This window comes from Candidatus Binataceae bacterium (assembly GCA_035294265.1).
GTDB lineage: Bacteria > Desulfobacterota > Binatia > Binatales > Binataceae > DATGLK01.
The window spans coordinates 57,672-108,291 of record DATGLK010000018.1; the positions used below are offsets into that span (position 1 = coordinate 57,672).

A 50,620-nucleotide genomic window follows, 5' to 3' on the forward strand; every position below is an offset into this window, starting at 1 on the left:
CCTCGCGCCCGCCGCCAAAACCGAAGGTCTTGAAGCCCATCGACTCCAGCGCGACGTTGCCGGCCAGGATCATCAGGTCGGCCCACGAAATTTTACGGCCGTACTTTTGCTTGATCGGCCACAGCAGCCGGCGCGCCTTGTCCAGATTGACGTTGTCCGGCCAGCTGTTGAGCGGCGCAAAGCGCTGCTGGCCGCTGCCGGCGCCGCCGCGACCGTCGCCGATGCGATAAGTGCCGGCGCTATGCCACGCCATCCGGATAAACAACGGTCCGTAATGGCCGAAGTCGGCCGGCCACCACTCTTGCGACTGGGTCATCAGCTCATGGAGATCTTTCTTAAGCCCCTTGAAGTCAAGTTTCTTGAACTCTTGGGCATAGTTGAACTGCTCGCCAAGCGGATTGGACTTGGAGCAATTCTGGTGGAGAATCTTAAGGTTCAACCGGTTGGGCCACCAGTCTCGGTTCGAGCTGGTCACCGCCGCCGTATGCATCACCGGGCACTGGCCCGCATCGCTGTCATTATTGGTGCTCATGCTATTTACCTCCAGTTCATTTTTTCCATCGATGATGGGTTATTACATCCTTGGATGCCCTTGTAAGCCGAACTCATTGCGATGGCCAGCGCAATTAATGAAGCCTGGACATCAAAACTTTGCTGCCCGCTTTCGCCATAAGGAAATAATCCGTCCTCCTCTTTGCTTAAGCTAGATTTCATCCATATTTAGATAGCGTCTAACTAATCGGCACTAAAAGCGCCGCCAAACCAGGCCGGCGACTTGGGTGTTAGACTAATTCTAATATTCGATTATGTCAAATCAATTGCCAGCTCACGTGTTCAATTCGTCGCAGGTGTTACGGCAGATGGGGTTGATGACAGAGCGACCCTAGGATCGATTGACCCTAGGATCTATGAGGATCTACGGGATGGCTCGCCGCACCGACGGCTCCGGGGCGCCGAGCAGGTGGTGAGCGGCCGCCCGGAGAATGCGATCGCGGCGGCCGTGCTCTATGTCAGGCGCTTTTTTTGACTCGGCCGCTGCGCAAACAGCGAGTGCAGACCAGAATTCGTTGCGTGCCGCCGCCGATTTGAGCGCGGACCTCTTGTAAATTAGGATGCCAGCGGCGCTTAGTCTTGTTGTTGGCGTGGCTGACGTTATTGCCCACTGAGGGCTGTTTGCCGCAAACTGCGCAATGTCTCATCTTTTTCCTGGACCCGTGCGCGCCCGGATTCGTGGGAACTAGGCCCCGGCCGTCGGCGCGCCGCCATCAAACTAGCCTCTGCGCGGGCGGCGGGAAAGAGGGGGCGGGAGTAAGGTGGGCGAGGCATCCAAGGCATGGCTGAACACTTAATCCATATCCTACCCGAGCGGGTGGCCAGCCAAATCGCCGCCGGCGAGGTGGTGGAGCGGCCGGCCTCGGCCGTCAAGGAGTTGATCGAAAATTCTTTGGATGCCGGCGCCAGCGCGATTATGGTGGAGATCGCCGCAGGCGGAACCGCGTTGCTGGCGGTGAGCGATGATGGCTGTGGGATGAGCGCGCACGACGCGGTGCTGGCGCTGCGCCGTCATGCCACCTCCAAGATTCGCGAGGTCGCCGATCTGGTGGCGGTTCATACAATGGGTTTTCGAGGCGAGGCTTTGGCCGCGATTGCAAGCGTCTCGCGCCTGGAGCTCAAGACTCGCCGTCCCGAAGACTTGGCGGGTACGCAGATAAGGGTGGAGGGCGGCGAAGAGGGCGGGCGGCAGGAGTGTGCGATGGCGCCGGGGACCCGAATCGAGGCGCGGGATCTATTCTTCAATACCCCGGCCCGACTTAAGTTCCTCCGCACACCCGCCACCGAGCAGGGAGCAGTGGTCGAAGTGGTTCAGCGCCTGGCCCTGGCGGCTCCCCGGATTGCCTTTGAACTGATTGCCGATGGGCGCCGAGTACTGGAACTGGCGCGGGCCACTAGCGCCTTGGAACGCTGGCGCCAGCTCTTTGGCGCCAAGTCGGCGCTGACGATGATGCCGGTTTCGGGGGATGGGGCGGGGATCGCGCTTGAGGGGCTCATAAGTCATAGCCAGCAATCCTTTGCCAGCGCCCGCTTACTGTATACCTATGTCAACGGGCGAGCGGTGCGCGATCGGATGCTTCTGCGCGCTATTGGCAATGCCTATGCCACCCTGGTACCCAAGGGACGCTATCCGGCGGCGGCCTTGTTCCTGACCGTGCGCCCGCAGGAAGTTGACGTCAACGTCCATCCGATGAAGGCCGAAGTGCGCTTTCGCAATGCAGGGGCGCTGTTCGAGACCGTATACGGGATACTGCGCCAGCGTCTGCTGGGAGCCGGTGGTGGTGCCGATCCCGGCCCTGCCGCGGCCTCGGCTGCGAACCTATCAAGCCAGGCCCAAACGCCCTCCGGCGGGGACGCCCTCGACTGGCCGCCGGCAGAGTCCGCTGTACTCGCCCCCCTGGCTGACGCGCCAGCGCGTCCATTGCGCCTGGTTGCGCTCTCCAATCCAGCGCCCGCCGCCTGGCAGCCGGCGCTGGGCCTGGGCTACCGCGCTTCCGCAGCTGCGCCATGCGAGGCTCCCGTGGAGGCGGCCCGCTTGATAGCGGCGGGGCAGGTGGGAGCGCTGCCGGCCTATTCGGAACTGCGTGTCCTGGGCCAGCTCTTTTGCGGGTATATCGCGCTCGAAGATCACGACGGCTTAGTCCTGGTTGATCAGCACGCCGCCCACGAGCGGGTTACCTTCGAGCGGCTCAAGGCGCAAATGGAGCATGGTGGGGTTGAGGTGCAGAACCAGCTTATTCCGCAAACCCTGGAGCTTAACCCCGCGCGTGCCGCCCATCTGGGCGACGCGCTGCCACGCCTGCGGGCGCTGGGTTTCGAGCTGGAGCCCTTCGGTCCAGCCACCCTCCTGCTCAAGGGCAGCCCGGCGGTGTTTGGGGCCGAGGGCGGAGTCGAACTGCTGCGCGAGATGATCGAGGTTTTGGGCGAGCCGGAAGCACAAGCCCCCAGCGGCCTGGAGCATTTGCTGAAGCAACTCGCCTGTCACGGTTCGGTGCGAGTGGGGCGTGTGCTCAAGGGGGCGGAAATTGGCGCCCTGCTCGCCGATCTCGATCGCACCCCGTTCAAGTCCAATTGTCCCCACGGCCGGCCCACCCATATCCGCTTCTCGCGCGGCCAGATCGAGCGGATGTTTCGTCGATGAGCGCGTTTGGATTGACCCCCCGGCGGGCCTTTATCGTGGGGCCCACCGGGGTGGGCAAGAGCGAACTTGCGCTGACGCTAGCCGAGCGGCTGGGGGCGGAGATTGTCAATGCCGATTCGCGCCAGCTTTATCGCGCGATGGATATTGGCACCGCCAAGCCCACCCTGGCCCAGCGCGCCCGTGTGCCCCATCATCTGATTGACGTCGTCGAGCCCGAGGAGAGCGTCGATGTAGCCCGTTTCAAGCTGATGGCCGAGGCGGCGATTGGGGAGATCGCGGGACGCGGGCGGCCGATTTTAATCGTTGGCGGCAGCGGGCTTTACCTGCGCGCGCTGCGCCAGGGATTGTTCCAGGGACCACCAGCCGCGCCCGCGCTGCGGCGCGAGCTGATGGAGTTGGCCCGGCGCGAAGGAGTGGATAGGCTGCATCGGTCGCTTATGGAAATTGACCCGCCCAGCGCCCGCAGGCTGCATCGCAACGACCTTGCGCGGGTGGTGCGGGCACTGGAGGTCTATCGCCTGACCGGCGTGCCGTTGAGCGTTCATCAGGCGGCCCATCGCTTTTCCGACCGTTTCGCGCCCTCGTTGACGCTGGGGTTGCGGCTTGAGCGCGAGGAGCTTTATCGGTCGCTTGAGCGGCGGCTGGATGCGATGATGGAGGCAGGACTGGTAGGCGAGGTAAACGCCCTCCTGGCACGTGGGCTGGCTCATAGCCCCCTGCTGCGGCACACCATAGGCTACAGGGAGATCGCCGCCGCGTTGGCGGGTGAAATGAGCTTGGCGCAGGCGCTGGAACAGGCTAAGCGGGCCACCCGCCAACTGGCTAAGCGGCAGATGACCTGGTTTCGAGCTGATCCTGGGATTATCTGGCTTGCACCAGGCGGCGCGCTTGCGCAGGGGCTAAAGTTGTTGCAGGAATTTTTTTCACCAACGCTGGATGTGCACCCATCGGACGCAACCGGATGATTGACGATGCCTGACTACCTGGATTTTGAGCAGCCGCTGCGCGAGCTCGATGAGCGGATCGCGGCGCTGGAGCCGGCCGCGCGTGATGCGCTTTTGAGCGAGCGTGCGCGCTTGGAGCGCCGGCTGTATGCCACCTTGACTCCGATTGACCGGGTGCGCCTAGCGCGCCATCCCTCCCGCCCCCAGACGCTGGACTATATCGCGGCGCTGCTCCGGGACTTCGTCGAACTTCATGGCGACCGCCGCTTTGGCGATGACCGGGCGATAGTCGCTGGAATAGGCTACTTTGGCAAGCAGCGGGTGGCGATCGTGGGGCAGCAGCGCGGCCGTTCTACCGCCGAGCGAGTGGCGTGCAACTTCGGCCGTCCCAATCCCGAGGGTTATCGCAAAGCGGCGCGGATTTACGAATTGGCCGAGCGCTTTGGCCTGCCCCTGCTGACCTTTATCGACACCCAGGGGGCCGAACCCGGGCTGGGCGCCGAGGAACGGGGCCAGGCTGAGGCGATCGCCCACTGTTTGTTGGTGATGGCGGGACTGACGGTGCCGGTGATCGCCACGGTCATCGGCGAAGGCGGCTCCGGCGGGGCGCTGGCGTTGGGCGTGGCCAACGTTCTGCTGATGCAGGAGCATGCCTGTTACGCGGTGATTACGCCCGAGGGCTGCGCGGCGATCCTGTGGCGTGAGGGTACCCCGGAAAACATCGCCCGGGCTGCCAGCGCGCTCAAGCTGGAGGCTCACGATCTGCTTGAACTAGGGGTGGCCGATAAGATTGTGGCCGAACCCCGGGGCGGGGCCCATCGTGATCCCAAGCGGGCGGCCTTACTTCTGGGGCGTGTGATCCGGCGCGAGCTGCGAGCTTTGACCAAATTGACCCCGGCTCAGATCCGGGCCGCGCGAGCAGCCAAGCTGGCGGCCCTGGGGCAGGCTTTTCTTGAGCGCGCGCCCGCACGCGCGGGACGGTAAAGGGCGATGGCAACGGTCAAAGCGGTACGCTCTGTGTCCTCGGTGCGACCCCCGCGCACGGAGTTGACCGCGGCGCGCGAGCGGATCGACGCAATCAATCAGACGCTGCTGAAGCTGCTCAACGAGCGCGCCCGGCTGGCGATTGCGATTGGCCACCTAAAGCGCGCCCAGGGAGCCGAGCTGTATCAGCCAGCGCGCGAGCAGGCGATTTTGGAGCGGTTGATAGCGCAAAATGAGGGGCCGCTGCGGACCGAGGATGTGCGCCACATCTTCGGCGAGATAATTTCGGCCTGCCGGGGGCTGGAGCACGAGCTGCGAGTGGCCTATCTGGGGCCCGAATTCACCTACAGCCATCTGGCCGCGATACGCCAGTTCGGCCATGGCGCTCAGCTTCAGGGCGAGGAGTCGATTGCCGCCGTGTTTGCCGCGCTCGACGGTGGGCGGGCCGATCTGGCTTTGGCGCCGGTGGAGAATTCCACCGAAGGCTCGGTTACCGTGACGCTGGACGCCTTGTTGGACAGCCCCGCGCAAATCGTGGGTGAAGTGCTGTTGCCGGTGCGCCATGCGCTGCTCTCGCTCAGCGGGCGGCGCGCCGATATCAAAAAAATTCTTGCCCATCAACAGTCGCTAGGCCAATGCAGGGATTATTTGAGCACCAATTTTCCGGGCTGCGTGCAGGAAGCGGTGGCGTCTAACGCGTTGGCGGCACGCCGCGCGGCCGCCGACCCCACGCTGGCGGCGATCGCGGCGGCCGAGGCCGCCCAACCTTATGGCTTGCGCGTGGTGGCGCACGCCATCCAGGACCAGGCGCATAATATGACTCGCTTCCTCATCCTGGGGCGCCAGGCGGTGGCCAAAAGCGGGAACGACAAGACCAGCGTAATTTTCGCGATGCCCGAGCGAGTGGGTGCCCTCAAGGAAGCGCTCACGGTGTTTGCCCGCAACCGGATCGATCTCACGATGATTCAGTCGCGTCCCCAGCGTGGACGCCCCTGGGCCTATCTGTTTTACGCCGACCTGCGCGGTCATCGCGAGGCCCCGGCGATGAAGCGGGCGCTGGCGGCGCTCAAGCGCAAGGCGCTTTTTCTCAAGCTGCTGGGGTCATATCCCGAGGCTCGGGTGGCGGGATAGAGTCTAGAGAGGCCATGGAACTCGAAGATCTGGTCCTGCCCTCGGTGGCCGCGCTCACCCCCTACGAGCCCGGCAAACCGATCGAGGAAGTCCAACGCGAGCTGGGCGTGGAGCCGGTCAAGCTGGCCTCCAACGAAAATCCGCTGGGCCCCTCGCCCCGGGCTTTGGCGGCGATCAGCCAAGCGCTGGGCGAACTCAATCGCTATCCCGACGGTGGCAGTTACGAACTGGTGCGCCGGCTGGGCGAGCGCCATGGTCTGAGCCCCGGCCACATCTTCATGGCCTGTGGCTCGGTCGAGGTGCTCAACTTGGTTTCCTATCTATTCATTCGGCCGGGGCTTAACGCGGTCACCTCCGAGCACGCCTTCGCGATTTACGAGCTGGTGGTGGCGGCCAGCGGTGGCCAACTGCGCAGCGCGCCGATGCGAGACCACGGCTTCGATTTGGAGGCGATTGCCGGCCTTATCGATCGCGACACCCGGGTGGTGTTTCTAGCCAATCCCAACAATCCCACCGGCACGATTTATCGGCGCAAGGAATGGCGGCGCTTTCTGGCCGCGCTGCCCGACCATGTGGTGGTGGTGGCGGACGAGGCTTATTTCGAATTCGTGCGCGCCGCCGATTATCCCAACGCGTTGGAGGACTTGGCGCAACAGCCCAAGCTTATCGTTCTGCGCACGTTTTCCAAGATTTATGGCCTGGCTGGATTGCGAGTAGGCTACGGCGTGGCCCATCCCAATTTCGTGCGCCTGCTCCATCAGGTGCGCCAGCCCTTCAATATCAACCTGCTGGCCCAGGTTGGGGTGCGAGCGGCGCTGGAGGATCGGGAGCACGTCGAGCGCACCTTGGCGGTCAATCGCGAAGGGATGGAATATCTGGAGCACGAACTAGCGCGGCTGCGGCTGCGCTTCGTCCCCAGTCAGGCCAATTTCATCATGGTGGACGTGGGACGCGGTCGCGCGGTGTTCGATGCATTGCTGAAGGAAGGAGTGATTGTGCGGCCGCTGGACGCCTATCGCCTGCCCCGCTACGTACGGGTCAGCGTGGGCTTGCCCGAAGAGAATCGCCGCTTCGTGCAGGCGATGGAGAAAATTCTGGGACGCTCCGGTCAGGCACGTTAATGGCGGTTATCTTCGAACGCGTGACGGTTTGCGGTGTGGGGCTGATTGGGGGCTCCTTGGCGGCGCGTGCTCGCGCCCTGGGACTAGTGGGACGAGTGCACGGCTTTGGCCGGCGCCCGGACAGCTTGCAGGTAGCGCTTGAGCGCAACCTGGTGGATGAAGTCAGCACCGATCCCGCGCAAGCCGCGGCCGGTGCGCAATTGGTGGTGTTAGCGGTACCCTTGATGGCGATGCCGCGGGTGCTGGGCGAGCTGCTCCCCTATCTGCCTGCTGATACGATTATCACGGACGTGGGCAGCGTCAAGCAGTGGGTGATCGAACAGTTGGAGCCCGGCCTGGGGTCTGCGATGGCGCTGGTGGCGGCCCATCCGGTGGCCGGCAAGGAGAGCGCCGGTCCTACTGCCGCCGACCCCGAGCTGTTCATCGGCCGGCGCGTGATTGTCACCCCTTCGCGGTGCAGCACGCCGCTAGCGCTGGAGCGGGTGGAGCGTCTGTGGCGCGGGGTCGGGGCGCAGGTGGAGCGGATGAGCGCGCTGCTGCACGATCAGATTCTGGCCCGGGTAAGCCATCTACCCCAAATCCTCTCCAGCGCGCTGGGCGCGGCTCTGGAGGATGAGCTGGTGGGTGGGCGCTTCGCCGCTGCCTACGGGGCTGGTGGGCTGCGCGATATGAGCCGGCTGGCGGGCTCGCCGGCCGATATCTGGCGCGACATCTGTTTGACCAATCGGGCGCCCATCCTGGAGGCCTTGGCCGGTTTCGAGAACTCCCTGACGCGCCTGCGCCATGCCATCGAGCATCATGATTCGGCCGAACTAGAGGCGCTTTTCGAGCAGGGACGGCGAATCGTGCGCCATCTGGGAGCGGGCGCACCGACCATCGCCCGGCCCCGGCCCGTGATTGCGATCGACGGGCCGATGGGCGCAGGCAAATCGACCGTGGCGCGGATGCTGGCGGCCGAGCTGGGGTTTACCTACCTCAACACCGGTGCCATGTATCGGGCGGTGGCGGTGGCGGCCCAGCGCTCCGGGCTGGCGCAACCGCCCTACGACGAGGCGGCTATCTCGGCACTGCTGGCCACCATCGAGATTGGCTTCGAGGGCGAGCGCGTACTGCTCGATGGCGAAGATATCAGCGGCCTCATCGGTGCTCCGGAGGTCGGCGAGTTGGCTTCCACGCTTTCAACCTTGAGCAGCGTACGGGAGCGGATGGGTCAATTGCAGCGGGCGGCGGGAGCGGGCGGTGGGGTAGTGATGGAAGGGCGGGACATTGGCACGGCGATTTTTCCCGACGCCGAGTACAAATTTTTTCTCGACGCCGATCCCGAGGTGCGCGCCGCGCGCCGCTGGCGCGAGTTGGCGGCGGCGGGTCAGCGCATTACGCTGGAGGAAGTGCGGCTCCAGCTTCGCCAACGTGATCGGCGTGATGCCGAGCGCGCGCTGGCGCCGCTGAGATGCGCGGCCGATGCGATTCTGCTAGACTCTACTCATCTGTCGCTGGCGGGAGTGGTCGCCACCCTCAAAGCTGCCATCGCGGAACATCACCAACGGTAACGGGGCTTGAAACCGGCGAGGCCCGGTTGTATGCATTCCTGTTAGCCTGGAATCTCCGGGGAGTCCCAAATAAATGGAGAAAGGTTTGTCGAACATAGCGCACGGAGGACAAGATGAATTCGAGTCGTTGATGGAAGGAACCCTCAACGCCCCGCGGCCGGGGGATGTGCTGGTCGGGAAAGTTCTTCTGGTCACCCGCGATCACGTCATTGTAGACATCAATTACAAATGCGAAGGCCAGGTGCCGATCGCCGAATTCGCCGACCCCGAGGGCAACGTCGCGGTCAGCGAAGGCGACGAAATCGACGTCTATTTCGATGGCACCGAGACCGACAACGGAACCGTGATGCTATCACGCGCCAAGGCCGAGAAGTTCAAGGTCTGGCGCGAGCTGGAGCGGGCCTTTCAGACCGATACTCCGGTGGAAGGAGTGGTGCTGGGCAAGGTCAAGGGTGGGCTGAAGGTCGATATCGGCGTGCCGGCTTTTCTGCCCGGCTCCCATGTCGATATCCGCCCGGTGCGCAACTTGGACCGCTACATTGGCCAGCGCGGTCGCTTCCAAATCCTGAAGTTCAATCGCGCCCGCGCCAACGTGGTGGTTTCGCGCCGCAGCGTACTCGAACACGAGCGGGCCTCGCTCAAGGAGCAGACCCTCAAGGTTCTGGAAGAAGGGGTAATCCTGGAGGGTACCGTCAAGAACATCACCGACTATGGTGCCTTTATCGACCTGGGCGGCATCGATGGTTTGCTCCACATCACCGACATGTCGTGGGGCCGCCTGCAGCATCCCTCGGAAGTGCTCAAGGTGGGCGATAAGGTCAAGGTCGTGGTGCTCAAGTACGATCCCGAGCGCGAGCGGGTCTCGCTTGGGATGAAGCAGATCATGACCGATCCCTGGAGCGAGGTCGCGGGCAATTATCCACCCGGGCGGCGGGTGCAGGGCAAGGTGGTAAGTGTCACCGATTACGGCGCCTTCGTCGAGCTTGAAAAGGGGGTAGAGGGGCTGATTCACGTCTCCGAGATGACCTGGACCAAGCGCACTGTGCATCCCTCCAAAGTGGTCAACGTGGGCGACATGGTTGAGGTCCAGGTGCTGGGGGTGGATGAGGGCAACCGGCGGATCTCGCTAGGACTCAAGCAGACCGAGCCCAATCCCTGGCAGCAGTTGGCTGAAAAGCACGTGCCCAATTCACGGGTAACGGGCAAGGTCAAATCGATCACTGATTTTGGGATTTTCGTCGAAATCGAGCCTGGCATCGACGGGTTGGTCCATATTTCCGACCTGTCCTGGACGCGCAAGGTCAAGCATCCCTCCGAACTTTACAAAAAGGGTGACGAAGTCGAGGCGGTGGTGCTCGGGATCGACGTGGACAATGAGCGTGTCAGTCTGGGCATCAAGCAGTTGGCCGAGGATCCCTGGCACAGTATCGCTCAGCGTTATCCGCTCAACACTAAGATCAACGGCAAGGTAACTTCGATCGCGGATTTCGGCGTGTTCGTCGAGATCGAAGAGGGGATCGAAGGGCTGGTGCACGTCTCGCAGCTCAGCTCGGAGCGGGTTGACAAGCCCTCCGCGCTATTCAAACCCGGTGATCAGGTCGAGGCGCTGGTGGTGCAGCTCGACCCCAAGGAGCGGCGCATCGGCCTGTCAATTCGTGCCTTGAAGCAACATGAAGAGCGTGAGGAAATGCAGGCCTACATGCAGCGCGAGCATCAGGGCGCGCGCTTTTCCTTCGAAGACATTCTCAACGAGGAATTGCGCCTGGACCGTGACGACGGTGGGCGCGGCGGGCGCGGCAGAGGCCGCGACCGCTAACCGCCGCCGGCACCAGCGTTTGCCCGCGCAAGCGCTGGTTACAAACCCCGCACAGCGGCCGATGGCAACCCGATGAGGACGGCAGCCTGATGCGGCGTCCCCCTGCCGCGCCAAGCGGCCCGGGCGCCACCCGCCAGGCGCGCCTGTGGGCGCCTTGGCGCGCGGCCTATGTCAGTGGCGCCCGCCGCAGCGCGGGTTGCATCTTCTGCATGAAAGGGTTGAGCGCGGCCGCGCGCAAACGGCGCCTGGTGCTCCATCTTGGACCCCGGGCGCTGGTGATGCTCAATCGCTATCCGTATAACAACGGCCACCTGCTGATCGCCCCGCGCCGCCATCTCGCCTCCCTGGAGCTGCTGGAGGGGCCGGAGCGGGCAGATCTGGATTTTCTGCTCGCCCAGTCCGTGCGCCTGCTACGGATGGCGATGCGGCCGGTGGGTTTCAACTTGGGCGCCAATCTGGGCCGGGTGGCGGGAGCCGGAGTGGCCGACCATTTTCATTGGCACGTGGTGCCGCGCTGGGAGGGTGACACCAACTTCATGCCGGTGCTAGCTTCGGTGCGGGTGCTCTCCGAGCATTTGGAGGCCAGCTTCGCCACCTTGGATCCGCTTTTCAGCAAGCTGGCGACTCCCATATCCTGAAGCTCAGGGGCGGAGTTTGTAATGGACCAAAGCTTGCTCAAAATCAAAACGATTGGGGCGCTGCGCCAGGCCGGCTATCGGGTTAAACCGGTGCGCCTGGAGATGCGCGACAACTTGGTGGCCTTGCTCAGAGCGGGCCGGCGCATTTTGCCCGGGATTGTCGGTTACGACGACTCGGTTATACCGGAGATCGAAAACGGCATCCTGGCCGGTCATCACATGGTCTTTCTGGGTGAGCGCGGCCAGGCCAAATCGCGTATCATCCGTGCTCTGGTCGGACTGCTCGATGAATGGGTGCCGGCGATTGCAGGATGCCAGATCAGCGACAACCCGCTGCAGCCTATCTGCCACGAATGCCGCCGGCGGGTGGCGGGCGAGGGCGAGGGAGTCGCCATTGAGTGGATAGGGCGCGATCGGCGCTTTGGCGAAAAGTTGGCCACGCCTGACGTTTCGATTGCCGATCTGATCGGCGAGGTTGATCCGATCAAGGTGGCCGAGGGACGCTATCTGGCCGACGAAGAGACCATCCACTATGGCCTGATTCCGCGCACTAACCGCGGCCTGTTCGCCATCAACGAGCTGCCCGACCTGACCGAAAAGGTACAGGTGGGACTATTCAATCTGATGGAAGAGAAGGATGTCCAGATCAAGGGCTACAAAATTCGCCTGCCCCTGGACGTGGTCTTCTTCGCCAGCGCCAACCCCGAAGATTACACCTCGCGCGGGCGCATCATCACCCCGCTCAAGGATCGTTTCGACGTGCAGATCCGCACCCACTATCCGCGCACCCAGGCCGACGAGATTGCGATCATGGAACAGGAGGCCAACTACCCGCCACTGATGGGCGTGCAGTTGCGCGTCCCGCAATTCATCAAGGACATCATAGCCCAGCTTACCTTCGAGGCCCGCGCCTGTGCCGATGTCAACCAGAGTTCGGGAGTTTCGGTGCGGATGACCATCAATAATTACGAAGCGGTCATCTCCAATGCCGAAAAACGGGCGGTGCGCAACGACGAGAGCGAGATCGTGCCGCGGTTGTCCGATCTCCATTCGCTCTATCCGGCCACCGCCGGCAAGTTGGAATTGGAATATTCAGGTGAGGACAAGCGCGAGGAGGAGATCATCGAGCGCCTGATCTCCCGCGCCGTGCTCAAGGTCTTCGATCAGGCAGTCAAGGTGGAAGATCTCAAGGAAATAATCGCATATTTCGATCAGGGTTGGGGGGTGGAGGTCTCGGATCAGGCGCCCGCCGAAGAGTATATAGAGCCGCTGCGAGTGATCCCGGGTTTGCGCGAGGCGGTGGGCCGGATCGGCTCCTTCGAGAGCCCGGGCCTGATGGCCTCGGTCGCCGAATTCATCTTCGAAGGGCTCCATCTGCATCAAAAGCTCAACAAGGAACGGCGTGGCGGGCGTTTTGCCTATCACGCCTAGGTAACAGGCGGCCGGCGATGGCCAATATCGTTCGCTATACTCAGTGGGACGGCTCGCAACGGGTCAAGCTCAACGCGGCGCAGGTCTTCGAGAAGCTTTCCGAATACCTGTCCTATACGGACGACGTCAACCAGGCCCTGGATTGGATGCTGCGCCAGGGGCTGGAGCTGGACGACATGCGAGTGATGGGGCTGGACGAATTCCTGGAGCAACTGCGCCAGGAGATGCGCCAGCGCTACAGCGACTTCAACCTGCGCCATTCGCTCAGCGAGATGGAGCAGCGGCTGCACGATCTGCTCGAGCGCGAGCGCGAGGCCTTGCGCCGCAACCTGGAGAGCAAACCGGCCAATGCCGAGCAATTGCGCCAGTTGGGCCAGATGCCGCGACGGCTGTCACAGGCCCTGCGCAAGCTGGAGAATCACGAGTTCCAGGACGAGCAGGCGCGCGCCGAATTCGACGATCTGCTGAGCGAGTACCAAAACATCCGCGACCTGGAGAACTTCCGCGAGCGCTACGGTCAGAACTTTCACGGCCCTCAAGCGCTCTCCTACGAAGACGCGGTGCGGCTGATGCGCGAGATGGAGCAGTTGCGCCAACTCGAGCAGGACCTGATGTCCAACCGCCTGGAGGAGATTTCGCTCGATCAGCTGCGCGAGCTGCTGGGCCAGGAAGCCTGGCAGGATTTGCGCAGCCTGCGCCAGATGGTGATCCTAATCAAGGAAGCCGGCTTGGTTACCCCCAAGGGCAATCAGCTCCAGCTCTCGCCCCGCGGCGTGCGCCGCATAGGCCAGCTCGCTCTGCGCGACATCTATCGCGGCTTGCTCAAGGATCGCCACGGCGGCCACGCCACTGACCATCGCGGCTTGGTGGAAGCGCGGCCCGAATCGGTGCGGCCGTGGGAATTTGGCTTGCCGCTCAGCCTGGACCTGGTGGCTACCCTCAAGCGCGGCTTGATGCGTGCGCCCGGGGTACCGCTGCATCTATATCCCGACGACTTTCAGGTTTACGAAAGCGACTATGCCTCTTCCTGTTCCACCGTGCTGTGCCTGGACATGTCCTGGTCGATGAGCTGGGAGGGGCGCTTTGCCGCCGCCAAGAAAGTCGCGCTGGCGATGGAGAGTCTGGTGCGGACCAAGTTTCCGCGCGACTATTTCTCGATCGTCGGCTTCTTCACCCGCGCCGTGGAACTCAAGCTCAAGGATCTGCCCGAGGCCTCCTGGAACATGGGCGATCCCTTCACCAACCTGCAGGATGGTCTGCGCCTGGCCAGCGACTTGCTCTCGCGCCATCCCGCCAAAAACCAGCACATCATCGTGATAACCGACGGCCAGCCCACCGCCTACTTCGCCAAGGGGCGGCTGTTTTGCGAATGGCCGCTATCCTTTGGCGGGGTCAGCGTTCGCGCCGCGCAGGAAACTCTCAAGCAGGTGGAGCGCGTGACCCAGCGCGGTATCACGATCAATACGTTTATGCTCGATGATTCGCCAAGCCTGCGTGCTTTTGTGGAAAAGATGACCCAGATTAACCGCGGCCGTGCCCTCTATACCCGGCCCGATCGGCTGGGTGAATACATGTTGGTGGACTACCTCTCGCGCAAGCGCAAGCGAGTCTGAGCCGCTGACACGCACCGGTGGGCTTCTTCCAACTCCGACGAAGCATTTTTCCGAATGTGTGACACGTTTACACCGTCGGGAAAGCCCACGTGTCGATGGCTTTCATCAAGCCGGAATTCCGGCCCGACATAGGCCGCGCGATAAACAAGCGCGTGGGTTGAAATCAAATAACGCGCGCGGCCGCGCCAATCCTGCCCTCCAAATTGGAGTGCAATCCTAGTGCTCGGGGATGACGGCGATTGCGCTGGTCTCGATCAACAACTCGGGTGAGACCAGCTTGGACACCTCGACCAGAGTCGAGGCCGGGGGTGGGTCGGGAAAGTATTGGCGCTGGACGTGGTTGATCAACTCGCGCTGCTCGATATCGCGCACGTAGTTGTCGACTCGACACAGGTCGGCCATCGATCCGCCCGCGGCCTCCAACGCGCTCTTGATGTTCTCGCAGACTTGGCGAGTTTGCTCCGCCAAATCGCCCACTCCAGCGATCGTGCCGTCCGCGCGCCGCGCCACCATTCCGGAGACAAACACCAGTCGTCCGCGTGCCTCGATCGTAATCGCGGAGGAAAAGGGGGCGGTGGGTGGGCGCAGTTGGGTCGAGGTTACTGCTTGCTTGGCCATTGTTTCCTCGCTTGGCGCGTATCGCGCGCGGCGAATTAGGGAGTTAATGCCGATGGGTTGACACAGTTCTCAAGGGCTTGGCCCGCGCTCAGCCGTCGGATATTGGCGGCCAGCGCCGCTGCGATACCGCTGTAGGACAAGTCGGTCACGCCGGCGATATGCGGGGTGGCCAAGATTTCAGGATGGGCAGCCAGGGGTGAATCAACCGCCAACGGTTCGCGCTCGAAGACGTCCATCGCTGCGCCCATCAGCCGCCCCTGGCGCAAGGCCGCGAGCAGGGCTGCGGCGTCGATCAAACCGCCGCGCGCCGGATTGATGATACAGGCCTGGGGCGGCAGCAGAGCCAGGGCGCGCTCGTCGATCAGGCCGCGGCTATCCTCGGTTTGGGGCAGGCACAGGAACAGATAGTCGCTGCGTGCCAAAAGCTCCGGCAGTTGAGCGGGCCCGCCCAGCCATTCCAAGTCCAGTGCCTTCGCCAGCGCCGGATTGGGGCTGCGCTGCAAGCCCATTAGGCGCATCCCGAAGGGGCGCAGCCGCAGCGCCAGGGCCTGTCCGATTCCGCCCAGGCCCACGATTCCTGCCCGTCGGTTAAACAGCACTCGCCCCTCGGGCGCGCCCCAGTCCGCGCCGGTGCGCAGATTGTGCCGAGCCTGCGCCAGCCGCCGGCTGACCGCGATCGCCGCCATCACGCACCATTCGGCCACCGATTCGGCATTGCCGGTGCCCGCGGTGGGCACGTTTGCCACTGCGATCGAGCGCGCGCTAGCCGCCGCGATATCGACTCCTTCCAACCCGGCGCCCCATTGATGGATCAGACGCAAGCCGGCGATTTTGTCCATCAATGCGCCGTCGATGGGTGCCATCGCGGGAATTAGCACCTGGGCGGCGAAACCGCCGATTTTCAAGGCCTCAAGCTCGACCATCTCCAAATGCATCTCGGGCAGCGCTGCACTGAGAAACTTGGGAATAGCCGGGAACGAAGTGCCGGCGACGATGACTGAAATCGAGCCTGGGCCTGCCACGAACCACCTGCGAAGTGAAAGTGTGAATTTGCGCCCGGGGCTGACTATCGCGTGGCAGCTAGGCTTGGCGGCGTGTCTGGCAAGCTAGCGGCTTGTGCTTCGGTCGCCAGAAGCTCGCGCACCGCGGCTTCCACCCGCGTGCCGCTAAAGAATCGCGGATTGTTGCAGGTGAGGTAACGGGCGGAGTTGGCAAAGACGAAGTCGCGAAACTGGCCCCGGTCGAGCGCGCCGTCCTCGACCAGTTCGTAGGCCTCGCTCAGTACACCATTCATGTCAGGCACATCGAAATGGCTGATGTCGGAGCTAAAGAGCGGATGCAGGCGGGCGCGATAGGGATTAGTTCGGGTATTGAAGGCCCAAACGACCGTGGGATCGTCGGGTTCGCAACCGAAATAAAAGCGCTCGGCAAACAGCTCGCGGATATCCTGTCCCTGAGCGATCCCGCATTGAGCGAAATCGTCCTGCGTCTCGGGCACGTCGATACCTACCGCCAGCAGCAGCCCCAGCCGGTCGAGGTCGGCGCCCGGCCCGTGCAGGAATTGAGCCCAGCCGGAATCGCCGAAACGTTCGGCCAAGGCGAGGAATTCCTCGCGGTTGAGGGCGGAGGGGCGCAGCTGCTCGAGCGCCTTGGGGTTACGCTTATGCCAATGGCCGACCAAGTCGCTGTAAAGGTTGCAGGCCCATCCCGCGCCACCCTCCATGAAAGCGAAACGCAGACTGGGAAAGCGTCGGGTGACACCGCCCAAAAACAGCGCCTTGCACACCGCGTCCTGAGCCGAAGCGAAATGGCCAATATGGTTGTAGACAAAATTGCTGGGCGACACCCGCAACCCGAGGCCGTTGCCGGCGGTATGAAAAGCCGGCGCCACGCCCAGCTCCTGGCATTTGGCCCAGACTGGGTCGTAGTCGTAGGCGCTGTCGATTCCCAGCGGATCAAGCCAGATGCCGCCTTCACCCGAACGCCGAATCAGGCTGCCCATCATGACCGCCTTTAGCCCCAGCTCGCTCACTGCGTGCTCCAGCTCCGCAATCGCTTCGTCGGGAGTATGCATCGGAATGGGCGCGACCGGAGTAATCCGATCCGAGTAAGAAGCGAACCGCTCGGCTAGATAGCTGTTGTAGGCCCGGCAACAGGCACGCCGGGCCTGTTCGTCGGCGATATGGGGCAAGCTCAAGCCGTAAGTGGGGAACAGCACGATAAAATCCAGGCCGATCTCGTCCAACCGCTCGTAGAGCAACTTGGGCATCACCGCGGTGGCGCGATCGCGGCTGCCCCAGGGGGTCTGCCACCATCCGCCCTGCAACTCGCGCCGCGCCCGCCGTCGGGCGGTCTCGGCGGCAAAGCCATCGGCAGTGGGTGCGGTGTTTGCCAATCCCACCGCTAGACGATTGAGCCGGGAGCCGGCGGCTTGAAAGCCTTCCACCGCCTTGCTTCCGCCGATACGCCGCAGATCCTCCATAAGCAGGGGAGGAAACTCCCGCCAGTGGCCGTCGGCATCGATTACCGGGTGATTCAATCTGGCCCGCACCGCGGCGCCGCCTTCATGCGCCATTGTTCCAATTCTCCGTCGCGCGGTCAGGGCCGCGGTTTTGCCGTCATCGAGCTTGCGGTGGCACGACCGCAAGCACCGCGGCGCAGCGGCGATTGATCGCGCGCCTTTTCATGTAGCGCCGTGCGCGCCTTTCCGTCAATCGAAGTTGTGGGTCGGGGCGGCGCGCGGTTTTAGCCTCGACGCATGCCGTGGCACTAATATCGAAGCCGCGCGAAGCGCAGAAAAGGAGCCTGCCAAAATGGCGCAACAATTACCGGCTTTGGACATCGCCAGCTTAAGCGCGGCCTACGCCGCTGGCGCCTGCCGGCCCACTGAAATCGTGGCGCGGATCGGCGAGGCGATCGCCGCCGCCGGCCATGGGCCCATCTGGATCGACGTGGTCGAGACCGCGCAATTACTGGCTCAGGCCGAGGCCGTGGAGCGCAGGCGCGCGGCGGGCGAAGAACTCCCTCTCTACGGCCTGCCCTTCGCCCTCAAGGATGCGATCGACGTGGCCGGTCGGCAGACGACCGCGGCCTGCCCCGCTTTCGCCTATCGTGCCGCGACCAGCGCCCCCGTGGTCCAACGGCTAAGCGCCGCGGGCGCGATTTTGTTGGGCAAGACCAACCTCGATCAATTCTGCACCGGTTTGGTGGGCGTGCGCTCGCCATACGGCGCCTGCCGTTCGCTGTTCGATCCCGCCTATATCGCCGGTGGGTCCAGTTCCGGCTCCGCGCTGGCGGTTGCGGCAGGTCTGGCCAGCTTCGCCGTGGGTACCGATACGGCGGGCTCGGGCCGGGTTCCGGCGGCTTTCAACAATATTGTCGGGCTCAAGCCCAGCAAGGGACTGATCAGCAGCCGCGGGGTGGTTCCCGCATGCCCCAGTCAGGATTGCGTCTCGATCCTGGCGGGAACCGTGGGCGATGCGATGGCGGTGCTGCGCGTTGCGGCCGGCTACGATCCCGCCGATCCCTTTAGCCGGCGTGCTCCCGATCCCGCGTTCCAGGCTTCCGCCCTGCCCAGGGAGCCCCGTTTCGGTATCCCCAGCCGCCTGGAGTTCTTCGGCGATTGGCAAGCCGAAAGTTTGTATCAGGCCAGCCTGGACAAGCTGCGAGCTGTGGGAAGCCTGGCGGAGATAGACATCGAGCCTTTTTTGGCCGCCGGCGCGCTTTTGTACGAGGGGCCTTGGTTGGCCGAGCGGTTGGCCAGCCATCAAGCCTTTCTGGATGCCCACCCCGAAGCCTTCCATCCGGTGGTAGCTGCGCTATTGGAGCGGGGGCGCAAAATCACGGCGGTTGACGCCTTTCGCGGTATGCACCGCTTGGCCGAGTTGCGCCGCGCCACCGCCGCGCAATGGGAGCGGATGGATCTCCTCGTGCTTCCCACCAGCCCAACCATCTATAGCATTGACCAGATCGAGGCCGATCCGATCGGCCTCAACACGCGCCTGGGCTATTACACCCAATTTGTCAATCTGCTGGATCTGAGCGCAATCGCGGTACCGGCTGGATTTCGGCGCGACGGCCTGCCCTTCGGCATCAGCTTGATCGCGCCCGCCTTTGGCGAAGGCGCCTTGGCTCCGATTGCCGACCGCTTCCATCGCGCTCAGCCCAGCACGATCGGCGCCACTGGGCGGCCGTTGCCAAGCGTGGGAAGCCTCGCTCCGGGCGAGCGGGAGAGCCGTCCCGGATGGATCCGGGTGGGCGTGGTGGGAGCCCATCTCTCGGGCCAGCCGCTCAATTGGCAACTCACGCAGCGCGGCGCGCGCCTGGTCGAGACGACCCGCACCGCCGCCGGCTATCGCCTGTTCGCCTTGCCGACCCGCCCATCCAAACCCGGCCTGATCCGCGATCGGCGCGGCGCTGGCGCGATCGAGATGGAAGTTTGGGAACTGGAAGCGGCGCCCTTCGCCGCGCTGGTCGCCGAAATTCCCTCACCCCTGACGATCGGCAGCGTCAGGCTGGAGGATGGACGCATGGTGCAGGGTTTTCTGTGCGAGAGCGAAGGCGTGGAGGGCGCGCGCGAGATTACCAGCTTCGGCGGCTGGCGCGCCTGGCTGGCCCATCGCGGCTAAGCGATCAGGCGCAGGCCGGACGCGCCCTTAACTTGGCGCGCCAGATTCGGTTCTCCCGTGACCGCGCCGGCCGCGCCCGATCCGGTAGCCTCGGCGCGGTGGTTGTCCAGCCCAAGCCGCCGCCCGGGGATTGTTCCCATGATTTCCATGGCAGCTTAGCGCCGGCGGAAATCGTCCTGTTCCGCGGACTGGCCGAAGACCGCCGCATCAGCATGGAGGTATATGCCGACCATCTCGAGGCCGCCCTGGTTCGGGAGAGGCCGGATCGATGGCGGATCCGAGCTTACCGGCCACAAATCCCGCGCTCGATCGCGGCTCTGCCGTTGAGCTATCAGCAGCGTCTGCGCCTGACTCGCTATCTCGGCTATCCGCTGGCCGCGCGCCGCAGTCAGGGCGATCTCAATCATGTGATCGAGCACGGCTACGGCCATCTGGCGCTGGCGCTGCGCGCTGGGCGCACGATCGTCACCGTGCACGACCTGATCCCGATATTGCATTGGCAAGGAGCGATCGCGGGCGCGCCCGCGGAGCGCAAGCGCCCGCTTCTGAGCGAGCTGTCCTTGCGTGCCTTGCGCCACGCTACCCAGGTGATCGCGATCAGCGAGAATACCCGGCGCGATCTAATCCGCTATCTGGACTGTCCCGGCGAGCAGGTAAGCGTGGTCTATTGGGGTGTCGATGAAGCCTTTCGCCCCGTTGTGCCCGAGGAAAAGCTCGCCTTGCGCAAGAGCTGGGGCCTGCCCACCGACCACAGCCGGCTGATACTTATCAGCGGCGCGCGCTTTTATAAGAACGAGGAAACCAGCCTGGCCGTGATGGGCCAGCTTCAGCCCGGCGCGGCTCCGCTCCTGCTGGTGCGGCTGGGACCATCGACCGCATCGTGGCGGGCAGTGCTTAAGCGCTCGGGACTGGGGCGGCGGGTAATCGAGCTGGAGTCAGTGCCGCATGATCGGATGTGGCAACTCTACAATGCCGTCGATTGCCTGTTGTTTCCCTCCTGGTACGAGGGCTGCGGCCTGCCTCCGCTGGAAGCGATGGCGTGCGGCACGCCCGTGGTGGCCTCGGATGCCGGGGCGCTGCCCGAGGTGCTGGGCGAGGCCGCCTTGATGGCGCCGCCCGGCGACGTCCGCGGCCTGACCCGGGCGCTCGAGCTGATGCTAGGCGATGCGGCCCGAAGGCAGCGGCAGATAGCCCTGGGGCTGGCCCAGGCGCATCAATTCTCCTGGCAGCGCACGGCGCGCGAAACCGCCGCGGTTTACGATCGCGTGCTGACCAACCCGCCGCGCTGAGCGCGACACGCGCTCGCGTCCATGGTTAGCTTCGACTGGTATTGCACCTTTCCTCCACGCAATTCCGACACGCTTTGCTACCAGCCTTCACAGGGCGCAGAGGGAGCTTTAAAAGATCGCACCACCGGCGCCGCTGGCGCAGCGTCATCGCTCGCCGATGGTCGCAAGCCTGCCCGAGCGCGAACGCACCGCCAAAGGCGGCGTGATCATAGACGAAACCGAAGTGCTCAGGGCGGCAACCGCCGGTTGAAACATGCAGCGCTCAGCCTTTAATCACCTGCAGTCCAAGATGGCGCTCGAACGCGTCGAAGTCCCGGTCGGAGTGAAGCAGCGTGTGACCGTGCTGAATGCAAAATGTCGCTATGAGCGTATCGATCGTCGCCCGCACGGTGATGCCTCGTCCGCGCAGGAAGCGATAATTCCGCGCCGCGCCGATCGCAATCTCACGGCCGCCCATGGCGCGAAATTCGAACGGCTCAAAGTGGCTGAGCGCGCGGGCGGCGTCCGATTCGGAGCGCAACCCCTGCAACACCTCAGCGAGAATCAGATCGCCGACCAGCAGGATTTCCCTGTCCATCAAGCGATCGAGCAGATCGGTGGCGGCGCCGCGCTTGCCGTTGAAGTAGTCGATCCAGACCGAAGAATCGACCAGGGTCACTCTTTGGCGAAGCGGTCGCGCCGTATCGCGTCGAGGTCGCCCTCCCAGCGGAGCTTGCCGCGTAATTCGCGCATCTCGCCCTGTCGCTTCAACCGCACCATCAGTTCAAGGCTGCGCTCGACCGCCTCGCGCTTGGTCTTGGCACCCGAAGCACGCATCGCGTCCTTCATCAAGCCGTCGTCAATCACGATATTGGTCCGCATCGCGAATCACCTGATGTGCATGCTAGACCTCCCACGTACACATCACAAGCCTCAGGCGGAGCGCGATTGAGGTCAAGGGCGGCCCCACGCGGGCGATATCGAGCTTACCGAGAACGAATGGAGCCGTGGGTGGCAACCTGCGCGACCGCCACTGTTTCTGCGTCGTCTACAACTGCCGAGCAAGGAGGCGCCCGCCTTCCGCGTGCCGCTTTACGGTTTCGACCGCTGGAGCAAGCTGTTTGCGCCCTGCCAGCTCCTGGCCCTCGACACGTTCGTCAAGCACGTGAGGGCCGTTCGGAGCGAGATGAACCGCGCGGAGATTCCGAAAGTGTGGAGGCAGGCCATTTCCGCGCTGCTTTGCTCCGGGAAGACATCTACCGTGTGTTAGGCTTTGCCTCGTCGGTTGCAGGATGCGAGAGACTGGCGTGAACGACCAGCTTTACACCAGGTCGAGCACTTCGCGCAGCGCTACCGCGACGCGCGCCATAATCGCATGGTCGAGTTGAGCGAGCGGGCCTTCGACCAGGCGCCGGTTGTCGATCGCGCGGAGCTGGTCGATGAGCAGGTCGGAGTCGCGCCGCAGCGAAGCTTGCGCCAGCACGCGGATCCGCAACGGCTCTGCGTCATCAACGAGATTCGTCGTCAACGGAATGATCAGCGTCGAGGGATGGCCGGCCTCGATCAGTGCCTGCGCCTGGACGATCAGCACCGGCCGGGTTTTGCCCGCTTCGGTGCCGCGGCGAGGATTCAGATTGGCGAGCCAGACTTCGCCGCGCTCAGGCATCCGGGTCGCGCTCGATTCTGGCGAACTCGGCGTTCACCCGCATGCTTTCGCGGTGTACCTTGCGCGACGCGCGCGCCATGCGTTCGGCGCGGGCGCGGGTTTCGGCGTCGCGGTTCATCCGCTCGATGGCGCGACGGATGTATTCGGCGCGCGGGATGCCGAGCGCCCTGGCGCAGCGGTCGCTCGTTTCGAGCAGCTCCGTCGGCAGTTTCAGCGAGATTGATTCCATGGAAGCGTAATGAATATCCCAATGAGATATCTTTCAACAATATCTGCGAATTGGGGAGAAAAGACAATCCGGACTGTCGGGAAAGGGGAACGTGACCAAAGTTGCGCGGCCGCCGGGCGGCCGACATCGTGGACTCCAACTGGTTTGCGCATTCCATCGTCGCTGGGATTCTTCACTGGCGCGCTCGCGATGCTCGGGCTGGTTCAGAATGACGGTTGTGCGGGGAGGCGGGCCGACCTCTGACCGCCCCCGCGACTATTGCTGCCGCTGGTTTTGCCTAATCCCTAAAATCCGCTGAGGAATTCCCGAATCCGCCCGCCCACGTCTTCCTGGCCGCTGCCCAGGCTGAGCACGGTGGAGACATGATTGTGGCCTTGCTGCCAGATGAATTGCGGACTCTTGCCGTCGCGCGCGGTGACCGCCGCCGCCAGCTCGAACGTCGGAATCGCGAGTCCCGGCGGATCATACTCGGCCAGGCTCAGGAGGAGCGGCACTTTGCTCTTAGCCGCGTGCGAAATCGCCGAGCGCGCCTGGTACTGACTTTCGTCCGCGCCGTAGTAGGCGATCATGTTGGGGCCCGGATTGGCGCCCACCCGGTACACCCCGCTCATCAGAATCGCGGCGGTGATACCGGCGCCGCCGGCGGGATGGAAATCCGAATTGAAGAGATAGGTCGCGGCGTGGCTGGCGCCCGCCGATTGGCCGAAGAGAAAGACTCGGTTGGGATCGCCGCCATGGCTGGGGGCGTTAGCCCGTGCCCAGCCGATCACACTGGCCACGTCTTGTGCACCGGCGGGCCAGGGATGGGCCGGCGCCAGGCGATAATTGGCGATAATCGTGAGCCATCCGTGACGAGCAAAATAAATTCCCAGGTTAGGATAAAATGTTCCGTCGGCATTTTTGTCGCCGCCCACGAAACCACCGCCGGGAATGTACACCAGGATCGGCAGGTTGCTGCCGTGCGGTCGGTACAGGTCAAGCTTTTGGCGTGGGTCGGAACCATAGGCGAGATCCGGGCTGATAGTTATTTCGCTAGCGCTTTGTCCTTTGACTAACGGCAAGTACAGCGCCCGCGTCGCGCCCAGGACCTCATTATTGAAATTTGGCCCCATCGCCGCGATCTTCTCCGCCAAGCCTGCTGGAAAATCGCTCAATGCCATGGCTTGCATCCTCCGTGATGGCTATCTCAGAGGTCAGTCTTGTCCGGCCGCGCGGCAACAATCAAGTCGCGCAAAGAGCCACGGCAAGCGTTTCGCGCTTGCGGCTTGCGCATCGGCCCCGCGCCGAGCTTGTCAAGTAGCCGCGGTGGGCGCATTATCGACTTGAACCACTGCCGCGCATCGAGCGGTCCGCGGGGACCGCGATTTGGTCCGGCGACGCGGTCCAATCCTACTTTCAAGGAGAGCCTCCGATGCTGACCCGCGAAGAGAACGAGTTGCTGAGCCGAGTGGGACCTGGCACTCCGATGGGCGAGATGCTGCGCGAGTACTGGGCGCCGGCATTGCGCTCAGCGCGGCTGGAGGCCGACGGCGCCCCGGCGCGGGTGCGCATCCTGGGCGAAAATTATGTTGCCTTCCGTGCAACCGACGGCCGGGTGGGCTTTTTCGACGAAGGCTGCCCCCATCGCTGTACTTCGCTGGCGTTGGCGCGTAACGAAGGCAACGCGCTCACCTGTATCTTTCATGGCTGGAAAATCGATGTCTCGGGCAAGGTGGTTGAGGTTCCTTCCGAGCCGCCCGAGCGGCGGGCGGAATTCGCGGCCAAAGTGCGGGTGCGTCATTATCCGGTGCGCGAAGCGGGCGGTCTCATCTGGGTCTATCTGGGCAAGCGGGAGCAGCCGCCAGCGTTTTATAATTTTGAGTTCAACAATTTGCCCACCAGCCACGTCATTCCGATGCGCGCGGTGATGCATTGCAACTGGTTCCAAGGGCTGGAGGCGGTGCTCGATTCGGCCCATCTCGGGATCATGCACAAATCTTGGCTGCAACTTGGTCCCGGCCAGAGCCGCTTGCCCAGTGCCAACAACGGTCCGGTCTTCGACATCATGATGAGGCCCTACGGCTTTCGCGAAGGTGCCTTGCGCGACCTGTTCGACGGCACCTGCTACGCGCGCATTCGCGAGGTGGTGTGGCCCTACTACTCCTTCATCCCTCACGACCGGCCCAACCCACCGCTAATGATCTGCGCAATTCCGATCGACGACGAATGGAACGCCCAGTGGTACGTCTATTACAATCCCGAGCGGCCTTTCACCGCCGAGGAACAGGCCCAGCGCCTAAAGGGCCATTCCGGCGACCCCGATAACATGTGCTCGGATATGGGCAGCGTCGAGAACACCTGGCATCAGGACCGCAAAGCGATGAAGGAAGGGCATTTCACCGGCTTCACGCGCTTTTTGCCGTTCGAGGATTTCATTGCCGAGGAATCGATGGGGCCGATCGTGGATCGCACTCGCGAGTACCTGGGCTCCAGCGACCAGATCATTATCCGGGTGCGCCGTCTGATGATTAACGCGGCGCGCGAGTTTCAGCGCGGCAAGCCGGCGCTGGGCCAGGAACGGGGTGACTTGGATTACAGCCAGGTGCGTGCGCTGGCCATTCGATTCCCCAAGGAGCAGAACTGGCGCGAGTTCGATTCGATGAACCCGCCGCCGACCCTGCCTTTGCGCCAATAGCGGCGCGAGGTCAGCGTCCGGCCAGGACTTTTTCGCCCAGCCAGGCTGAGAGATCTGCCAGCGCCCGGCCGCTGACCTCGTGCCCGCAATCGTATTCCTGGAGCAGCGGCTGCGCGCCCAGCGTGCGCAAATTTTCTATCGATTGCTGGGCGCGGTCGAATTCGATCACGCGATCATTGCGGCCGTGCTGCACCAACACCGGCAAGCGCGCCAAGGCCTCGCGATCTCCCGCCCTGGCGGCCAATTCCGGTGGAAAGCGGGTCGATAGCCCGGCGATCGCGGCAAACCGCTCCGGATGGCGCACGGCTAGGTTGTACGCCATCACGCCGCCTTGGCTGAAGCCGAGCAGGACCAGCCGCGCTAAATCAATCGGATAGCGGCGCGCTACGGCGTCGAGGAAGCGGTCGCCCGCCTCAGCCGCGCTATCGAGATCCTGCGCGCTTAACTGCAAGCCCGGAGTGAACTCAAACCACGCGTGGCCAGTGCCGTCGCCCAGGGGAATTTCCAACTGTCCCTGGGGACAAATAGTCAGAAAATGGCCGCTACAGACGTAGGGTGCCAGACTGAGCATGTCCAAGGCGTTGCCGCCGCGACCATGAAAGGCGATTAAGGCAGGAAAGGGGCCGTCACCGGCGGGAATCGATGCCACATAAGCCAGATTCATGTATCACCTCGTAGCCCGCGTGGCTTCTGACGTGAAAACGGGGCCGAGAGCAACCAGTGCCAGCTAGTGATAGCCGATCTCGGCGAAAAGGAAAATTGATCTAAGGCCTGTCCATGCCGAAGAACGGTGAGGTTCGTGCGATCTCTTTTGGGGTGTCAGCACCCAACAGACGCTCGCCGTTGCGCGCATCGAACTCTCCGGCGCCGATCGTGTGGTTAACCACGGGCACCCCGTAGGCAAACGCTTCTGAGATTTTGATCTGTGTACCGCAGCCCGCGCGCGCCGCTATGGCTGCGACATCCGACGCTGCGTAAAACGGAGCCAGGTCTTCGACGGAGCCCCGAGCTAGCCCTCGTCATAACCGACGTGATCGATCGAGGAGTCAGTCTTCTGCCTAGATCCACTTTAAACCAGCGTCTATCAGACGGAACACCGTATGCTTTTACCAAATTTTAGTCGACGGCGACAACCGATATCTGGGCTTAGAATATCGGACAGCTCGCGGAGCCTCGATTCCATGGTCTGAGGCGAGAAGGTGATCTAGCTAGGGCGCAACGTTATCGTTGAAGTTCGCCCAAAGTGTGGCTGACATCAGTATTAGCGCAGGATTACCGCGCCGCCAGGGCGGCAAAGCTAGATAATCAGCTCAATTGTGGTCCGCGGATGCGCTAGCCTCCAGTCCGCCATTTGCCAGCGGGAGTAGTTCTCGATTACAACTGCGCTTAAAGCACGAATCGACCGCCGATGCGCCGCGTGCGGCGCCAAGGAGAACAACGCGGATGCGTATTGACGTACACGCTCACTATTATCCCGAAAAATATATCGATCTGATGGGCCGGTTGGGCGCCGAACTGTCCCAAGTGGTGGGCAGTCAACTGGCCGGTAGCGGCCAGCCCGAAATTGATGCCCGCCTGGAAATGATGGATCGGGCAGGGGTCACGATGCAGGTGTTGTCGGTTTCGGCCACCCATCCCTACTTTTCCAAGGAAAAAGACGCGGTTGACGGCGCGCATCTCGCCAACGACCAATATGCCGAGTTGGTGGCGCGTTATCCGCGCCGCTTCGCCAGCTTTGCTACCCTGCCGCTGCCCCATGTTGATGCCGCGCTGGCGGAAATCGCGCGCGCGTTGGATCAACTCAAGATGGTGGGGATTACTTTGGGCACCTCGGTGGGGACTCGCTCCACTTTCGATCCCACCTTCGAGCCGATGTACGCCGAACTCAATCGACGCGAGGCCGTGGTGTTCATCCATCCCGCGGGTCTGGGCCTGTGCTCCCCGCTACTTAACGACTACGGTTTGACCTGGACGATCGGCGCGCCGTTTGAGGATACGATGTTCGTGCTGCATGCGATCCGCTCTCAGATTCCCGTACGCTTTCCCAAGATCAAGTTCGTAATTCCCCATCTGGGCGGTGCGCTGCCGATGCTGTTCAACCGCATCAACATGCCGCGTGTGGGCTATCCCTCGCCCCTGGCGGAGATGCCCAACGTCACCGTGCGGCGGATGTGGTACGACACCGTGGCACAAGGCAACAAGGCCGCTTTGCGCTGTGCCTGCGAGTTGTTCGGGAGCGAGCACCTAGTCCATGGCAGCGACTATCCCTACCAACTCCGCGACGCCTATCAGAACTCGGTCACTTATGTGGAGCAGTCAGGACTGCCAGCGGAGGACGTGGCGCGCATCCTGGATCAAAATGCGCTCAAGCTGCTGGCACTCGAGGAAAAGTAGCGGGCACACACAGGGTAAATAAGACAACGGCGCGAGAGTTCGTCGCAGTGGTATAGGCGAACCCCCGCGCCAAAAGGACGATGGGCGATGCGGCGCAGCGGTCCATCGTCAGACCGCATAGCCAGCCCCTCCCCCATCTCATGGCGGGATCGGGCGCCGCTGCATCGTTTCTCCGCGATGCGGGGAAGAAGACGCCAGGAGCAGAATCCTCAACGTTGTTGCTCCTGTTGGCAGCCTGGAGAGACTCGACTACTTGCTATTCCGCATGCGGGATCGCCGATTGCTGCATCGAGAGCGTCCAATTCTGGTGCACGCTGGCACCATGACCGGGGTAATTTACCACCGCCTGTCCGGGCAGATAAAGGCTGTCGCCACCCGGATCGACCGAGACTAGATACTTACCCGCCGGCAGGTCGTCCATATCTGCGGAATAGCGACCATTGGAAACTGCCGAAGTGGCCACGATTCGCCCTGGTCTGGAATTATGCAACCGCCGGACTACCACATTAGTGTCGCGATCGAAGATGTTTACAGCGCTTTCACCTTGGGTTTGGACGACGCCCCAGATCTTGCCATGGGCGGCGGAGGCGCCTTGAGCCTTGACGACTAAGGGAAAAGCCAGAATCAGGCCCAGGATTGCAGCCAAGCTCATCAAGCGCGTCTGGGTATTCATGAGGATAGGCTCCTTTTGCCGGATTTCGCATGCCACATCATAACCTTAAAGTCAGAACCATCATCTGCGTTAGACGTTACTATTGCTTGTAAAATTCTGTCAATCTATTAAAGATTTTGGTTTCGCGACTTGCAAGAGAGAACATTGGTTGGCGCGGATTACCGCGGACAATCGTAAGCCGGCATCCGGAGCCATGGGTCAGGAGCCATCGGTATGGATGAGCGAGTCAAACAAGGGTTGGAGCGCGAGCAGATAATCGATATTAGCACGGTCGGGCGGAAGTCCGGTCAAGCGCGTCGAATTGAGATCCGATTGCACTATCTCGACGGCAAGTTTTATCTGAGCGGTACCCCTGGGCGGCCGCGTAGCTGGTATGCCAACCTGCGCGCCCATCCCGGCTTTATCCTGCACCTCAAGCAGCACGTGCAGGCGGATCTGCGCGCGCGGGCAACTCCTATCCTGGAGCCCGCGCAACGGCGCGCGATTTTCGAAGCGATGAAACACAAGGCCGCCGACCAACGTGATGTCGATGCTTGGACCACCGGCAGCCCGCTGGTCGCGGTCGAATTGGTCGACCAGTAGCGCCAACGTTGGCCATATTGGCGCTACTGGGAGTACGCTATTCGGAGTTCAGAAAGCGCTGCACCGCGGGCATCACTTCCATCGGCTTTTCGTAGGGCAGCATATGTCCGGCGCCTGGTACCACCAGGCTTTGGATGCGAGCGATGCCTGCGGCAAAATCGTGCGCGTAGGCCGGCGGCACAAATTGGTCCTCGCCGCCCAAGACAATCAAGGTGCGCGCCTTGATTCGGGGCAGCCGCCGGCGCAGTCCCTTATCCGGGATCGGCCAGATGAACTTGGTGACCGCCGTTAAGCCCTGGGCAATGGCGATAATGCGCTCGACCTGGTTCTGTCCTTCGGCCTGCTGAGCGGCCAAGCGATCGCGAGCGGCCACGTCATGCCATAGGAAGTTTTCGACTTGCAGATAGGGCTGCGCAAAAATATCAGCCACCGGGTACGCGTCATTCCACAATCCCAAGGGTGAGAGCAGCACCAGTTTGCTGGGGCGGCGCGGGAAATGGGCCGCCAACTCCGCCGCCAGCATCGCGCCGAAGGAATGGCCTACGACCGGTAGTTGATCCAGCCGCAGTTCCTCGAGCAAATCGTCGTAATCCAGGACCAACTCATGGATGTTCATGATCTGGTCCAGCTCGGCGCGGTCGTTGAACCCCGGGGCAACTGGCGCGATAACCCGGTAGCTTTGAGCCAAGGCTTCGATCGCCGGATCAACCGCGTGAACGCCGCCCAGGCCGTGCAGCCAAACCAAGTCGGCACCCTTGCCGGCGCTATAGATCTGCCAGGAACGGCCGTTTTTAAGCTTGATCTTCTCGCTGCTCAGCATGTGATTACACGTTAGCCGGGAGCGGGGCGGGTTTGGCAATATGTTCCAGCGTATCGGTGGGCCACCATTTGTCTTCCCATTCGCTGAAGCGCGGGCGCAGGTGGGGAATGACCTCCTTGGCAAAGCGGGAGGTGTTGTAGAAGGTGGTCTCCTTGGACATGTTGCCGTAGTGGCACAGCACCATTAGATGACCCACCCGTAACTTATCGGCCATCTCGTTGAGCTGTTGAACTACCGACTTGGGACTGCCGCTTACGATATAGCGGCGCTCTAGCAGCTCGCCCCAGGTCAACTCGCCCAAGCTCTGCTGGCGCGCGGCGCGCGCCACCTGGCTTTCGATTCCTGCGCGCAGGGTCGCGATCGTGCCATAACCGGGGGGATCGGAAAAACCGGGGTAAACGTTGAGGCAGCGCTGGTAAAAATACAGCGCCGGCCCGGCGTAAAGCCGCTCCGCCTCGGCGTCGTTGTCGGCTACGGCCACGAATTGCAAAAAGCCGGCCTGATAGGGATTGGGTTCAACCCCATGGCGCGCCACCGTTTCCCACCAGCCGTCCATCACCTTTTGTGCCGCGACATAGCCAAAGTACGAGAGATGGGCGTAAAGAAACCTGCGCTTGACGCATCCCTCCCAGGTCTCCACCGTGCCACCACCCGGAATCCAGACCGGCGGCCGGGGTTTTTGAATTGGTCGCGGCCAGATATTAACGTAGCGCAACTGGGTATATTTGCCGTTGAAGGCGAAGACCTCGGGATCGCTCCATGCTCGGGTGATAAGATCGACCCCTTCCCAATATTTTTCGCGCAAAGTGGCCGGCGAGCGTCCATAGGTGAAAACCGTGTCCATCGGCGTGCCAACCGGAAAACCCGCCACTAGCCGCCCACCCGACATCACGTCGAGCATTGCCATCTCTTCTGCCACCCGGGTGGGGGGGTCGTACAAGGCCACCGAATTGCCCATCAAGACCAGCTTGACCCGCGAGGTGCGGCGAGTCAGCGCCGCTGCCATCAGGTTGGGCGAGGGCATCAACCCATAAGCGTTCTGATGATGTTCGTTGACGCAGACTCCGTCGAAGCCCGCGCTTTCGGCATACTCCAGCTCGTCGAGGTAATCGTTGTAGGCGACATGTCCTTTAGCCGGGTCGAACAGGTGCGAGGGGACGTCTACCCAAACCGAGTGATATTTTTGGCGGAAGTCGTCCGGCAGATGCGGATACGGCATCAAGTGAAACCAATGGAATTTCATTTGCCCCTCGCGCTTAAGGAGATGTGATCCAAAGTTCAGCTTTAGCGCTAGCGCGCCGCTTAGTCCATCCTCGAACTGTCCGGGGTGGCCGGGAGCTGTCAGTCCGCAGCTGCGCCGGCGCCTGGCTGCGTGCGCACCAGGGACTATCTACGCGCCCGCGTGCCGTTACTGGCGCTCACGCGCACGGCCTCGTAGCTGCCCACGGCGCCTTCGTATACCTCGATAGTTAAGCGCGCGGTGCGTTCCCACGAAAAGCGGGAGCTGTGGCGTTGGCCGGCGGCGATCAGCGCGCGGCGCGCCGGCTCGTCCAGCAATAAATGGTCAAGTGCGCGAGCAATATCGGCCGGATCGCGCGGATCGAAATAGTGGGCTGCGTTGCCAGCGACTTCCGGCAATGCCCCAGCGCGGGCACAGGCAACCGCTACCCCTGCCGCCATCGCTTCCACCACCGGCAGGCCGAAGCCCTCGTAGAGCGAAGGAAACACCAGCAGTCGCGCGTGAGCAAGCACTTGAGCCAGCGCGTCATCGGACAGATAGCCGGTGAAGGTCACCTGGGCGTGGGGCTCCAGGTCGTTGAGCAGTGCCGTCACCTGACCATCCTGACGCTGGCGCTCCCCGATCACCACCAGCGGCAGGTTGGCTGACGCCAAGGGTAACGCGCGCAGTAAGGCACTGAGGTTTTTGTGTGGCGAGCCGTCGGCGAAGGTCAGCAGATAAGAGGAGGCTATTCCTAGTTCCCGACGCAACGGCGCCCATCCGCTCGCGGCAGGCCGCGGGCGTGGGGCGGGGGCATTTGGCACAACCGCTATCCGCTCAGGCTCAGGGCCTAGACGGGCGAGAATCTGAGCACGGCTGAATTCGCTGACAGTGATAATCGCGTGGGCCTGGCGCGCGCTGCGCTTGACCCAGCCCGCCAGCAAGCGACTGGCGGTGGTGGGCAGCCGATCGGAGAGGGAGAAAAAATTAAGGTCGTGAATCGTCACTATCGCCGGGCAGCGCACTCGCACCGGCAATAGATCGGCCGGTGAGTGAAGCAGATCCAGGTTCTCGCGCGCGACATAGGAGGGCAACAAAAATTGCTCCACCAGGCGCCAAGTCACTCGTGATTCAAACGGCAGGGGGCACAGGTGGCGGCTGAACTGCACGGGCAAGTGGGCAAAGCTGGCATGGTTGCGGGGGTTGGTGAAAAGCACATAGCGATGACTGTGGTCGTAGCGTGCCAGACCGCTTACCAAGCCACGGGCATAGCTTTCCAGGCCCCGGTAACCCGGAATCAGCCACATTAGATTGAGCCCAATGCGCATGCCCATACTGCTCGCATGCAGAGCAATCTTGGTGCCAATGTGGCCGCGGCGCGCGGTCCGCCCGGCTACCCGAGCGCGAACGCTGGATGTCTTCCCATGAACCCCAGGAGCGGGCTCAAAGCGTGGATTATCGTGGCGGCTGGCTTCGGGCTTAGGAGCTTCAGAAGGGGTAGTTGATGCCCGAAAAGATCGCGCTGCCGTCGGGGCCATAGCCGACATCTACAAAGGCTACTACGAAAGGCAGGGCCAAGCCCCGAAAGCCTAGGCCACCGGCAGGATGCATCTGGGAGAATGGCAGTTGCGAGGCGTCATGAAAGACTCGCCCGACATCGACAAACGGTGCCAGCTCGACCACGGCATGCGTATCGAACATGTTGACGGACCAGACTCGGGTGCGGACCTCGAAATTGAACAGGAGCATGTTGTTATCGATATAACGACCGCTGCCGCCGCCGCGCCAGGTCTGCTGGTCGCTCACCGGCAACCCCAGCAGGCTACTCTCGCCTGGTGAGTCACCACCCATCCAGCTCATCGCCCAGAAGGGAGTTTCATTGCCTGCGGGCACATATCGAGTGTAGATGCGTCCCGCCAGCGTCACCCGATTGCCGATCGCCTGGTAGCGGCGAAAGTCGGCGGCGAATTCCGAATAGGATGAAGAGCTGAGAAAAGCGCGGTCGGAGACGCCGGCAAACAGCGCTGCCAGACCGCCGCTAGTCGGTACGGTTAAGGAATTCCTGGTGTCGTAGGACAGGATGAGCTGATTGAGCATCTCAGTGCCGCCGTTGAGTCCCTTGAGGTCGGGGAACAACGCGCGAGTGTATGGCAGATTGGTCACCGCGCCGTGATAGGTGCGCACCCAACGCGGCCGCTCGCGCAAAGCCAGTTGGAGGTGCCGAGAGAAGTTCACTCCGAGCAGCCCATCAACGTATAACTGTTGGTAGGTGTAATTGCTTTCGTTGCCTTGGCTGGAATTGTTACTCAGACCGAAAAACTCGTAGGTGGGATCGCGCTGGAATAAAAAATGGCCCTCCGCCGTCCACCAGCGCTGGCGCTCCAGGCCGGTGGCATAGTCCGCTTCCACCGAGCCGGCCTTTTTTTCCGCCCCACCCGCGATCACGTACCATTGGGTGTCGGCTGAGGGATAGGCCAGATAGCGAAAATTGGCCCCCGGCCCCATCAGCGTGTTGTAGTTGACGTCGGGCGCGATGATGCTTTCGATTTGCTGGTTGTTGTCCAGGTTAAGGAAGACCGTCATCAATCCGCCGGTGGTGCCGCTATAAGGATCGGTCACTACCTCGGGCACCGGGATCAATGGCCAACTGCTGGGGTTGGTTAGCGAAAACCCGCTGCCTTGATTCGCCTGGGCCCAGGCCGGGGTGACCAGCCAGGCCGCGAGCAGGCCGAAGGCTACCAGCCAGCGCCAACCCCTGATTGTCCGGGTGGAAAGTTGGGAGCAGTGTAGGCGGCGGCGATGTTCGGAGATCCAGGCCGACAAGCTTTACATACGCTCCCACGCATTCTCGGCATCCCACCGCGTCGCACACGCCGGCGCGCGGGGGGCCAAGGTAAAATCTCGCCCCAGTACGTCGGCCAGGGCGATCCCTAGGGGAATGCGCAATAACAAGTCCATCGCCCCGATCGCCATCGACAAGGCGAGCAGGACGCCGCGGTCCGCAACGGCTTGAAAGCCATAGACGAAAAGCGCTTGGGTCGAACCCAACCCCAGCGGCGTCAAGGGGAGCGCAGCCAGAATCACGATCGCCGGTATCGAGGCCAACACCAAGCCGGGCGAGAGCATGATTCCAAAGGCGCGCATTTCCACATAGAGCAAAATGGCTTGGAGCGAGAGAGTTGCCAGACGAATCGACATCAGCACGGCGTAATGACGCAGGCGGGCTTGGCGAATCGCGGTCAGCGAGGGCCGGTCATATAGCCAGCGCGCCGGCTTCCAGCGCGGTCTTCCACTCATGCACAGTACGCTTAGTCCACCCGCCAGAACGCAGCCCGCGGCAGAATAATACCAGGGCAGAAGCAGGGGCGCGGGCGCCAACAGCAGCGCGGCAAGCAATTCCATTACCGCCAAGGTCTGAATATCAACGAAAGTCTGAAATGCCAGGGTACAGCCGGCCGCCAATAAAGGAACCTCACGGCGACGATGGACGAACAGAACCAGGGCACTGGCCGCCAGCGCGGTATTGACCAGTTGCAGAAAGTGCTGGGTAGAAACACCCACCAGCATCTCGCTGTAGGCGAAGGGGCGATGGAAGTAGCTGAACAGCCGCGCCATCAGCAGGCTGTCCGCCAACAACCACAGCGTAAAGCTGGCTACCGCCGCAAGCAGGAACAGGGGCCAGTGAGCCTGCGACAGACCGCGCCAGAAAGCTTCGAGCGAAACACCTCGCGCAACGTCGACGATTATCGCAAGCGCCAGCAAGCCTCCCAGGATGGTCTTGAGTTTGCCCAACGCGGGGGCACTTCCTGCTTGGGCCGCTAGCAACGGCTCAGTACTCAATTGCGTCCACTCGATCCATTCGCCTCCGTCACGCCAGCTCACCGCCGCCCCGCTTTGAAAGCATTGAAACCGAGGTTCATCAAGTTCAATGCCAGCCGCATTTCGCGGTCGAATTTCAGGTCGAACGCAGAAGGGCAACCGGTTGGAATCGTGGACTGCACGGGAACGGTGGCCACAGTTGTGCCCCTCCGATCGTCTCCAACCCGATCGGTACCCCGTTCAATCCTTCCCACGCCCCAGGCTGTGGTCTGTAACTAGGCTAATCCCTACTACGCTGTGGCAGTTAAGGGAATCCTGCCTTCCCCTCCAAAAAAGGTTAAAACAAATGTAATTTGTATTGGTAGAGCAAAATTAAATCAATACACGCGAATAATGCCGAATTCTACCACACGGCTGGCGGGTCACTGTTTGGTTGCTTGCGATCGTCGCAACTTTCTGACAGTTGTCGCATTTTTCGAACCCGCCCGGAACATGACGATTGGCAGTTGCAGCCGCCTGTCGGCCACCCGCAGTTTGTATCGTTCCTCTTCTGTGAGGGCAAGACAAGGTTTAGGAAATCAGGAGACAATCCAACAAAAACCTTGTTATAAAAGTGAATCTCATGGGAAGCGTCATTTGTCGTAAAAGCCGTGAGATAGAGGCTTGTAACGTTAGCACTTAATGGCTATCCATCATTGCTGTCCTCTGCGCCGACCGACCAACCGCAGGTGAGGGGCGGGGTGACAAAAGGGGGATCGCGGTGAGTGACAATCTCTCGCTGCTGATAACCGGGGGCGCGGGCTTTATCGGCAGCCACGCTGCCCGGCGCTTCGCACGGCGCGGTTTCAGGGTAACCATCCTGGACAACCTGTCGCGGCCGGGGGCCGAACTCAATCTGGCTTGGCTGCGCCAGGAGTGCGCGGAGATCGAGTTCACGCGCTGTGACGTGCGCGATCGTGACGGGATCGAGGCTATCTTCCGCGGCCGGCAGTTTTCCGCCGTGCTGCATCTGGCCGCTCAAGTCGCCGTCACTACTTCGCTGGCAGCGCCTTGGGAGGACTTTCAGACCAACGCCGCCGGAACTCTACACCTGCTGGAGGCGGTGCGCCGCTATTGTCCGGAGGCGGTTTTCATCTTCGCTTCGACCAACAAGGTTTACGGAGAATTAGCCGAGTTCGAGAGCACGCGGCGCGGCAAGCGCTGGACCTTCCGCGATCGCCAGGGGGTTGATGAGAGCACTTTACTGGATTTCCATTCGCCCTACGGTTGCTCCAAAGGCGCGGCCGACCAATATGTGATCGACTATGCACGGATTTATGGCTTGCGCAGCGCCGCCTTCCGCCAGTCGTGCATCTATGGCGAGCGGCAGTTTGGGATCGAGGATCAGGGTTGGGTAGCCTGGTTCGCGATCGCCGCCGTGCTCGGTCGCCCTCTTACGATCTACGGCGACGGCGCGCAAGTCCGCGATTTGCTTTATGTGGATGACCTTTTGGATGCCTACGAGTTGGGCTTGGAGCATCCCGAGGCGATCGCGGGGCAGGCATTCAATGTGGGCGGTGGCCCCGCCAATACGCTCTCGTTGCTAGAGCTAATCGAGCTGTTGGAGAGCAGCCTGGAGCGCCGAATGAGCCCACGTTTCGAGAGCTGGCGGCCCGGCGATCAGAAAGTCTTCGTCTCCGATATCGGCAAACTCTCGCGCCGCCTCGGATGGCGCCCTCGGGTCGGATGTCACGAAGGGGTGCAAAGGCTGCTGGTTTGGGTCCGCGCCAATCGCGAATTGCTCCAGCGTCACCTGGATGTCGCAGACTCACAAGCTCGCTAATGAGGCGTGCAAATGAGGTGCGGGCCGAGCATGTCGGAATGCCCCTTCAGGCGTCAGGCGTGATCCGCGTACCCAAAGCAACAACGCCCTCCCGACCTTTGCCGAGAGGGCGTTGCCGCCCTGACCTGGCGCCTTGGCCATTCGCTATGCAGCCAGTTTCTTGAGCGCCGGACAGATGCGCAGTACGTTCTTGTGGAAGATTGCCTGCTTGTCGTCTTCACTCAGAAAATCGAAGCCGCTGATGATCGGCACCAGGTCATCGCTGGGGCGCCCGGTTTCGGGCCGGATCGCGCCCCCGGAGCCCGGTGTTTCCGTGCCAAACAGCATCCGGGCCGGAGTACGCTGTTTGATGGCCGCGGTGAGGTAATTTACGTCCAGCGCACAGGTATCGAAAAACAAATTGTTGCGCAGATCTTTTTGCGACAGATGGCGATCGCTGGGAATGAACCGATCCAGCGCACCGCCGCAATGGCAGACTACCACCTTGAGCTCCGGGAAGCGCTCGAACACGTCGCTGTGGGAGAGCAATTGGGTGGCCAGGTACTGCTCCATCACGAAGCCTATCTGGTAGTTCTCCGGAATCACGTCGAAGCGCGGGTCTAAGCAATTGGTGCCATGCACGATAATGGGCAGGCCCAACTTCTGGCAGCGCTCGTAGACGGGGTACCAGTACGGCTTGTGCATCCCCGGCGTGGTACGTGCGCCGGCCGGATCAGGACTTAGGTAAACCGCGCCGAAGCCCAGCTCGTTAACGCATCGATCCAGCTCGGGAAGGCAGTGGCTCAAGTCTTCGGCGTCGCTGCGTTGAGGCAGTTGGGCCGCGCCGATGAAGCGAGTCGGATGCATCTCGACCTGCTTGGCGATGAAGTTGTTGACCAGGCGGGTCCAATGTGGCAGCAGATGGGGCTGCATCCAGCCCAGCATCGCGAAGGGCCGCGGCCCGATGATCTGCACGTCGATGTTGTGGTCGTCCATCAAACTGACGTGCCGGCCGGTGCTGGCGTTCCAGGCCTCGGGAGTCATGTTCAGCCCCGCCAGCCCCTGCGGGGTGCGCGGATCATGAACCCTTGGGGTGTTGGATGCGAGCATCCCGGCTAACACAGCAAAACCATTGCCTGGCGCCGAGACGTGACCGTGAACGTCAAGAACCTTAATCCCTTTGTACATGAAAACTCGCTTCCTTTGGCCGGTAATTTTTTAAGTGCGTCCTGCCAGAATTGCGATAACCCAAAGTGCAGCCATGGCGCAAGTGCCGCGCGCGCCTGCGGCCAAAGAGGTGGCTCCCAACGCCCCGCCCATGGCGCCCGCATCCCGCGATGGTATTGTAGGCGGGCGCACGCGGCGGTCTGAAGCGGCCCCGCGATTGCGTCGCGATGCAGAACCCTTAAGGTTGAGCGCGGGGCGCGTGGATAGTATGACTGGCCAGCGCTGGGGCGCGGGCGAAAGCCGGCGCCGTTTTGGAGGACTGCGCAGGTGGAGCGATTATGAGGTATCGGGCGGCAAAGATCGGAATGGCACAGGCGGTTTTGTGGAGCGCGATGGCGGGGCTGCTGGCGTTGGGCGCGCTCGGCTGTGGCAACAGCGGCGGCTTTTTCAACAACGGCATCTCTACCGCCTATTGTTCGCAAGGCTACGGCCCAGGCACCGGAGCCCTGGCCGGGCAGTGTGTGCCGGTTCGTCCTACCCAGGCCGCCCAAAGCCGCCCGCCCCTGTTGACCTCGCCGACCACAGCGCGCCAGCTCTCAGGCGCCTCTCCCGCGCGCGGTGCGATCCTGCGCTCCAGCATGTTTGCTCGCCACCAGCAGCATTAGTCCCTTACACCACCCTGGCCGCGCCGGCTGCGCGACTGGTGCCGCTTACGACGCCGTCTCGCCGGAAGCTTCCAATAGCTGGGGATCGTAACCGGCGCGCGCTAGCACCCGCCGCGCCGCCGCGTAGACCTTGGAACTGTCGCTCCAGGAGGAGACCGGCACGGCTGGGGCGGCGCTAAGCCGTCCCAGCAGATCGGGGAGTTCGTCACCCGCTAGTTCTTCGCATTGCTGATAAACTCCCTCCGCCATTTCCTCCAGCGGATTGTGAACCGCGAGCACCGCCCGAATGGCGTGCAAGCCGCCGCCGCTGGGCGGCAGCATCAGCAAAGCCGCCAGCGCACCGTGATCCAACTGCAGGCGCTTGGCGAGCGGCAGCGCTTCGCCGCTTTTGCGCGCGGCCATGGGCAGCAAGATCTTTTCCTCCAGGCTGATATGGCGCAGCAGGCGCTGGCGGAAGTGCTCGTAGGCCGCGTCGCCGCCCGGGTCCCGCTCACTGGCGCGCGCCAGTAACCGATCGAGCTGGAGATGTTCGGCGGCCATCAAGGCGTAAAGCTGGCCGTGAGCTGGCATGTAAGCCGCCCCCTCTTACTCCACCCCCGGCATCGCGACGAAGCCTGGCAATCGCTTGACCCGCGCCAACCAGCCGCGCACTCCCGGGTAGGGGCCGAGATCGATTTGCCCCTCGGGGCACAGGGCGGTGTAGGGAAAGCAGGCGCATTCGGCAATCGTAGGTTCCTCGCCTGCCAGCCATTGATGGTTTGCCAGCCGCCGCTCCATCACCGTCAGTGCCTTGATCCCCTTGGCTTGGCAGGCGGCCAGATCTTCTTTGAAGCCCCAGCGGATGATCCCGCGAGCGATCGCCAGCCCGGAGAGAATCTCGTTCTGCGCCAGCTCCATCCACTGCAGCACTTCTGCGCCAGCGCGCGCCTGGGCCGGCATCCAACGCCGCTGTCCGTCGTGGGTGAGCGCCAGATAGTACAGAATCGCGGTCGACCCCCACAGCACCACCTCGCCATCGACCAGGGTCGGAATCTGGCCGCGCGGATTGAGCGTGAGGTAGTCGGCGGGTAGTGCGTTGCGCCCGTCGCCGCCACGCTCAATCTCGATCTTTTCATAAGGCAGTCCCAAAAATGACAGCAGCAGGCGGGCCTTGTAGGAGTTGCCCGAGGACTCGCGTGAATAGAGTTTCATCGATCTCCTCCCGGCGCGGACGAGTTGCCCAGCTCGGCCCACGCTAGCACAGACGGCCATTATACGCAGGTGGGCGTGGCTGGGACGCACGTCGCAATCATTTTGCACGATGGCGGCACAATCGGCGCGCTAAGCTTGAGACTGTAAATCGTTTCGCGGAGGCTTCACGGACCATGCCCGAGAAGGAAACCTTGCGTCGCGTGCGTAAAGACAAGGAGGAAGGCAAGGCGGCCAGCACCCAGGCCGGGGAATTCGTTCGCGAGGAAATCGAACATGTCAAGCACGGCAAGCACGGGGTCAAAAACCCCAAGCAGGCAATTGCAATCGGACTATCCAAGGCGCGCCGGGCCGGGGTCGAGCTACCGCCGCCCGAGGCGGGGCGGCGCAAAGAGAAATCCCGCAAGAGCACTTATGGCAAGAGCAAGGGGCGCGGAGATGGATCCAAATCGGGCTCGTGAGCGCCGCGCGAATAACGACCATGAGAAGTCGGTTAGCTCAACAGCAAAAAGGGATTGATTGTTAGCAGGTTCATCCGTCGCCCATCTGATACAGCGATGTTATTACGGTCGCCGCGTCCGCGGTCTGCGGTGTGATCCTTTTGGTCAGCATCAAATTGGTCAGCACCAAAGCGGTAGCGCTGGCCGCGAAGTACTCGCGCCGGGTGCTGGCTTAATTGAAGCCGGTGGTGGCCAAGCGGGCAAAGGTCGGGATGAAGTAGCCCTGGATAAACTCGATCGCAATCAGAACCACAATCGGTGAAAAATCGAATCCGGCGAACACCACTGGCAGATAGCGGCGGACGAAATCGAACAGCGGCTCGGTGATCCCATAGATAAAACGCACGATCGGGTTATAGGGGTTGGGCTCGATCCAGGTCATTACCGCGGAGATTATTACCACCCACAAGTACAGCCCCAGGAGCTGGCTGACGATGCCCAACAGCGTAATGACAAAATTGGTATAGACAAACACGGGATCGATTTTAGCGTGAACGGCCTAGTTCACGCGAGCGGGTGGCGGCGGCTTTGACCGCGTGGCCGACCACCTGGACAAAGTTACCTTGCTCGAAGGCGCGCAAAGCCGCTTCGGTGGTGCCGCCGGGCGAGGCCACCATGCGGATCAATTCATCGGGCGCCAGCTTGGATTGGCGCATCTGGGCCTCGGCGCCACGCACCGTTTGCAAGGCCATCGCCAGCGCTTGCGGCGCGCTCAGCCCTTCGGCACAAGCGGCCTCCGTCAAGGCTTTGATGAACAGATAAACGTAGGCCGGACCGCTGCCCGACAGCGCGGTGACAGCGTCAAGCAGGGCTTCGTCCTTGACCACCACCGCCTCACCGACCGCGACGAAGAGCTGGTGGGCGAAAGCCAGGTCGGCCGGCTTTGCGCGGCGGCCGCGCGCCAGCGCCGCCATGCCCTCCCCCACCATCGCCGGTGCGTTGGGCATCACCCGAATCACGCGCGCGCCGGGCAGTCCCCCCTCCAGGGTGGCCAGCGGGATTCCAGCTGCGATCGAAATAACTAACTTATCTTGCCCGGGTCGCGCGCCATTGGCCAACGCGCCGATACGCTCGATCACTGCCGCAACGCTTTGCGGTTTGACCGCCAGTACCAAAGCCGGTGCCGCGGCCAGCACTTCGCTCAGGTCGGTGCAGGTTTTGGCTCCGGTGGCGCGGCTGAACCGCCGGCGCGCGCGGGCGTCGATATCCGCCGCGAGCATCTGCGCGGGTCGCATCACGCGTCGCGCCACCAACCCTTGCGCCAATGCGGTAGCCATATGGCCGGCGCCAATAAAGCCCAATTTAATCATGCCAGCCGTTCGCCAAACACCGCACGCCCCACGCGCACGATAGTTGCTCCTTCCTCGATAGCGATTTCGAAATCGTCGGTCATGCCCATGGATAATTCGCTTAGCCCAAGGCCGGTGGTGCGGACAAGCCGCTCGCGAAGCTCGCGCAAACTCGCGAAGTAGGGGCGGCTGGCTTCGGGATTGGGGCCTGCCGGCGGGATCGCCATCAGCCCTGCGATATCGACCACCTCGCGCGCGGCCGCGATCAGTGGCTCCAACTGAGCCGGCGCGATTCCGGTCTTGCTGGTCTCGGCGCCCAGATTGACCTCGATCAGGACACGCGGTCGGCGCGCGGGTTGCGCTTTGGCCAGCGCCTGGGCCAGACGAATGGAGTCCAGGCTTTCTATCAGGTCGAAGGCCGCTGCGGCGGCGCGCGCCTTGTTGGTTTGCAGATGGCCAATCAGATGCCAACTAATTCCGGGTAGCGGGCCCACCGCGAGCTGCTTGTCCAGTGCTTCCTGGACGTAATTTTCGCCGAACAAACGCGCCCCCGCTTGATACGCCGCGGTGATCGCGGGCGCCGGTTGGGTCTTGCTCGCCAGCACCAGTCGTACCGTGGCCGGAGCGCGCGCGGCCCGCCGCGCTGCCCTATCCATTCGCTCGCGCACCTGGGCCAGGCGCTCGGCGATCTCCTCCGCCGTCAGCATCGCGCTCCTCAGCTTAAGCCGCGCCGCGGGTACCGTCGATACCGTGGCGGACGAGCGCCGCCATTACTTCTTCGATCGGCAATCCCATGACGTTGGTAAGCGAACCCTCCACCTTTTCGATCAGGCTTCGTCCTTGGCCTTGAACCGCATAAGCTCCGGCCTTGTCGTAAGGTTCGTCAGTGGCGACGTATGCTTCAATCTCACCGACGCTCAGCTTGCGGAAGGTGACGATACTGCTGACCGCCCGGCACTCCAGCACTTGCTGGGTCCGTATCAAGGCAAAGCCGGTGATGACCTGATGGGCGCGGCCTGCCAACCGGCCGATCATCCAGCGCGCGTGATCGCGATCGCGCGGTTTTTCCAGCACCTCGTCTCCCACCGCGACCACGGTGTCGGCACCTAGCACGATGGCCGCCGGATAGCGCACCGCCACGGCGCGCGCCTTATCTTGGGCCAGCCGCATGGCGTAAGGCGCGGCAGCCTCGCCCGCCATCCGTTCCTCCTGGACTCCGCTTTCGATCGCCTCGAAGCGCACCCCCGCCTGGGTCAACAATTGGTGGCGGCGGGGGGATGCCGAGGCGAGCAACAAAACGCCTTGGTACGAGCTGCTCACCCTTGCCAGCATGCCGCTGATGTGGCCTGAATTAAAGGAGGCTAGCGCGTTGGCCGCGGCATCCAGTTCTATCGGCCGTAACGGCGGGGTCGGTGATGAGTGTGCAGAGGTTTGGTTGGATAGTGGCGGGAGCGCTCGCGATCCTGGCAATGGCGACGTGGCCGCAGGCACGCGCGCATCTGTCCCCATCTTCGCCCGCCCAAGCCTTTGTGGCCGGCTATAAATTTTTCGAGCTAGGTGACCTGCGCAATGCGCTACCCCGATTGCAGGCGGCGGGAACGCCTCCGCACCTCGCCGATTATGCGCTATTCTACCTAGGCCAGACCCAATTTGGGCTGCACGAATTTGTCGACGCCCAAGTCAGCTTTCAGCGTTTGCGTGACGGCTACCCGCAAAGCCTCTTCAGACCTCAGGCGGTGGTAATGCTGGCCAAGCTCGCGCTGATCGAAAATCAGTACGAGCTGGCCCGTCAGCAAGCCTTGCTGGGATTGGCGCTGTCCGATCAAGCCGGCCTGCGCGCCGAAGCCCGCCTGGTCCTGGGCCGCGCGCTTATCGGCCTGGGGCGATTAACCGACGGATACTTGCAACTTCAGACCCTGCGCCAGGAAGCCCCTCGCGCCAGCGCCGACGCTCAGGCCCGCGCCACCGTCGCGGCTTTGCTGCGGGCCCATCCCGAGTTGGCTCCGCCGCGCACCCTGGACAACCTCGCCGCCCAGGCCGAGCTGCTACTGCGCGAGGGGCAAGCCGGGCCGGCGCTTGAGAGCGCGCGCCAGGCCCTTAAGCTGTCGCCACCGCCCACCGAGCGCGATGCGATGCTATGGGTGATAGTGCGCGCCTCCCACGGCAACACCGAGCGCCAGGAGCAGGCCCTGCAAGATTACTTGGCGCAGGCGCCAAATGGCGTCCAGGCGCCCGCCGCGCTCGAGCAATTGGCTCTCCTTGCCTGGCATCGAGGCGATACCGCAACCGCCCGCGTTTACTTCGGCCGCCTGGTCGATTTTTTCCCGCACAGCCAGTTGGCGCCCGCCGCGATGTTGCGGATGGGCCGCACCTACGAGGATGACGACCAACTGGAGCAGGCGCGCGCGGTCTATCGCCGTCTGCTGGAGCGTTATCCCGATAGCTCAAGTGCTTCCACCGCGCGCTTCCGGGCGGCTTGGATGCTCTACCTGCGCCGGCGCTATGCTCAAGCCGCAGACGAGTTTGGCGCCGACCGAACCCGCACCGCCGGCGAACCACGCCAGAGCGATCGGTATGCCTACTGGCAGGCCCGCGCGCTAGCCCAGGCCGGTCAAAGCGCTCGCGCCCATGCCCTGTTGGAGATTCTTGCCGCCAGCTTGCAGACCAACTATTACCCCGAGCTGGCCCGCCAGCGGCTAGGAGCAGCCTTTCCGGTGATTGTGCCGGTACCTTTTTCTTCGCCGCCGCCGCCCGCGCAAGCCCAGTCCGCCCGCTGGCGCTACCATCTGGCGCGTGCGCGGGCCTTGAGCGCGCTGGCACTGTATCAACTGGCGGCCGGCGAGTTGCGCTACTTGGCCGAGTTGGGGCGCGACAGCCACCAAACCCAGCTTTACCTGCTGGGTCAGTTTAAGAGCGCGCAGGACTACTACGACGCCCTGGTCACTGCCAGCCGGATGGCCAAACTGGGAGCGCTCTCCGACGATGAGGCGCAACCGCTGCGCTATCCCCGGGCATACTGGCCGCTGTTCAGACAGGCCGCCGCCCGCCAGCACCTATCCTTGCTCCTGCTGCTGGCTCTCTCGCGCCAGGAAAGCCTGTTCAATCCTCGTGCTCGTTCATCGGCTGACGCTCGCGGCTTGATGCAATTAATGCCGGCGACGGCGGAGCGGGTTGCCGCTCAACTAGGGATGAGCCTCAATCTTGCCGAGCTGTTCGATCCTCAAATCAACATTCAATTGGGCAGCGCCAAGCTGCGCCAACTCTCCGACCTCTTCGACGGCGACCTGTTCAAAACGGTCGCGGCCTATAACGCTGGCGAGGACGCGGTGCAGCGCTGGGTGGCGCGCTTCAATGGTCCCGACGACGAGTGGGTGGAGAACATCGACTACAGCGAAACTCGAAACTACGTCAAACAGGTGGTGGGCGGTATGCGCCAGTATCGGATGCTCTACGGTACGTTGACGCCCTAAAGCGCACCGCACCCCACACCCCACACTCTTGCCCTTCCTCATCTTGAATCATGGGGCGGCAATGTCCATGAATCCACGAGCCGCTCGCGCATGGACGAAAATGGGCTACACCGACGCCGCGCCAAGGTGTTACTCCCACCATTCCAAAAGCTTCTCGCAAACGGACAGCGCTGGGCCAAATTCCACGGAGCGCCGGCCAGCCCGTTATCGCTCTGGGAGGCCCGGGATCGCGGTCAGTCCGACCGCGCCGATTCCAACCAACGCGCAAGCCTCGTCATTGTCACTGGTATCGCCTGAAATCCCCACTGCGCCGACGATCTCGCCTGCGCTGTCGCCGATGAGAACTCCACCGGCCGAGGGCACGATACGCCCATGGCTGGTTGCCGCCAGCGCGGTGATGAAGGTGCCCATCCGCGCCGCCCGCGCCGCCAGCTCGCGCGTTCCGAAGCCCATGCCCAAAGCTCCCCAGGCTTTGCCGGTGGCGATGTCGAAGCGCAGGATGCCGGCGCGATCCTCGCGCTTGAATACGATGTGATGGCCGCCGGCATCTAAAACCGCCACTGCCAGGGGCGCCAGATTTCGCCGCCGCGCTTCGGCCAGAGCGCTGTCCACGATCGAGTTGGCCTGAGCCAAGCTTAAAGCAGCCATTGTCACCTCCTGAAGTTACGCTACCGCTCACCTTGCGCTTCAGCCTGATGTGCGGATGGCACAAGCTTACCCGTTTAGGCGGCAGTTAACACCGCCGCAGCGACTTTATAACGCCCGCTCGCCGTTGGAGTTCCCCTTTCAGCAACTTTTTTTCAATCTCCCCTGGGGTTAATGCAGCGGGCATATGGTTTGCGTTAGGGCTGGCACCCTGAAGGGCAAGCCTAACAAGCACAAGGAGAGGCGATGTGGAACCACTGGAATCAGCCTGTGCATTAGGCAGCGCAATGCCCATTTTCGAGGCATACGGGCACCCTCAAGACATCAGCGGCGCTCACGACGAAATGTTCGATTGTCGATGGCAGCCGCGGCCGGGATATCAGGCGCTGGTAGAAAGGCTCGCGCAGATGAGCGCGAGCAGCTTGGCGGGGTTACGCGCCGAGGCCGCGCAGATGCTGCTGCAGATGGGGGTGACCTTCAATGTTTACAACGAGCAGGAGGGAGCCGAACGCATTTTTCCTTTCGACGTCATCCCGCGCATCATCGAGGCGGCGACTTGGCGTCATTTGGAGGCCGGGCTAATTCAACGGGTCAAGGCGCTCAACGCCTTTTTATCGGACATCTACGGCGAGGGACACATCCTCAAAGATGGCGTCGTGCCGCGCGATTTGGTGATGGAATCGTCCCAGTACCGGCGTGGCGCGGTGGGAATCAAACCGACGGCGGACGTGTTCTGCGCGGTCTCCGGCATCGACCTGGTGCGCGACGCCCAAGGGCGCTTTTGCGTGCTGGAGGACAACCTTCGCACCCCTTCAGGCGTCTCCTATGTAATCGAGAACCGGCTGGTTATGACCCGTCTGCTGCCCCATCTGATGCGCACCTGCAGGGTGCGTGGAGTGGAGAGTTATCCAGCCGACCTGCTGGCCACGCTGCGAGAGCTGGCGCCGGGCAACAGTTCCACTCCCACGCTGGCGCTGCTGACCCCGGGCCCGTTCAATTCCGCCTTCTTCGAGCATGTTTTTCTCTCCCAGCAGATGGGGATCGAACTGGTCGAGGGCAGCGATCTGGTCTGCGCCGATCACAAGCTGTGGATGAAGACGGTACACGGGCTCAAGCAGATCGATGTCCTGTACCGTCGCATCGACGATGACTACCTGGACCCCGTGGTTTTTCGTCCCGATTCGATGCTTGGGGTCGCCGGTTTGACCGCCGCGATTCGGGCCGGCGCGGTCACCGTGGTCAATGCGATCGGCACCGGGGTGGCCGACGACAAGGCAATTTTCGCCTACACCCCGCATATGATCTACTACTATCTTGGCGAGCAGCCGCTGCTGCCCATTGTCGAGACCTACCTGCTGCGCGAAACGGATGTGCGCCAACGGGTGCTCCGCGATCTCGATCGGTATGTGATCAAGCCCACCGGAGCTTCGGGCGGCTATGGGGTCGTAATTGGCCCGCGCGCCAGCGAGGAAGAATTGCGCGCCGCGCGAGCACGGATCGAGGCCAATCCCGCCGGCTACGTGGCCCAGCCGATGGTCGCCCTATCGGTCCATCCCACTTTGGTCGAGGGCGAGGATGGCCTCCCCATCTTGGCTGCACGTCACGTCGACCTGCGGCCGTTCGTGCTGCTGGGTGCCTGCCCGCGCCTGTTGGCTGGAGGTTTGACCCGGGTGGCGCTGCGGCCGGGTTCGCTGGTCGTCAATTCCTCGCAGGGCGGCGGCAGCAAGGATACCTGGGTGCTGGGCGAGTAACGTGCTCAAGCGCATCGCCAACCATCTGTTCTGGCTGGGACGCTACCTGGAGCGTGCCGAGTGGCGGGCCCGCTTGGTCGACGTCAACTACCATCTGTTGGTGCAGAGCCCGCAAAGCTCGGAGGGCTGGCTGCCGCTGCTGGCGATCACCGGCGATCGCGCCAGCTTTGCCAGCTATTCCGCCAGCTCCGACGAGGTTTCCGTGCTGCGCTTCTTCACCCTAGAGGAAAGCAACCCCTCCGCGATCCGCAACTGTATCGCGCTGGCGCGCGAGAACTGCCGCGCCCTGCGCAATCACATCTCCTCGGAGCTGTGGCTGGAGGTCAACACCCTATATCTGGATTCGCGCAACTGGGAGTCCGCGGCTTTCCAGGAGCCGGGGGTGTACGCGTTCTTCTTCGACCTGCGCCAGCGCTTCTATCGCCTGTCGGGGGTGGTGGAAAACACGCTGCCGCGCGACCTTGGGTTTGATTTCCTGCTCGTGGGCCGCAGCCTGGAGGCGGCCGAAGACGTCACCCGGCTGCTCGACGTGAAATACCATTTTCTTCTGCCCCGGGTGGAAGATGTGGGTACGGCGCTGGATCTGGGGCAATGGGCGGCGCTGTTGCGCAGTGCTTCGGCCCTGGAGGCCTACCGGGCCACCTACGGCAACGCCATCGGGATCGAACAGGTGGTGGAGTTTCTCCTGTTCGATCCCGCCTTCCCCCGCGCCGCCCGTTTCAGCCTAAAGCGCTTGCTCGCTGCTTTGGAACGAATTGCGGCCGCGGCGCCCACGCCTCGGCCAGTCCCAGTGAGCCCCACCGCAATCGCTTTGGTAGAGCGACTCAGCCGCGACAACGCGCGAGAGGCGATCGAGGCTGGTTTGCACGAATATCTGCTCAGTCTGCAAGCTGATTGCGCGCGCGTAGGTGATGAGGTCTTTGCCGCCTATCTGAAGACTGAGTGAGGGCGATGCGATTTTTGATTCGTCACCTGACGCGCTTCGAGTATGACCAGCCGGCTTACGAGTCGCACAACGAAGTGCGCCTCAAGCCGCGGCCCAGTCGCAGCCAGCGCACCCTGGGCTTTCGCCTGGAGGTTGTCCCTTACGGCGCGGTGCTGGAATATCGCGACGCTTTCGACAACATCGTGCACGCAATTTCCGTCGATATTCCCCATCGCCGCCTGCTGGTCATCACCGATTCGCTGGTGGAGCGCTCGGCGCCCGAAAATCACTCCTCGCTTGACGATCGCGAGGAGCGCGATTACACGATGGCCGAGTTCCTGGCCGGGGACGCGATGCGCGCCCAAGAGCAGTACGACTTTCTCCAGGAAAGCCGCCTGGTGCCCTTCAGCCGCCAGCTCAAAAATCTCTTCTGGATGGTCAAGCCGGCGATGAACGAAGCGGTGGCCGATTACGCCTGTCGCATCGTGGCCTGGGTGCGCGACCAATTCGCTTACGAGCCCGGGACCACCAACGTCAACTCGGATCTCAACCACATCCTGAGCATGGGCGGCGGGGTATGCCAGGATTTTGCTCACCTGACCATTGGCTTACTGCGCTTGGCGGGAATTCCCGCCCGTTATGTTTCGGGCTATCTCGCTCCCAAGGTCGATCCCGGGCAGGGGCGTTTGCTGGGCGAGCAGGCCAGCCACGCCTGGTGCGAAGTTCTGCTCCCGGCCAGCGGCTGGACCGGCTTGGATCCCACCCACGGTTGTCCCACTACCGACCATCACATCCGGGTGGCGGTGGGGCGCGACTACGCCGATGTACCCCCGCTGCGTGGGGTATACCGCAGCGCAGGCGGCAAGCAGACGATGACGGTGGCGCTCCGGATCGAGGAAGCAGATGATTTTGATCCTCCGCCGTTCGATCCCGGTGCGATTCAGCAGTGAACTACGCTGTTCGGATCCACCTTCGCATTGGTGGGCGCTCCGAGATATGAAACGCAGGGTTTAACCAGCGCGCGTTTGAAAGATATGGCGCCTAAACGACGAGAGCCCGCCGTCGCGCCCCAGCTTTAGCACTGCGAAATTTCGGTCTGAAATTCAAATCCGAATACCGCAGCGTAAGCTTCGCGGGACGGGGAGCCAGATGTGCTTCCGGCAAATGCGCTTCCCCCTCCACCAGCACAACCGGGTTGGCTTCAGCCGGCTTGGCGATGGCTGTTGACGGAGAGTTGACGCTGGGATTCGGCCGCGCCGGCTTGCCGGCGAAAAACCAGTGCTGCCGCCAGCCCAACCAACATCAGCGCGAAGCATAACTCAGCGAACCAATCGCCCATCTCGGTATAGAGCGTGGCGGCATGGCGCCAGGTCACGGTTTCTACTTCGGTGCCGCGTGTGAACAGACGGGTACGGTCGATGATCGCACCGTCGGGTTGGATCACCGCGCTGATGCCGGTGTTGGCCACGCGCACCATCGGGGTGTGGGTTTCTACCGTGCGCAAGGCCGACATCGCCAGGAGTTGGTAGGGGGCTGAACTGTCGCCGTACCAGGCGTCGTTGGTGATGTTGACCAGGACGTCGGCGCCTGCTTTGACCGCGCGGCGCGCTAAGTCGGGGAAAATTCCCTCATAGCAGATCAACACTCCCAGCTTGGTACCCGCCACATCAAAGATGGTCTGGCGCCGGCCGGGTTCGAATTCGCCCAATCCAACCACGATCTTGTTGACGAAATAGCCGAAGAAACGGCGACCGGGGACATACTCGGCGAAGGGCGCCAAGTCGATCTTGTCGTAGTAATCGACAATTTGTCCCTGGCCGGAGATAAGGTAGGCACGATTGTAAGAGTTGACCTGGTGATCGGTGATCCCGAAAGCCGGAGCGCCGAACAGAATCGGCACGCCGAGCTGGCGCCCCAACTCCAGCAGGCGCTGACGATAGGCGGCATCATCGGCCAGCATCGGTGGGTATAGCGCGGTGGGCTGAACATAAAAGGCGGCGGCGGCTTCAGGCCAGACGATCAGGTCGGGATGGTGGCGTGCCGCGGCCTGGCTTTGGCTTACGTAAACATTGAAGCTGTTGGGCCGGAAGGCCGGGTCCCATTTGATGCTTTGGGGGATATTGCCCTGCACCATCGCTACGGTTAGCGAGCCATCAGGCTTGCGGCGCGCCAGTTGTCCCATCCGAAAGCTGCCGAATAATACCGCCC

Annotated in this window: 48 protein-coding genes (1 of these 48 running past the window's edge); 22 read left to right on the forward strand and 26 right to left on the reverse strand. The window is 62.7% G+C overall.

All coding sequences use genetic code 11. The annotated features are described in order from the left end of the window. A protein-coding gene (katG, locus tag VKV28_03275; protein ID HLH75808.1) for a catalase/peroxidase HPI crosses the window boundary here: on the reverse strand, positions 1-532 show its start. 1,667 nt of this gene lie to the left of the window's left edge; only the first 532 of its 2,199 coding nucleotides appear in the window; its start codon is at positions 530-532; its stop codon lies beyond the left edge, outside the window. Between the two features lie 478 nt (positions 533-1,010). Beyond that, positions 1,011-1,199, reverse strand: a complete 189-nt coding sequence (rpmB, locus tag VKV28_03280) for a 50S ribosomal protein L28 (GenBank protein ID HLH75809.1) — start codon at positions 1,197-1,199, stop codon at positions 1,011-1,013. A gap of 134 nt (positions 1,200-1,333) precedes the next feature. Here rpmB and mutL point away from each other — a divergent pair, with 134 nt between their 5' ends. The 10 genes from mutL to VKV28_03330 all read left to right on the forward strand — a co-directional run bounded on the left by mutL (position 1,334) and on the right by VKV28_03330 (position 14,421). Then, positions 1,334-3,193 carry a DNA mismatch repair endonuclease MutL gene (gene mutL, locus VKV28_03285; GenBank protein HLH75810.1) on the forward strand — a complete coding sequence of 620 codons (1,860 nt, stop codon included), beginning with the start codon at positions 1,334-1,336 and terminating at the stop codon, positions 3,191-3,193. After that, positions 3,190-4,158, forward strand: a complete 969-nt coding sequence (gene miaA, locus VKV28_03290) for a tRNA (adenosine(37)-N6)-dimethylallyltransferase MiaA (protein HLH75811.1) — start codon at positions 3,190-3,192, stop codon at positions 4,156-4,158. The genes mutL and miaA overlap by 4 nt, the downstream gene beginning before the upstream one ends. A gap of 6 nt (positions 4,159-4,164) precedes the next feature. Beyond that, the gene (locus VKV28_03295; GenBank protein ID HLH75812.1) at positions 4,165-5,121 is read left to right on the forward strand and encodes an acetyl-CoA carboxylase carboxyltransferase subunit alpha; all 957 of its coding nucleotides are present in this window, start codon (positions 4,165-4,167) and stop codon (positions 5,119-5,121) included. 6 nt (positions 5,122-5,127) lie between these two features. Further along, positions 5,128-6,252, forward strand: a complete 1,125-nt coding sequence (gene pheA / locus VKV28_03300; protein HLH75813.1) for a prephenate dehydratase — start codon at positions 5,128-5,130, stop codon at positions 6,250-6,252. Between the two features lie 14 nt (positions 6,253-6,266). Further along, positions 6,267-7,373, forward strand: coding sequence for a histidinol-phosphate transaminase (hisC, locus tag VKV28_03305; protein ID HLH75814.1), 1,107 nt, complete (start codon positions 6,267-6,269; stop codon positions 7,371-7,373). Then, positions 7,373-8,923 (forward strand): (d)CMP kinase, encoded by a 1,551-nt coding sequence (gene cmk, locus VKV28_03310; protein HLH75815.1) that lies wholly within the window; start codon positions 7,373-7,375, stop codon positions 8,921-8,923. Before hisC ends, cmk begins: the two co-directional genes overlap by 1 nt. Positions 8,924-8,996: 73 nt before the next feature. Next, positions 8,997-10,739: a 30S ribosomal protein S1 gene (locus VKV28_03315; protein ID HLH75816.1), complete on the forward strand. Its 1,743-nt coding sequence runs from the start codon at positions 8,997-8,999 to the stop codon at positions 10,737-10,739. Between the two features lie 89 nt (positions 10,740-10,828). Further along, positions 10,829-11,377 carry an HIT domain-containing protein gene (locus VKV28_03320; GenBank protein ID HLH75817.1) on the forward strand — a complete coding sequence of 183 codons (549 nt, stop codon included), beginning with the start codon at positions 10,829-10,831 and terminating at the stop codon, positions 11,375-11,377. 21 nt (positions 11,378-11,398) lie between these two features. Continuing rightward, positions 11,399-12,808, forward strand: coding sequence for a hypothetical protein (locus VKV28_03325; protein HLH75818.1), 1,410 nt, complete (start codon positions 11,399-11,401; stop codon positions 12,806-12,808). A gap of 17 nt (positions 12,809-12,825) precedes the next feature. Continuing rightward, positions 12,826-14,421: a VWA domain-containing protein gene (locus VKV28_03330; protein ID HLH75819.1), complete on the forward strand. Its 1,596-nt coding sequence runs from the start codon at positions 12,826-12,828 to the stop codon at positions 14,419-14,421. Between the two features lie 216 nt (positions 14,422-14,637). On the opposite strand, the gene VKV28_03335 is transcribed toward VKV28_03330, so the two are convergent. Genes VKV28_03335 through VKV28_03345 form a run of 3 tightly spaced genes read right to left on the reverse strand, consistent with a single transcriptional unit; the run spans position 14,638 to position 17,614 of the window. After that, complete coding sequence (locus VKV28_03335) at positions 14,638-15,039, reverse strand: RidA family protein (GenBank protein ID HLH75820.1); 402 nt, start codon at positions 15,037-15,039, stop codon at positions 14,638-14,640. Positions 15,040-15,074: 35 nt separating this feature from the next. Continuing rightward, the gene (locus VKV28_03340; GenBank protein ID HLH75821.1) at positions 15,075-16,061 is read right to left on the reverse strand and encodes an NAD(P)-dependent oxidoreductase; all 987 of its coding nucleotides are present in this window, start codon (positions 16,059-16,061) and stop codon (positions 15,075-15,077) included. Between the two features lie 44 nt (positions 16,062-16,105). Then, positions 16,106-17,614, reverse strand: coding sequence for an amidohydrolase family protein (locus VKV28_03345; protein ID HLH75822.1), 1,509 nt, complete (start codon positions 17,612-17,614; stop codon positions 16,106-16,108). Between the two features lie 238 nt (positions 17,615-17,852). On the opposite strand from VKV28_03345, the gene atzF reads away from it, so the two are divergent. Beyond that, on the forward strand, positions 17,853-19,667 hold the full coding sequence (gene atzF, locus VKV28_03350; protein ID HLH75823.1) for an allophanate hydrolase: 1,815 nt from the start codon (positions 17,853-17,855) through the stop codon (positions 19,665-19,667). Between the two features lie 98 nt (positions 19,668-19,765). Beyond that, the gene (locus VKV28_03355; GenBank protein ID HLH75824.1) at positions 19,766-20,956 is read left to right on the forward strand and encodes a glycosyltransferase family 1 protein; all 1,191 of its coding nucleotides are present in this window, start codon (positions 19,766-19,768) and stop codon (positions 20,954-20,956) included. A 262-nt stretch (positions 20,957-21,218) separates the two neighbouring features. Here VKV28_03355 and VKV28_03360 read toward each other — a convergent pair whose 3' ends face one another. The 5 genes from VKV28_03360 to VKV28_03380 form a co-directional block, all read right to left on the reverse strand. Next, positions 21,219-21,614 carry a PIN domain nuclease gene (locus VKV28_03360; GenBank protein HLH75825.1) on the reverse strand — a complete coding sequence of 132 codons (396 nt, stop codon included), beginning with the start codon at positions 21,612-21,614 and terminating at the stop codon, positions 21,219-21,221. Next, the gene (locus VKV28_03365) at positions 21,611-21,817 is read right to left on the reverse strand and encodes a type II toxin-antitoxin system VapB family antitoxin (GenBank protein ID HLH75826.1); all 207 of its coding nucleotides are present in this window, start codon (positions 21,815-21,817) and stop codon (positions 21,611-21,613) included. Before VKV28_03365 ends, VKV28_03360 begins: the two co-directional genes overlap by 4 nt. A gap of 439 nt (positions 21,818-22,256) precedes the next feature. Next, a complete protein-coding gene (locus VKV28_03370; protein ID HLH75827.1) occupies positions 22,257-22,601 on the reverse strand; it encodes a type II toxin-antitoxin system PemK/MazF family toxin in 345 nt (114 codons plus the stop codon). Continuing rightward, positions 22,594-22,830, reverse strand: coding sequence for a ribbon-helix-helix protein, CopG family (locus tag VKV28_03375; GenBank protein HLH75828.1), 237 nt, complete (start codon positions 22,828-22,830; stop codon positions 22,594-22,596). Before VKV28_03375 ends, VKV28_03370 begins: the two co-directional genes overlap by 8 nt. Positions 22,831-23,114: 284 nt before the next feature. Continuing rightward, positions 23,115-23,990 (reverse strand): alpha/beta hydrolase, encoded by an 876-nt coding sequence (locus VKV28_03380; protein HLH75829.1) that lies wholly within the window; start codon positions 23,988-23,990, stop codon positions 23,115-23,117. 251 nt (positions 23,991-24,241) lie between these two features. Between VKV28_03380 and VKV28_03385 the strand changes: the two genes are divergently transcribed. Beyond that, complete coding sequence (locus VKV28_03385; GenBank protein ID HLH75830.1) at positions 24,242-25,504, forward strand: Rieske 2Fe-2S domain-containing protein; 1,263 nt, start codon at positions 24,242-24,244, stop codon at positions 25,502-25,504. 10 nt (positions 25,505-25,514) lie between these two features. Here the strand turns inward: VKV28_03385 and VKV28_03390 are convergent, their stop codons facing one another. After that, positions 25,515-26,168: an alpha/beta fold hydrolase gene (locus tag VKV28_03390; GenBank protein HLH75831.1), complete on the reverse strand. Its 654-nt coding sequence runs from the start codon at positions 26,166-26,168 to the stop codon at positions 25,515-25,517. A 779-nt stretch (positions 26,169-26,947) separates the two neighbouring features. Here VKV28_03390 and VKV28_03395 point away from each other — a divergent pair. Beyond that, positions 26,948-27,898 carry an amidohydrolase family protein gene (locus tag VKV28_03395; protein ID HLH75832.1) on the forward strand — a complete coding sequence of 317 codons (951 nt, stop codon included), beginning with the start codon at positions 26,948-26,950 and terminating at the stop codon, positions 27,896-27,898. Between the two features lie 256 nt (positions 27,899-28,154). Here the strand turns inward: VKV28_03395 and VKV28_03400 are convergent, their stop codons facing one another. Next, positions 28,155-28,571 carry a hypothetical protein gene (locus tag VKV28_03400; protein HLH75833.1) on the reverse strand — a complete coding sequence of 139 codons (417 nt, stop codon included), beginning with the start codon at positions 28,569-28,571 and terminating at the stop codon, positions 28,155-28,157. Between the two features lie 213 nt (positions 28,572-28,784). Between VKV28_03400 and VKV28_03405 the strand changes: the two genes are divergently transcribed. Next, positions 28,785-29,153, forward strand: coding sequence for a nitroreductase family deazaflavin-dependent oxidoreductase (locus VKV28_03405; protein HLH75834.1), 369 nt, complete (start codon positions 28,785-28,787; stop codon positions 29,151-29,153). Positions 29,154-29,190: 37 nt separating this feature from the next. On the opposite strand, the gene VKV28_03410 is transcribed toward VKV28_03405, so the two are convergent. From VKV28_03410 to VKV28_03430, 5 genes are all read right to left on the reverse strand, one after another. Further along, on the reverse strand, positions 29,191-29,973 hold the full coding sequence (locus VKV28_03410) for an alpha/beta hydrolase (GenBank protein HLH75835.1): 783 nt from the start codon (positions 29,971-29,973) through the stop codon (positions 29,191-29,193). 4 nt (positions 29,974-29,977) lie between these two features. After that, positions 29,978-31,216, reverse strand: a complete 1,239-nt coding sequence (locus VKV28_03415) for an LLM class flavin-dependent oxidoreductase (GenBank protein ID HLH75836.1) — start codon at positions 31,214-31,216, stop codon at positions 29,978-29,980. Between the two features lie 143 nt (positions 31,217-31,359). Next, positions 31,360-32,520: a glycosyltransferase family 1 protein gene (locus VKV28_03420; GenBank protein ID HLH75837.1), complete on the reverse strand. Its 1,161-nt coding sequence runs from the start codon at positions 32,518-32,520 to the stop codon at positions 31,360-31,362. Between the two features lie 160 nt (positions 32,521-32,680). Beyond that, entirely contained in the window at positions 32,681-34,015 is a 1,335-nt protein-coding gene (locus VKV28_03425) for a BamA/TamA family outer membrane protein (GenBank protein HLH75838.1), read from the reverse strand. A gap of 3 nt (positions 34,016-34,018) precedes the next feature. Next, positions 34,019-35,074: a lysylphosphatidylglycerol synthase domain-containing protein gene (locus VKV28_03430; GenBank protein HLH75839.1), complete on the reverse strand. Its 1,056-nt coding sequence runs from the start codon at positions 35,072-35,074 to the stop codon at positions 34,019-34,021. Positions 35,075-35,771: 697 nt separating this feature from the next. On the opposite strand from VKV28_03430, the gene VKV28_03435 reads away from it, so the two are divergent. Next, a complete protein-coding gene (locus VKV28_03435; GenBank protein HLH75840.1) occupies positions 35,772-36,833 on the forward strand; it encodes an SDR family NAD(P)-dependent oxidoreductase in 1,062 nt (353 codons plus the stop codon). Between the two features lie 144 nt (positions 36,834-36,977). Here VKV28_03435 and VKV28_03440 read toward each other — a convergent pair whose 3' ends face one another. Next, positions 36,978-38,000, reverse strand: coding sequence for an amidohydrolase family protein (locus tag VKV28_03440; GenBank protein ID HLH75841.1), 1,023 nt, complete (start codon positions 37,998-38,000; stop codon positions 36,978-36,980). A gap of 344 nt (positions 38,001-38,344) precedes the next feature. On the opposite strand from VKV28_03440, the gene VKV28_03445 reads away from it, so the two are divergent. Then, positions 38,345-38,644 (forward strand): hypothetical protein, encoded by a 300-nt coding sequence (locus tag VKV28_03445; protein HLH75842.1) that lies wholly within the window; start codon positions 38,345-38,347, stop codon positions 38,642-38,644. Positions 38,645-38,689: 45 nt separating this feature from the next. Here the strand turns inward: VKV28_03445 and VKV28_03450 are convergent, their stop codons facing one another. Next, positions 38,690-39,214 (reverse strand): hemerythrin domain-containing protein, encoded by a 525-nt coding sequence (locus tag VKV28_03450; protein ID HLH75843.1) that lies wholly within the window; start codon positions 39,212-39,214, stop codon positions 38,690-38,692. 15 nt (positions 39,215-39,229) lie between these two features. Further along, complete coding sequence (locus tag VKV28_03455) at positions 39,230-39,835, reverse strand: glutathione S-transferase family protein (protein ID HLH75844.1); 606 nt, start codon at positions 39,833-39,835, stop codon at positions 39,230-39,232. 173 nt (positions 39,836-40,008) lie between these two features. Here VKV28_03455 and VKV28_03460 point away from each other — a divergent pair, with 173 nt between their 5' ends. After that, complete coding sequence (locus VKV28_03460) at positions 40,009-40,293, forward strand: DUF6496 domain-containing protein (protein HLH75845.1); 285 nt, start codon at positions 40,009-40,011, stop codon at positions 40,291-40,293. Between the two features lie 211 nt (positions 40,294-40,504). Here the strand turns inward: VKV28_03460 and VKV28_03465 are convergent, their stop codons facing one another. The 4 genes from VKV28_03465 to VKV28_03480 are packed head-to-tail and all read right to left on the reverse strand — an operon-like array spanning position 40,505 to position 42,941. Next, complete coding sequence (locus VKV28_03465) at positions 40,505-40,807, reverse strand: YggT family protein (protein ID HLH75846.1); 303 nt, start codon at positions 40,805-40,807, stop codon at positions 40,505-40,507. A 10-nt stretch (positions 40,808-40,817) separates the two neighbouring features. Further along, on the reverse strand, positions 40,818-41,642 hold the full coding sequence (gene proC, locus VKV28_03470) for a pyrroline-5-carboxylate reductase (protein HLH75847.1): 825 nt from the start codon (positions 41,640-41,642) through the stop codon (positions 40,818-40,820). Continuing rightward, on the reverse strand, positions 41,639-42,328 hold the full coding sequence (locus VKV28_03475) for a YggS family pyridoxal phosphate-dependent enzyme (protein ID HLH75848.1): 690 nt from the start codon (positions 42,326-42,328) through the stop codon (positions 41,639-41,641). Before VKV28_03475 ends, proC begins: the two co-directional genes overlap by 4 nt. A 13-nt stretch (positions 42,329-42,341) precedes the next feature. Next, positions 42,342-42,941: a Maf family protein gene (locus tag VKV28_03480; protein ID HLH75849.1), complete on the reverse strand. Its 600-nt coding sequence runs from the start codon at positions 42,939-42,941 to the stop codon at positions 42,342-42,344. A gap of 95 nt (positions 42,942-43,036) precedes the next feature. On the opposite strand from VKV28_03480, the gene VKV28_03485 reads away from it, so the two are divergent. Further along, positions 43,037-45,091, forward strand: coding sequence for a transglycosylase SLT domain-containing protein (locus VKV28_03485; protein HLH75850.1), 2,055 nt, complete (start codon positions 43,037-43,039; stop codon positions 45,089-45,091). Positions 45,092-45,295: 204 nt separating this feature from the next. Here the strand turns inward: VKV28_03485 and VKV28_03490 are convergent, their stop codons facing one another. Beyond that, entirely contained in the window at positions 45,296-45,739 is a 444-nt protein-coding gene (locus tag VKV28_03490) for a heme-binding protein (GenBank protein ID HLH75851.1), read from the reverse strand. Positions 45,740-45,984: 245 nt separating this feature from the next. Between VKV28_03490 and VKV28_03495 the strand changes: the two genes are divergently transcribed. Genes VKV28_03495 through VKV28_03505 form a run of 3 tightly spaced genes read left to right on the forward strand, consistent with a single transcriptional unit; the run spans position 45,985 to position 49,362 of the window. Beyond that, the gene (locus tag VKV28_03495) at positions 45,985-47,487 is read left to right on the forward strand and encodes a circularly permuted type 2 ATP-grasp protein (protein HLH75852.1); all 1,503 of its coding nucleotides are present in this window, start codon (positions 45,985-45,987) and stop codon (positions 47,485-47,487) included. 1 nt (position 47,488) lies between these two features. Then, a complete protein-coding gene (locus VKV28_03500; protein HLH75853.1) occupies positions 47,489-48,433 on the forward strand; it encodes an alpha-E domain-containing protein in 945 nt (314 codons plus the stop codon). A gap of 5 nt (positions 48,434-48,438) precedes the next feature. After that, positions 48,439-49,362: a transglutaminase family protein gene (locus VKV28_03505; protein HLH75854.1), complete on the forward strand. Its 924-nt coding sequence runs from the start codon at positions 48,439-48,441 to the stop codon at positions 49,360-49,362. A 251-nt stretch (positions 49,363-49,613) separates the two neighbouring features. On the opposite strand, the gene lnt is transcribed toward VKV28_03505, so the two are convergent. Then, positions 49,614-50,620, reverse strand: a 1,007-nt coding sequence (gene lnt, locus VKV28_03510) for an apolipoprotein N-acyltransferase (GenBank protein HLH75855.1), incomplete at its 5' end; no start/stop codon positions are given.

What these genes read in the sequence shown, in the direction of transcription:
- VKV28_03330 (HLH75819.1), top strand. Translation starts at nt 12,826, where the DNA reads ATGGCCAATATCGTTCGCTATACTCAGTGGGACGGCTCGCAACGGGTC.
- VKV28_03440 (HLH75841.1), bottom strand. Translation starts at nt 38,000, where the DNA reads ATGTACAAAGGGATTAAGGTTCTTGACGTTCACGGTCACGTCTCGGCG.
- hisC (HLH75814.1), top strand. Translation starts at nt 6,267, where the DNA reads ATGGAACTCGAAGATCTGGTCCTGCCCTCGGTGGCCGCGCTCACCCCC.
- VKV28_03475 (HLH75848.1), bottom strand. Translation starts at nt 42,328, where the DNA reads ATGCTGACGGCGGAGGAGATCGCCGAGCGCCTGGCCCAGGTGCGCGAG.
- VKV28_03415 (HLH75836.1), bottom strand. Translation starts at nt 31,216, where the DNA reads ATGAAATTCCATTGGTTTCACTTGATGCCGTATCCGCATCTGCCGGAC.
- VKV28_03420 (HLH75837.1), bottom strand. Translation starts at nt 32,520, where the DNA reads ATGCGCATTGGGCTCAATCTAATGTGGCTGATTCCGGGTTACCGGGGC.
- VKV28_03455 (HLH75844.1), bottom strand. Translation starts at nt 39,835, where the DNA reads ATGAAACTCTATTCACGCGAGTCCTCGGGCAACTCCTACAAGGCCCGC.
- VKV28_03320 (HLH75817.1), top strand. Translation starts at nt 10,829, where the DNA reads ATGCGGCGTCCCCCTGCCGCGCCAAGCGGCCCGGGCGCCACCCGCCAG.
- VKV28_03485 (HLH75850.1), top strand. Translation starts at nt 43,037, where the DNA reads ATGAGTGTGCAGAGGTTTGGTTGGATAGTGGCGGGAGCGCTCGCGATC.
- mutL (HLH75810.1), top strand. Translation starts at nt 1,334, where the DNA reads ATGGCTGAACACTTAATCCATATCCTACCCGAGCGGGTGGCCAGCCAA.
- VKV28_03345 (HLH75822.1), bottom strand. Translation starts at nt 17,614, where the DNA reads ATGGCGCATGAAGGCGGCGCCGCGGTGCGGGCCAGATTGAATCACCCG.
- VKV28_03445 (HLH75842.1), top strand. Translation starts at nt 38,345, where the DNA reads ATGGCACAGGCGGTTTTGTGGAGCGCGATGGCGGGGCTGCTGGCGTTG.
- VKV28_03505 (HLH75854.1), top strand. Translation starts at nt 48,439, where the DNA reads ATGCGATTTTTGATTCGTCACCTGACGCGCTTCGAGTATGACCAGCCG.
- VKV28_03385 (HLH75830.1), top strand. Translation starts at nt 24,242, where the DNA reads ATGCTGACCCGCGAAGAGAACGAGTTGCTGAGCCGAGTGGGACCTGGC.
- rpmB (HLH75809.1), bottom strand. Translation starts at nt 1,199, where the DNA reads ATGAGACATTGCGCAGTTTGCGGCAAACAGCCCTCAGTGGGCAATAAC.
- VKV28_03325 (HLH75818.1), top strand. Translation starts at nt 11,399, where the DNA reads ATGGACCAAAGCTTGCTCAAAATCAAAACGATTGGGGCGCTGCGCCAG.
- VKV28_03370 (HLH75827.1), bottom strand. Translation starts at nt 22,601, where the DNA reads ATGCCTGAGCGCGGCGAAGTCTGGCTCGCCAATCTGAATCCTCGCCGC.
- VKV28_03450 (HLH75843.1), bottom strand. Translation starts at nt 39,214, where the DNA reads ATGCCAGCTCACGGCCAGCTTTACGCCTTGATGGCCGCCGAACATCTC.
- VKV28_03490 (HLH75851.1), bottom strand. Translation starts at nt 45,739, where the DNA reads ATGGCTGCTTTAAGCTTGGCTCAGGCCAACTCGATCGTGGACAGCGCT.
- VKV28_03380 (HLH75829.1), bottom strand. Translation starts at nt 23,990, where the DNA reads ATGGCATTGAGCGATTTTCCAGCAGGCTTGGCGGAGAAGATCGCGGCG.
- VKV28_03375 (HLH75828.1), bottom strand. Translation starts at nt 22,830, where the DNA reads ATGGAATCAATCTCGCTGAAACTGCCGACGGAGCTGCTCGAAACGAGC.
- VKV28_03390 (HLH75831.1), bottom strand. Translation starts at nt 26,168, where the DNA reads ATGAATCTGGCTTATGTGGCATCGATTCCCGCCGGTGACGGCCCCTTT.
- VKV28_03335 (HLH75820.1), bottom strand. Translation starts at nt 15,039, where the DNA reads ATGGCCAAGCAAGCAGTAACCTCGACCCAACTGCGCCCACCCACCGCC.
- VKV28_03395 (HLH75832.1), top strand. Translation starts at nt 26,948, where the DNA reads ATGCGTATTGACGTACACGCTCACTATTATCCCGAAAAATATATCGAT.
- VKV28_03315 (HLH75816.1), top strand. Translation starts at nt 8,997, where the DNA reads ATGGAGAAAGGTTTGTCGAACATAGCGCACGGAGGACAAGATGAATTC.
- VKV28_03295 (HLH75812.1), top strand. Translation starts at nt 4,165, where the DNA reads ATGCCTGACTACCTGGATTTTGAGCAGCCGCTGCGCGAGCTCGATGAG.
- VKV28_03410 (HLH75835.1), bottom strand. Translation starts at nt 29,973, where the DNA reads ATGCTGAGCAGCGAGAAGATCAAGCTTAAAAACGGCCGTTCCTGGCAG.
- VKV28_03460 (HLH75845.1), top strand. Translation starts at nt 40,009, where the DNA reads ATGCCCGAGAAGGAAACCTTGCGTCGCGTGCGTAAAGACAAGGAGGAA.
- miaA (HLH75811.1), top strand. Translation starts at nt 3,190, where the DNA reads ATGAGCGCGTTTGGATTGACCCCCCGGCGGGCCTTTATCGTGGGGCCC.
- VKV28_03400 (HLH75833.1), bottom strand. Translation starts at nt 28,571, where the DNA reads ATGAATACCCAGACGCGCTTGATGAGCTTGGCTGCAATCCTGGGCCTG.
- VKV28_03365 (HLH75826.1), bottom strand. Translation starts at nt 21,817, where the DNA reads ATGCGGACCAATATCGTGATTGACGACGGCTTGATGAAGGACGCGATG.
- VKV28_03405 (HLH75834.1), top strand. Translation starts at nt 28,785, where the DNA reads ATGGATGAGCGAGTCAAACAAGGGTTGGAGCGCGAGCAGATAATCGAT.
- atzF (HLH75823.1), top strand. Translation starts at nt 17,853, where the DNA reads ATGGCGCAACAATTACCGGCTTTGGACATCGCCAGCTTAAGCGCGGCC.
- pheA (HLH75813.1), top strand. Translation starts at nt 5,128, where the DNA reads ATGGCAACGGTCAAAGCGGTACGCTCTGTGTCCTCGGTGCGACCCCCG.
- cmk (HLH75815.1), top strand. Translation starts at nt 7,373, where the DNA reads ATGGCGGTTATCTTCGAACGCGTGACGGTTTGCGGTGTGGGGCTGATT.
- proC (HLH75847.1), bottom strand. Translation starts at nt 41,642, where the DNA reads ATGATTAAATTGGGCTTTATTGGCGCCGGCCATATGGCTACCGCATTG.